Annotated in this window: 55 protein-coding genes and 1 pseudogene (2 of these 56 running past the window's edge); 20 read left to right on the top strand and 36 right to left on the bottom strand. The window is 70.7% G+C overall.

Going from position 1 to position 55,576, the window contains the following annotated elements:
- Nucleotides 1-294, bottom strand: the beginning of a protein-coding gene (locus DEJ14_RS03300; protein ID WP_111085565.1) for an NAD(P)-binding domain-containing protein. It extends 822 nt beyond the left edge of the window; the window shows 294 of its 1,116 coding nt (coding positions 1-294); its start codon is at nt 292-294; its stop codon lies beyond the left edge, outside the window.
- 158 nt (nt 295-452) lie between these two features.
- Here DEJ14_RS03300 and DEJ14_RS03295 point away from each other — a divergent pair, with 158 nt between their 5' ends.
- Entirely contained in the window at nt 453-671 is a 219-nt protein-coding gene (locus DEJ14_RS03295) for a DUF3073 domain-containing protein (RefSeq protein WP_111085566.1), read from the top strand.
- 139 nt (nt 672-810) lie between these two features.
- On the opposite strand, the gene purM is transcribed toward DEJ14_RS03295, so the two are convergent.
- Nucleotides 811-1,908, bottom strand: a complete 1,098-nt coding sequence (purM, locus tag DEJ14_RS03290) for a phosphoribosylformylglycinamidine cyclo-ligase (protein ID WP_111085567.1) — start codon at nt 1,906-1,908, stop codon at nt 811-813.
- Between the two features lie 73 nt (nt 1,909-1,981).
- On the opposite strand from purM, the gene purF reads away from it, so the two are divergent.
- The gene (gene purF / locus DEJ14_RS03285; protein WP_111085568.1) at nt 1,982-3,439 is read left to right on the top strand and encodes an amidophosphoribosyltransferase; all 1,458 of its coding nucleotides are present in this window, start codon (nt 1,982-1,984) and stop codon (nt 3,437-3,439) included.
- Between the two features lie 83 nt (nt 3,440-3,522).
- On the opposite strand, the gene DEJ14_RS03280 is transcribed toward purF, so the two are convergent.
- On the bottom strand, nt 3,523-3,918 hold the full coding sequence (locus DEJ14_RS03280; protein ID WP_111085569.1) for a hypothetical protein: 396 nt from the start codon (nt 3,916-3,918) through the stop codon (nt 3,523-3,525).
- Between the two features lie 162 nt (nt 3,919-4,080).
- Between DEJ14_RS03280 and DEJ14_RS03275 the strand changes: the two genes are divergently transcribed.
- Nucleotides 4,081-6,612, top strand: coding sequence for a LuxR C-terminal-related transcriptional regulator (locus tag DEJ14_RS03275; RefSeq protein ID WP_146249762.1), 2,532 nt, complete (start codon nt 4,081-4,083; stop codon nt 6,610-6,612).
- A 223-nt stretch (nt 6,613-6,835) separates the two neighbouring features.
- On the opposite strand, the gene DEJ14_RS03270 is transcribed toward DEJ14_RS03275, so the two are convergent.
- A complete protein-coding gene (locus DEJ14_RS03270) occupies nt 6,836-7,198 on the bottom strand; it encodes a sterol carrier family protein (RefSeq protein WP_111085605.1) in 363 nt (120 codons plus the stop codon).
- A 59-nt stretch (nt 7,199-7,257) separates the two neighbouring features.
- Between DEJ14_RS03270 and purD the strand changes: the two genes are divergently transcribed.
- Both purD and DEJ14_RS03260 read left to right on the top strand, forming a co-directional pair.
- Nucleotides 7,258-8,526: a phosphoribosylamine--glycine ligase gene (gene purD / locus DEJ14_RS03265; protein WP_111085571.1), complete on the top strand. Its 1,269-nt coding sequence runs from the start codon at nt 7,258-7,260 to the stop codon at nt 8,524-8,526.
- Nucleotides 8,523-9,392, top strand: a complete 870-nt coding sequence (locus DEJ14_RS03260) for a phosphoribosylaminoimidazolesuccinocarboxamide synthase (protein WP_111085572.1) — start codon at nt 8,523-8,525, stop codon at nt 9,390-9,392. The genes purD and DEJ14_RS03260 overlap by 4 nt, the downstream gene beginning before the upstream one ends.
- A gap of 234 nt (nt 9,393-9,626) precedes the next feature.
- Here the strand turns inward: DEJ14_RS03260 and DEJ14_RS03255 are convergent, their stop codons facing one another.
- Complete coding sequence (locus DEJ14_RS03255; protein WP_111085573.1) at nt 9,627-10,832, bottom strand: PP2C family protein-serine/threonine phosphatase; 1,206 nt, start codon at nt 10,830-10,832, stop codon at nt 9,627-9,629.
- A gap of 141 nt (nt 10,833-10,973) precedes the next feature.
- On the opposite strand from DEJ14_RS03255, the gene DEJ14_RS03250 reads away from it, so the two are divergent.
- The gene (locus DEJ14_RS03250; protein ID WP_111085574.1) at nt 10,974-11,294 is read left to right on the top strand and encodes a hypothetical protein; all 321 of its coding nucleotides are present in this window, start codon (nt 10,974-10,976) and stop codon (nt 11,292-11,294) included.
- A gap of 12 nt (nt 11,295-11,306) precedes the next feature.
- On the opposite strand, the gene DEJ14_RS03245 is transcribed toward DEJ14_RS03250, so the two are convergent.
- From DEJ14_RS03245 to DEJ14_RS03235, 3 genes are all read right to left on the bottom strand, one after another.
- Complete coding sequence (locus tag DEJ14_RS03245; protein ID WP_111085575.1) at nt 11,307-12,140, bottom strand: helix-turn-helix transcriptional regulator; 834 nt, start codon at nt 12,138-12,140, stop codon at nt 11,307-11,309.
- Nucleotides 12,141-12,277: 137 nt separating this feature from the next.
- Complete coding sequence (gene lepB / locus DEJ14_RS03240; protein ID WP_111085576.1) at nt 12,278-12,898, bottom strand: signal peptidase I; 621 nt, start codon at nt 12,896-12,898, stop codon at nt 12,278-12,280.
- On the bottom strand, nt 12,895-13,455 hold the full coding sequence (locus DEJ14_RS03235) for a hypothetical protein (protein WP_111085577.1): 561 nt from the start codon (nt 13,453-13,455) through the stop codon (nt 12,895-12,897). The genes lepB and DEJ14_RS03235 overlap by 4 nt, the downstream gene beginning before the upstream one ends.
- A gap of 127 nt (nt 13,456-13,582) precedes the next feature.
- Here DEJ14_RS03235 and DEJ14_RS03230 point away from each other — a divergent pair, with 127 nt between their 5' ends.
- Nucleotides 13,583-14,368: an SDR family oxidoreductase gene (locus tag DEJ14_RS03230; protein WP_111085578.1), complete on the top strand. Its 786-nt coding sequence runs from the start codon at nt 13,583-13,585 to the stop codon at nt 14,366-14,368.
- Between the two features lie 95 nt (nt 14,369-14,463).
- Here the strand turns inward: DEJ14_RS03230 and DEJ14_RS03225 are convergent, their stop codons facing one another.
- The 6 genes from DEJ14_RS03225 to DEJ14_RS03200 all read right to left on the bottom strand — a co-directional run bounded on the left by DEJ14_RS03225 (nt 14,464) and on the right by DEJ14_RS03200 (nt 19,114).
- Nucleotides 14,464-15,348 (bottom strand): VOC family protein, encoded by an 885-nt coding sequence (locus tag DEJ14_RS03225; protein WP_111085579.1) that lies wholly within the window; start codon nt 15,346-15,348, stop codon nt 14,464-14,466.
- 151 nt (nt 15,349-15,499) lie between these two features.
- Entirely contained in the window at nt 15,500-16,591 is a 1,092-nt protein-coding gene (locus DEJ14_RS03220; protein ID WP_146249764.1) for a hypothetical protein, read from the bottom strand.
- Nucleotides 16,588-17,190, bottom strand: coding sequence for an ATP-binding cassette domain-containing protein (locus DEJ14_RS03215; RefSeq protein WP_111085581.1), 603 nt, complete (start codon nt 17,188-17,190; stop codon nt 16,588-16,590). The genes DEJ14_RS03220 and DEJ14_RS03215 overlap by 4 nt, the downstream gene beginning before the upstream one ends.
- On the bottom strand, nt 17,181-18,224 hold the full coding sequence (locus tag DEJ14_RS03210) for a peptidoglycan-binding domain-containing protein (RefSeq protein ID WP_111085582.1): 1,044 nt from the start codon (nt 18,222-18,224) through the stop codon (nt 17,181-17,183). The genes DEJ14_RS03215 and DEJ14_RS03210 overlap by 10 nt, the downstream gene beginning before the upstream one ends.
- The gene (locus tag DEJ14_RS03205) at nt 18,224-18,835 is read right to left on the bottom strand and encodes a hypothetical protein (protein WP_111085583.1); all 612 of its coding nucleotides are present in this window, start codon (nt 18,833-18,835) and stop codon (nt 18,224-18,226) included. The genes DEJ14_RS03210 and DEJ14_RS03205 overlap by 1 nt, the downstream gene beginning before the upstream one ends.
- On the bottom strand, nt 18,836-19,114 hold the full coding sequence (locus DEJ14_RS03200) for a hypothetical protein (RefSeq protein WP_146249765.1): 279 nt from the start codon (nt 19,112-19,114) through the stop codon (nt 18,836-18,838). It lies immediately after the preceding gene.
- Nucleotides 19,115-19,221: 107 nt separating this feature from the next.
- Between DEJ14_RS03200 and DEJ14_RS03195 the strand changes: the two genes are divergently transcribed.
- Nucleotides 19,222-19,788 carry a GNAT family N-acetyltransferase gene (locus tag DEJ14_RS03195; RefSeq protein ID WP_181437550.1) on the top strand — a complete coding sequence of 189 codons (567 nt, stop codon included), beginning with the start codon at nt 19,222-19,224 and terminating at the stop codon, nt 19,786-19,788.
- A gap of 159 nt (nt 19,789-19,947) precedes the next feature.
- Here DEJ14_RS03195 and DEJ14_RS03190 read toward each other — a convergent pair whose 3' ends face one another.
- Both DEJ14_RS03190 and DEJ14_RS03185 read right to left on the bottom strand, forming a co-directional pair.
- Nucleotides 19,948-21,384 (bottom strand): catalase, encoded by a 1,437-nt coding sequence (locus DEJ14_RS03190; protein WP_502868839.1) that lies wholly within the window; start codon nt 21,382-21,384, stop codon nt 19,948-19,950.
- A 143-nt stretch (nt 21,385-21,527) separates the two neighbouring features.
- Nucleotides 21,528-22,049: a Fur family transcriptional regulator gene (locus DEJ14_RS03185; RefSeq protein ID WP_220036431.1), complete on the bottom strand. Its 522-nt coding sequence runs from the start codon at nt 22,047-22,049 to the stop codon at nt 21,528-21,530.
- Between the two features lie 169 nt (nt 22,050-22,218).
- Between DEJ14_RS03185 and DEJ14_RS03180 the strand changes: the two genes are divergently transcribed.
- Together DEJ14_RS03180 and DEJ14_RS03175 are read left to right on the top strand one after the other, a co-directional pair.
- Nucleotides 22,219-23,532 (top strand): acyltransferase family protein, encoded by a 1,314-nt coding sequence (locus tag DEJ14_RS03180; RefSeq protein WP_111085587.1) that lies wholly within the window; start codon nt 22,219-22,221, stop codon nt 23,530-23,532.
- Between the two features lie 148 nt (nt 23,533-23,680).
- Nucleotides 23,681-24,499 carry a cytochrome c oxidase assembly protein gene (locus tag DEJ14_RS03175; protein WP_111085588.1) on the top strand — a complete coding sequence of 273 codons (819 nt, stop codon included), beginning with the start codon at nt 23,681-23,683 and terminating at the stop codon, nt 24,497-24,499.
- Between the two features lie 176 nt (nt 24,500-24,675).
- Here the strand turns inward: DEJ14_RS03175 and DEJ14_RS03170 are convergent, their stop codons facing one another.
- Together DEJ14_RS03170 and DEJ14_RS03165 are read right to left on the bottom strand one after the other, a co-directional pair.
- The gene (locus DEJ14_RS03170) at nt 24,676-26,325 is read right to left on the bottom strand and encodes a DHA2 family efflux MFS transporter permease subunit (RefSeq protein ID WP_111085589.1); all 1,650 of its coding nucleotides are present in this window, start codon (nt 26,323-26,325) and stop codon (nt 24,676-24,678) included.
- Nucleotides 26,322-26,936 (bottom strand): PadR family transcriptional regulator, encoded by a 615-nt coding sequence (locus DEJ14_RS03165; RefSeq protein WP_111085590.1) that lies wholly within the window; start codon nt 26,934-26,936, stop codon nt 26,322-26,324. Before DEJ14_RS03165 ends, DEJ14_RS03170 begins: the two co-directional genes overlap by 4 nt.
- A 188-nt stretch (nt 26,937-27,124) precedes the next feature.
- On the opposite strand from DEJ14_RS03165, the gene purS reads away from it, so the two are divergent.
- Genes purS through DEJ14_RS03145 form a run of 4 tightly spaced genes read left to right on the top strand, consistent with a single transcriptional unit; the run spans nt 27,125 to nt 31,431 of the window.
- Nucleotides 27,125-27,376 (top strand): phosphoribosylformylglycinamidine synthase subunit PurS, encoded by a 252-nt coding sequence (purS, locus tag DEJ14_RS03160; protein ID WP_017886272.1) that lies wholly within the window; start codon nt 27,125-27,127, stop codon nt 27,374-27,376.
- Between the two features lie 5 nt (nt 27,377-27,381).
- Complete coding sequence (gene purQ / locus DEJ14_RS03155) at nt 27,382-28,077, top strand: phosphoribosylformylglycinamidine synthase subunit PurQ (RefSeq protein WP_111085606.1); 696 nt, start codon at nt 27,382-27,384, stop codon at nt 28,075-28,077.
- A 35-nt stretch (nt 28,078-28,112) separates the two neighbouring features.
- Nucleotides 28,113-30,494, top strand: a complete 2,382-nt coding sequence (purL, locus tag DEJ14_RS03150; RefSeq protein ID WP_258373281.1) for a phosphoribosylformylglycinamidine synthase subunit PurL — start codon at nt 28,113-28,115, stop codon at nt 30,492-30,494.
- Nucleotides 30,495-30,510: 16 nt separating this feature from the next.
- Nucleotides 30,511-31,431 (top strand): 2-hydroxyacid dehydrogenase, encoded by a 921-nt coding sequence (locus tag DEJ14_RS03145; protein WP_181437551.1) that lies wholly within the window; start codon nt 30,511-30,513, stop codon nt 31,429-31,431.
- Between the two features lie 13 nt (nt 31,432-31,444).
- Here the strand turns inward: DEJ14_RS03145 and DEJ14_RS03140 are convergent, their stop codons facing one another.
- From DEJ14_RS03140 to DEJ14_RS03130, 3 genes are read right to left on the bottom strand one after another with little or no spacing between them, the layout of a single operon-like run.
- A complete protein-coding gene (locus DEJ14_RS03140) occupies nt 31,445-31,885 on the bottom strand; it encodes a GNAT family N-acetyltransferase (RefSeq protein WP_258373282.1) in 441 nt (146 codons plus the stop codon).
- The gene (locus tag DEJ14_RS03135) at nt 31,867-32,976 is read right to left on the bottom strand and encodes a lactonase family protein (protein WP_111085594.1); all 1,110 of its coding nucleotides are present in this window, start codon (nt 32,974-32,976) and stop codon (nt 31,867-31,869) included. The genes DEJ14_RS03140 and DEJ14_RS03135 overlap by 19 nt, the downstream gene beginning before the upstream one ends.
- Nucleotides 32,973-33,296: a chorismate mutase gene (locus tag DEJ14_RS03130; RefSeq protein WP_111085595.1), complete on the bottom strand. Its 324-nt coding sequence runs from the start codon at nt 33,294-33,296 to the stop codon at nt 32,973-32,975. Before DEJ14_RS03130 ends, DEJ14_RS03135 begins: the two co-directional genes overlap by 4 nt.
- 60 nt (nt 33,297-33,356) lie before the next feature.
- Here DEJ14_RS03130 and DEJ14_RS03125 point away from each other — a divergent pair, with 60 nt between their 5' ends.
- A complete protein-coding gene (locus tag DEJ14_RS03125; RefSeq protein WP_220036432.1) occupies nt 33,357-33,761 on the top strand; it encodes a DUF1304 domain-containing protein in 405 nt (134 codons plus the stop codon).
- Nucleotides 33,762-33,865: 104 nt separating this feature from the next.
- On the opposite strand, the gene DEJ14_RS03120 is transcribed toward DEJ14_RS03125, so the two are convergent.
- Nucleotides 33,866-34,870, bottom strand: coding sequence for an iron-siderophore ABC transporter substrate-binding protein (locus DEJ14_RS03120; protein ID WP_111085596.1), 1,005 nt, complete (start codon nt 34,868-34,870; stop codon nt 33,866-33,868).
- Nucleotides 34,871-34,928: 58 nt separating this feature from the next.
- Here DEJ14_RS03120 and DEJ14_RS03115 point away from each other — a divergent pair, with 58 nt between their 5' ends.
- Nucleotides 34,929-35,795 (top strand): shikimate dehydrogenase family protein, encoded by an 867-nt coding sequence (locus DEJ14_RS03115; RefSeq protein WP_111085608.1) that lies wholly within the window; start codon nt 34,929-34,931, stop codon nt 35,793-35,795.
- A gap of 29 nt (nt 35,796-35,824) precedes the next feature.
- Here DEJ14_RS03115 and DEJ14_RS03110 read toward each other — a convergent pair whose 3' ends face one another.
- The 3 genes and pseudogenes from DEJ14_RS03110 to DEJ14_RS03100 form a co-directional block, all read right to left on the bottom strand.
- Nucleotides 35,825-36,778: an SDR family NAD(P)-dependent oxidoreductase gene (locus DEJ14_RS03110; protein ID WP_111085597.1), complete on the bottom strand. Its 954-nt coding sequence runs from the start codon at nt 36,776-36,778 to the stop codon at nt 35,825-35,827.
- Between the two features lie 34 nt (nt 36,779-36,812).
- Nucleotides 36,813-37,198: pseudogene (locus tag DEJ14_RS03105) on the bottom strand (YchJ family protein).
- A gap of 9 nt (nt 37,199-37,207) precedes the next feature.
- Nucleotides 37,208-37,633, bottom strand: a complete 426-nt coding sequence (locus DEJ14_RS03100) for an organic hydroperoxide resistance protein (RefSeq protein WP_111085598.1) — start codon at nt 37,631-37,633, stop codon at nt 37,208-37,210.
- 147 nt (nt 37,634-37,780) lie between these two features.
- On the opposite strand from DEJ14_RS03100, the gene DEJ14_RS03095 reads away from it, so the two are divergent.
- Genes DEJ14_RS03095 through DEJ14_RS03085 form a run of 3 tightly spaced genes read left to right on the top strand, consistent with a single transcriptional unit; the run spans nt 37,781 to nt 39,893 of the window.
- The gene (locus DEJ14_RS03095) at nt 37,781-38,473 is read left to right on the top strand and encodes a hypothetical protein (RefSeq protein WP_284180204.1); all 693 of its coding nucleotides are present in this window, start codon (nt 37,781-37,783) and stop codon (nt 38,471-38,473) included.
- Between the two features lie 3 nt (nt 38,474-38,476).
- Nucleotides 38,477-39,103, top strand: a complete 627-nt coding sequence (locus DEJ14_RS03090; protein WP_111086108.1) for a hypothetical protein — start codon at nt 38,477-38,479, stop codon at nt 39,101-39,103.
- Nucleotides 39,104-39,161: 58 nt separating this feature from the next.
- A complete protein-coding gene (locus tag DEJ14_RS03085) occupies nt 39,162-39,893 on the top strand; it encodes an SOS response-associated peptidase (protein ID WP_111086109.1) in 732 nt (243 codons plus the stop codon).
- A gap of 16 nt (nt 39,894-39,909) precedes the next feature.
- Here DEJ14_RS03085 and DEJ14_RS03080 read toward each other — a convergent pair whose 3' ends face one another.
- From DEJ14_RS03080 to DEJ14_RS03065, 4 genes are all read right to left on the bottom strand, one after another.
- Entirely contained in the window at nt 39,910-40,611 is a 702-nt protein-coding gene (locus DEJ14_RS03080) for an SDR family oxidoreductase (protein ID WP_111086110.1), read from the bottom strand.
- Between the two features lie 142 nt (nt 40,612-40,753).
- Entirely contained in the window at nt 40,754-46,321 is a 5,568-nt protein-coding gene (locus DEJ14_RS03075) for an Ig-like domain-containing protein (RefSeq protein ID WP_146249797.1), read from the bottom strand.
- Between the two features lie 246 nt (nt 46,322-46,567).
- On the bottom strand, nt 46,568-46,897 hold the full coding sequence (locus tag DEJ14_RS03070; protein ID WP_181437589.1) for a hypothetical protein: 330 nt from the start codon (nt 46,895-46,897) through the stop codon (nt 46,568-46,570).
- Between the two features lie 97 nt (nt 46,898-46,994).
- On the bottom strand, nt 46,995-47,324 hold the full coding sequence (locus DEJ14_RS03065; protein WP_111086112.1) for a hypothetical protein: 330 nt from the start codon (nt 47,322-47,324) through the stop codon (nt 46,995-46,997).
- Nucleotides 47,325-47,584: 260 nt separating this feature from the next.
- Between DEJ14_RS03065 and DEJ14_RS03060 the strand changes: the two genes are divergently transcribed.
- A complete protein-coding gene (locus DEJ14_RS03060) occupies nt 47,585-48,055 on the top strand; it encodes a VanZ family protein (protein WP_146249798.1) in 471 nt (156 codons plus the stop codon).
- 64 nt (nt 48,056-48,119) lie between these two features.
- Here DEJ14_RS03060 and DEJ14_RS03055 read toward each other — a convergent pair whose 3' ends face one another.
- From DEJ14_RS03055 to DEJ14_RS03025, 7 genes are all read right to left on the bottom strand, one after another.
- Nucleotides 48,120-48,680, bottom strand: coding sequence for a sortase (locus DEJ14_RS03055; RefSeq protein ID WP_111086114.1), 561 nt, complete (start codon nt 48,678-48,680; stop codon nt 48,120-48,122).
- Between the two features lie 375 nt (nt 48,681-49,055).
- Complete coding sequence (locus DEJ14_RS03050; protein ID WP_111086115.1) at nt 49,056-50,876, bottom strand: DUF4012 domain-containing protein; 1,821 nt, start codon at nt 50,874-50,876, stop codon at nt 49,056-49,058.
- 35 nt (nt 50,877-50,911) lie between these two features.
- Nucleotides 50,912-51,883, bottom strand: coding sequence for a GDP-L-fucose synthase family protein (locus DEJ14_RS03045; protein WP_111086116.1), 972 nt, complete (start codon nt 51,881-51,883; stop codon nt 50,912-50,914).
- Complete coding sequence (gmd, locus tag DEJ14_RS03040) at nt 51,883-52,911, bottom strand: GDP-mannose 4,6-dehydratase (RefSeq protein ID WP_111086117.1); 1,029 nt, start codon at nt 52,909-52,911, stop codon at nt 51,883-51,885. The genes DEJ14_RS03045 and gmd overlap by 1 nt, the downstream gene beginning before the upstream one ends.
- A gap of 22 nt (nt 52,912-52,933) precedes the next feature.
- Nucleotides 52,934-53,857 (bottom strand): beta-1,6-N-acetylglucosaminyltransferase, encoded by a 924-nt coding sequence (locus tag DEJ14_RS03035; protein WP_181437590.1) that lies wholly within the window; start codon nt 53,855-53,857, stop codon nt 52,934-52,936.
- A 76-nt stretch (nt 53,858-53,933) separates the two neighbouring features.
- Nucleotides 53,934-55,382 carry an oligosaccharide flippase family protein gene (locus tag DEJ14_RS03030; protein WP_181437591.1) on the bottom strand — a complete coding sequence of 483 codons (1,449 nt, stop codon included), beginning with the start codon at nt 55,380-55,382 and terminating at the stop codon, nt 53,934-53,936.
- A protein-coding gene (locus tag DEJ14_RS03025; RefSeq protein WP_181437592.1) for a hypothetical protein crosses the window boundary here: on the bottom strand, nt 55,379-55,576 show its end. Its footprint extends 774 nt past the window's final position; the window shows 198 of its 972 coding nt (coding positions 775-972); its start codon lies beyond the right edge, outside the window; the stop codon is at nt 55,379-55,381. Before DEJ14_RS03025 ends, DEJ14_RS03030 begins: the two co-directional genes overlap by 4 nt.

The following is a 55,576-nucleotide window of genomic DNA, read 5'->3' as shown; positions in this document are numbered from 1 at the left end:
CTCCCCCACGACGTCCCGGGCGGGTCGTGACCGGTCGGCGTCGTCGAACTGCAGCCCCATCGCCCGCATCCCCGGCAGGTCGTGCACGCGGTGCGCCGCGCCGAGCCGCAGGGCCTCCCACCGGAACTGCCAGGCGCCACCCGTGCTCGGGGCACGATCGAGCAGCACCAGGTCGGTGCCGGGCACGAGCCCCAGGCGGCGCAGGTGGTATCCCACCGACAGTCCGGCCTGCCCCGCACCGATGACGACGACACGGGCGGACTGGTCGGCTGGGTTCTCGAGGGCTTCGGTCATCACTTCGATTCTCCTGTGCGCGGAGCCGTCGCGGCGACGTCCAGATCGAGGTACATGGTAGAGTGATCGGCAGATTTCAAACCACGAACCGTCTGGTTCCCCGAGTGATCTTCCGTCATTCGCCAGGACCGGACCAGAGCCGAACGAGGGGGTCACGCATGGGGCGCGGCCGTCAAAAGGCGAAGCACACCAAGGTCGCCCGTGAGCTGAAGTACTTCAGCCCGCAGACGAACTACGGTGCACTCGAGCAGGAGCTCTCCGCCGGACAACACTCCGATGACGATCTCGTCGACCGCTGGGCGGACCAGTACGGTCCCGAAGCGGCAGACGAATCCGACGAGTTCGAGACCGAAGCGGACCAGAACAAGTCCGCCTGACCTGCACAGCCGTCACGCCGCGCGCCTCCGGGCAGCGCGGCGTTTCTGCGTGCCCGGAGGGCCAGGTGCCGAGGCCAGACGGTCAGGCGCCGAGGCCGCACGACCTGTTCTCAGTCCGTGCGACCTCGAGCAGCCAGGATCAGGCCGCGTAGCTCCCGACGAGCCGCACGGCACCGCCGTCGACACCCTTGGCGCCCTGCTCGAAGCCGGTCAGGTCGCGGGCCGACGTGGCGATCGTGCCGACCGGCCACGCGGGCATCCCGGCGACGCCGAGCGACTCGATGACGTCCACCGCAGCACTGGCGGACACCACGGCGAACATGCCGATGCCCAGGTTCCAGGTGCCCTCGGTGTCCTCGATCGGCGTGCCGGCCATGTCGGCGAGCACGCGGAAGACGGGGAGCGGCTGCCAGGTCGAGCGGTCGACCTCGATCCACGAGCCGACGGGCAGCACGCGCGCCAGGTTCGCCGCGATGCCACCACCGGTCACGTGCGACAGGGAGTGCACGGCGCCCGGGTGCTGCTCGAGCAGCTCCAGCAGCGGCGTCGTGTACAGGCGGGTGGGCTCGAGCAGGGCTTCGCCGACCGAGACGCCGCCGAACTCGGCCAGCTGGTCGGTGTACCCGACCCCGCGCGACGCCAGGATGTGCCGGACGAGCGAGTACCCGTTCGAGTGCAGCCCGGAGGACTCGATGGCGAGCACGACGTCGCCGTCCTGCACCAGGTGGGCACCGAGCCGCGAACCGGCCTCGACGACACCCGTCGCGGCGCCGGCCACGTCGTAGTCGTCCGGGCCGAGCAGACCGGGGTGCTCTGCGGTCTCGCCACCGACCAGCGCGGTGCCCGTCGCCGAGCAGCCGCGGGCGATCCCGGCGACGATGTCGGCGATGCGGTTCGGGACGACGCGCCCGCAGGCGATGTAGTCGGTCATGAACAGCGGCTTCGCACCGACCACCACGATGTCGTCGACGACCATGCCGACCAGGTCCTGCCCGATGGTGTCGTGCTTGTCGATCGCCTGGGCGATGGCGACCTTGGTGCCGACGCCGTCGGTCGAGGTCGCGAGCAACGGGTGTGAGAAGTCCTTCAGGAACGACACGTCGTAGAGTCCGGCGAAGCCGCCCACGCCGCCCAGCACGTGGCTGTTGTGCGTCGCCGCGACTGCGGACTTCATGAGTTCGACGGCCAGGTCACCGGCAGCGGTGTCCACTCCGGCTTCGGCGTACGGGTTGGGCATGCGGAGTCCTTCGCGGTGACATGGCAGACTTGTTCGGTACCCCCCGATTCTACGGTCTGGAGCACACCCGCGAATGTGCGGCATCGTCGGCCTCGTTGCACAGGGCCCCGCCAACCAATCCATCTACGACGCACTGCTCCTCCTGCAGCACCGCGGGCAGGACTCGACGGGCATCGCCACGGTCGAGGGTCACGTGCACCACATGCACAAGACCCGCGGCCACGTGCGTGAGTCGTTCCGCACCCGCGACATGCGCGCCCTCCTCGGCACCATGGGCCTCGGCCACGTGCGCTACGCCACCAAGGGCGCGGCGAGCAACGAGGAAGAGGCGCAGCCGTTCTACGTGAACGCGCCGTACGGCATCGTCCTCGTCCACAACGGCAACCTCACCAACACGCGGGAACTGACGCGTGAACTGTTCGACATCGACCGTCGGCACCTCAACACCACGTCGGACACCGAGCTCCTGGTGAACGTGCTGGCGCACGAGCTGCAGGGACAGGTCCGCGGCACGGACCTCGACCCCGGGCAGGTCTTCGACGCCGTCGAGCGCGTGCACGAGCGGGTCGAGGGCTCGTACGCCACGATCGCCACGATCGCCGGCCACGGGCTCCTGGCGTTCCGCGACCCGTTCGGCATCCGGCCGCTCATCCTCGGCCACAAGTTCGACGAGGCCGGCCAGCCCGAGTGGGTCGTCGCGAGCGAGTCGCTGGTGCTCGAGTCCGGCGGCTACGAGATCGTGCGCGACGTCGCCCCCGGCGAGGCGATCTTCATCGAGATGAACGGGCAGATGCACGCCCGGCAGTGCGCGAAGAACCCGCGGCTCGTGCCGTGCTCGTTCGAGTACGTGTACCTGGCCCGGCCCGACTCGGTCATGAACGGCATCTCGGTCTACGACGCCCGCCTGCGCCTCGGCAACCGGCTGGCGGACACCATCGAGCAGTACGCGCCGACCGGTGACATCGACGTCGTGATGCCGATCCCGGACTCGTCCCGACCGGCGGCCATGCAGGTCGCACGGAAGCTCGGCATCGAGTACCGCGAGGGCTTCTACAAGAACCGCTACGTCGGCCGGACGTTCATCATGCCGGGCCAGGCGGAGCGCAAGCGGTCCGTCCGACAGAAGCTCAACGCGATGTCGTCGGAGTTCAAGGGCAAGAACATCCTGATCGTCGACGACTCGATCGTGCGCGGCACGACGAGCAAGGAGATCGTGGAGATGGCCCGCGCCGCCGGTGCGAACGAGGTCACCTTCACGAGTGCCGCTCCCCCGGTCCGGTTCCCGCACGTCTACGGCATCAACATGCCGACGCGCGACGAGCTCATCGCGCACGACCGGAAGATCCCGGAGATCAACCGCGTGCTCGGCAGCGATCACCTGATCTACCAGGAGATCGGCGACATGCGGGACGCCATCATCGAGGGCTCCGACGTGACCGACCTCGAGATGAGCTGCTTCACGGGCGAGTACGTCACGGGCACCGTGAGCCCGGAGTACCTGTCCTGGGTCGAGGCGAACCAGCTCAGCTAGGTCGCGTCCGAGACGCACCCACCTGACAGACGGGAGGCCCGTGGCGGTGTCGCCACGGGCCTCCCGTCTGTCAGCGGTTGCGGCTACGGCCGCTGGTCGCCGTGCTCGTCGATCTCGCCGTCGACCGTCTCGGGCGGCAGCTCGACCTCGACACGCTCCGCCGTCAGGCGGGCCGCGCGCCGGGCGAAGACCCGGTCGAACACGACGGCGACGACCGCGCCGACGAAGGCGCCGATCGTGACGCCCCACAGGCTGAAGTAGCCCACCAGGCTGCCGAAGCTCGACTCCTCCTGCTGGCCACCGAGGTTCATGGTGAGCGAGACGACGATCAGGGTCGCGATGAACCCGAGCACCGCACCGCCGACGATGAACACCCCGAACTTCGGGGCACGACGGATCGTGACCTCGTCAGAGGTGGAGACGGCGTTCGGCGCAGGGGCCGGGACCGGCTGGTCGTCGGGTCGATCGGTGTTGCTCACCCACCCATTGTCCCCCACTGTGGGACGTCTCCCGGCCTGTCCGCGCAGTCCGATCCAGGAGAGGATGATCCGTACGCGTTGGTATCCCAAGGGCTGGAGGTGACACGGATGCGAGAACGGACCGTACGGGGGCGAGGTCGCACCCCGAGCACCCCGGCACGCGTGACCTGGCCCGTGATGCAGCGCCACGAAGAGGACCGTGCCGTGTCCGTCGTCGCGGAGCACCAGTGGAGCGTCGCGCTCGTCGGCGCCCCGGGTCTCGGCAAGAGCACCGTCGCCGCCCGCGTCACCGACCGCGTCGCCGGACGGGACGCCACCGGGCGCACGGTCGTGGTGCCCATCACCGCCGTCGCCTCCGGGCGGTCGATGCCCTTCGGCGCGATCTCGGACCGCTTCGGCGAGCTGCCGGCGACCCTGTCCGAACTGTCCGACGACGCCGGGGCCGAGCAGCGCCTCCGGGCGATCGCCGACCTGGCGGACCGCGACGTCCTGCTGCGCGTCGACGACGCCGACCACCTCGACGCGATCTCCGCCCGGTACGTGGCGTGGCTCGTCCGGCACCAGGGTGCGCGGCTCGTCCTGACCTGCCGTGACTTCACCGCGCTGCCGGAACCGCTCCGCGCCCTGTGGCAGGACGACCTGCTCGAGCGCATCGACCTCCAGCCGCTCACCCTGCGCGAGACGTCGGCCCTGGTGGCCGAGGCCCTCGGCTCGCAGCTCGAGAACGCCTCGGCCGAGCGGGTGCACCGCGCGACCGCCGGCAACCCGCTCTACCTGCGCGAGGTCGTCCGCGCCGCCCGCACCTCGGGCGCCCTCGAGCACACGGCGTCCGGGTGGTACTGGCGCGGCCGGGTGACGGCGTCGAACAGCCTCGCCGACATGTACCGGACGGAACTCGGCTCGTTGCCGGAGGACCTGCGCGACGTCGTCGACATCGTGGCACTGGCCGACCCGATCCCGCTCGCGCGGCTGCTCGGCCTGGTCAGCGGCGGCGACGTCGACCGCGTGGTCGCGCTCGGGCTGGTCCGGATCGACTCGCTCGACGACGGCGCCGCGGTGGCCCGTCCGCAGCACCCGCTCGTCGGCGACGTGATCCGCAGCCTGGTGCCGGTCGCCCGCCGCACGGCACTCTTCGCCCGCGCGAACGCCTTCCGCGCCGACAGTCCCGAGGGCGCCCCGCCCGCCGCACGGTTGCGGTCGGCGCTCTGGGCGCTCGACTGCGGCGTCGTGCCCCCGGTCGAGCAGCTGCTCGACGCGGCGCAGGTCGCGGTGCGGCTGCAGGAGCACGAGAGCGCGATCGCCCTGACCTCCGCAGCGCTCCGGCGGACGCTGCACCCGAACGAGCAGGTCGCCGCGCGCTGCCTGCGGTCGCTGGCCTACTCGTACACCGACGGGCGCGAGGCCGGTCGCGCCGACGCCGAGGCCGCCTGGGCCGTCGCCCGTGCGGACCCCGGCACGGTGGACGACGCCCTCGTGGTCGAGGCCTGCGAGATCCTCGCCAACATCCGGCAGTTCCACGACGACGACGTGCTGGCAGCGGTCGCGCTCACCGACGTCGCCAGCCGCCTGGTGTCCGGCGAGGCAGTCGAACGGCTCCGCCTGCTGCGCCTTGCGCACCTCGGCTGGGGCGGCCGGTTCGACGAGGTCCGCGCCGAGCTCGAGCGCAGCGGCATCGTGCACGCGCCGACGATCCCGTTCGCGTTCCTGTGCGTCGCCCCCTGCGCGATCATGGCGCTCGCCACGGCCGGTCGGCTCGACGACGCGTCGGCCCTCGGTCGCCGGGCGCTGGCCACCGCGATCGAGCACCTCGAGGACGCACCGTGGAGCGTCGGCGAGATCGTGTCCGTGCTGCACCAGGTGCAGGTCTGGCGGGGCGACCTCGCCGACCTGCTCACCGAGGTGCCCGTCCGACGGTCCAACCCGTACCTGAAGTACGACTTCACCCTCGAGCTCATCGGCGACGGCAACCTCGCCATCGGCCAACGGCGCTGGGACGACGCGATCGCGGCGTTCTCGGCCGCCTGCGAACGGTACGACGTCGCGGACCACGGTGGCTTCGCGGCCTACCCGTGGGCACGGCTCGCGATGGCGTACGCCTACGCCGGTCGCACCGAGGACGCGACACGTGCGCTCGACCGGGCGCGGGCCACGCCGCAGCGGGCGATGCGGATCACCGGGGAGCAGGTCGCGGTGACGATCGCCTGGACCGAGGCGGTGCTCGGCAACCCGGCGGGGCTCCGGCACGCCGACGACATCATCGACCGCGGGACGGCGAGCGGTGGGTGGACGCACGTCATGTACGCGCAGACGCTGCACTACGCGATGGACATGCTGAACGGACGCGAGACCGGCACCTCGCTCGGTCGGATGCGCGAGGCCGCCGCTCGGGTCGACGGTCCGCTGGCCGCGGCGATCGTGGAGTACGCCGACGCCCTGACCGCACGCGACCGGACGCGGGTGATCGCGGCGCAGGGGGTGCTCGCGTCGCACGGGATGGCGGTCACGGCCGGCCGGCCGAAACCACCGCTGACGAACCGTGAGTACCAGGTCGCCGAGCTCGCGGCGCAGGGGCTGAGCAACCGACTGATCGGCGAGGAGCTCGGGCTCTCGACGCGGACCATCGACGCGCACCTGTCGCGGGTGTTCGGCAAGTGGGACCTGCATGCTCGGTCGGAGCTCGCCGGACTCTTCTGAGTCCACTCGTGACGCAAGAACGTTGCGCATTGCAGCACGACGCGCCGCGGCGGTTGACACGTTGTGTGGAACATCGCGTACCTTGGTCCCTGTCGCCGGGTTCGGACCCGTTCGGGTCGGGTCCGAATCCCGGCGACTTCAAGCGTAGGTTCGCAGTGCATGCGCCCGCATCGGTAGGGACTACCTAATTCGGTTCGTCCGCCTAGGGAGTTCCTGGACGCGATTAGAGCTCGACCCGCACCGGCAGGAACGCCGCCAGGTCCGCACGCGAGCCGGAAGCGCTCACGCGCGACTGCGCGACGGCCTCGTCCCAGGTCAGCTCCGCGGTCGCGAGCGCGAGCCAGGTCGTGGCGTCCGTCTCGACCACGTTCGGCGGCGTGCCACGGGTGTGGCGCGGGCCGGGGACGGCCTGGACCGCGGCGAACGGTGGCACCCGGACCTCGACGCTGTTGCCCGGCACGTCGTCGGCGAGGCGCTGCAGGGTCCACCGGACGGCCGTCGCGACGGTCGCCCGTGCCGTGTCGCCCTGCTGCACCGCGGTCAGTGCGGCGCGGCCGGCGGCGTCCTCGATCCTCCTGGGTGGCATCTCCACAGATGCTAGCCGTCGCCTCGCGGGGGGCGAGTCCTGATCGGTAGGGTGATCGGGTGCGAATCCTCGTCCTCGGTTCCGGTGCCCGCGAGCACGCGATCATCACGGCCCTCCTCGCTGAACAGGCGGGCCACGTCATCACGGCTGCTCCCGGCAACGCCGGCATCGCCGCCGACGTCGAGACCGTCTCCCTCGACCCCACCAACGGTGCACTCGTCGCCGAGTACGCGATCGAGAACGGCGTCGAGCTGGTCGTCGTCGGGCCCGAAGCACCGCTCATCGCCGGTGTGGCCGACCCCGTCCGCACCCGGGGCATCCCGGTCTTCGGGCCGGGCAAGGCCGCCGCGCAGCTCGAGGGCTCGAAGGCCTTCGCCAAGCGCATCATGTCCGAGGCGAACGTGCCCACCGGCCGCCCGGTGTACGCCGGCACGGCGGAAGAGGCCGTCGCCGCGATCGACGAGCTCGGCGCACCGTACGTCGTGAAGGCCGACGGGCTGGCCGCGGGCAAGGGCGTCCTCGTGACCGAGGACCGTCAGGCCGCGATCGACCACGCCACCTACTGGCTGCAGCACGGACACGTCGTGGTCGAGGAGTTCCTCGACGGCGAAGAGGTCTCGCTGTTCTTCCTGAGCGACGGCCACGACGTCCGCCCGCTCAGCCCCGCGCAGGACTACAAGCGCCTGGCCGACGGCGACCTCGGGCCGAACACCGGCGGCATGGGCGCGTACTCGCCGCTGCCGTGGCTGGCCGATCGTTGGGCGTCCGAACAGGCCTTCGTCGACGAGGTCACCGAGCTGGTCGCGCTGCCCACCGTCCGTCGCCTCGAGCACGAGGGCACCCCGTTCGTCGGGCTGCTCTACTGCGGGCTCATCGTCACCGAGCAGGGCGTCCGGGTCATCGAGTTCAACGCACGCTTCGGCGACCCGGAGACCCAGGTCGTCCTCCCCCGCCTGGCGACGCCGCTGAGCGGACTGCTGCTCGCCGCCGCGACGGGCCAGCTCGGGGGCACCCCGGCACCCTCGTTCCGTCCGGATGCGGCGGTCACGGTCGTGCTCGCGAGCGAGGGCTACCCGGAGAACCCGCAGACCGGCCGTCCGATCACCGGCATCGACGCCGCGAACGCCCGCGACGGCGTCTCCGTCGCACACGCCGCCACCGGGGTGCTCGACGACACGCTCGTCGCCACCGGCGGTCGCGTGCTCAGCGTCGTCGCGACCGGAGCCGACTTCACCCAGGCACGGGAGCGCGCCTACGCGGGCCTCGGCGACATCACCCTGCAGGGCGCGCAGTACCGCACCGACATCGCCGCGAAGGTCACCCGATGAGCGCCGCGCCCGTGATCGCCGGCTGGGACCACGTCTCGTCGGGCAAGGTCCGCGAGCTCTACGTGCCGACCGGTACCGCCGACATCCAGAGTGCGTCCGAGCTGCTGCTCGTTGCGTCCGACCGGGTCAGCGCCTACGACTTCGCACTCGAGCCACCGATCCCGGGCAAGGGCGAGCTGCTCACCCGCCTGTCGCGCTTCTGGTTCACGCAGCTGAGCGACGTCCCGAACCACATCATCGGCCCGTCGTCCGGTGGCACCCCCGTGCCGGCCGAGGTCGAGTCGCGGTCGATGCACGTCATGCCGCTCGAGATGTTCCCCGTCGAGTGCGTCGTGCGCGGGTACCTGGTCGGCAGCGGCTGGGCCGAGTACCAGCAGACCGGCAGCGTCTGCGGCGTCGCCCTGCCCGACGGGCTGTCGAACGGCGACCGCTTGCCCGAGCCGATCTACACCCCTGCCCACAAGGCACCGCAGGGTGAGCACGACGAGAACATCTCGTACGAGCAGACCGTCGACCTGGTCGGCGCCGAGGTCGCGGCGACCCTGCGCGACCTGTCGCTGCACGTGTACACCGAGGCGGCGGCGATCGCCCTCGAGCGCGACGTCGTGATCGCGGACACCAAGTTCGAGTTCGGGCAGGACGCCGACGGCCGGATCCGGATCGCGGACGAGGTCCTGACCAGCGATTCGAGCCGGTACTGGGACGCCCGGGCCGACGGTCGGACGGACTCCTTCGACAAGCAGATCGTGCGCGACTGGCTCAGCGCCAACTGGGACCGCCAGGGCACGCCCCCGGTGCTGCCCGAGGCGATCGTGTCCCGCACCGCCGCGCGCTACGCCGAGCTCATCGAGCGCCTCGGCGCCTAGCTGATTCCTGCTGCGGGCCTGCTGCTGCGTGCCCCGAGCGTGCCCCGACCGGGCCCCGACCGGTCACGACACCCCGCTCACATCCGGCGACCGGTCACGAGCCGTCGTTCAGACCCCCGCCGCCCGACCGTTCGTGACCGCCCGGCGGCGCGCCGACGGCACGTCGTGACCAGTCGACGAGCGACCAGTCCTGACCTACCGACGACCGGCGCACGGCCTGCCGACGGCTCGTCGTCAGAGCTCGCGCGCGACGACGACGACGGTCAGGTCGTCGCCCGGGTCGTGGTCGACCGCACGCGACCGCACCCGCTGCAGGAACGTCGCGATGTCCGGCGACCCGCGGTAGAGCACCCCGAGCTGCGACAGTGACGCGAGCGTGGAGTCCCACAGCTCGAGCGCGCCGTCGCTGACCACGATGACCACGTCACCCGGACGCATGACGAGCGACCCGGAGGCACGTTCGATGCCCGCGGGGTGCAGCCCGATCGGCAGGTCCGACGACCGCAGGATCCGCTCGGCGCCGTCGTCGCGGAGCTGCAGGACGAGTCCGTGTCCGGCGTCGGTGAAGTCGATCCGGCCGGTCGAGGGCGTGAGCCGGCCGTGGAACATCGTCGCGAACGACTCGGCGCGGCTGAGGTCGGGTGCGACCTGCGCCTCGAGCTCGGCGACGGCGACGTCGGGTGCCAGGTCACCGCGGGCGAGCAGTGCACCGCGGATGTTCGCAGCGAGCAGCCCAGCCGACATGCCCTTGCCCATGACGTCCGCCACGGTCAGGTGCACGGCGTCGTCACCCGAACGGTGCCAGTCGTGGAAGTCGCCGGAGACGACGCCGTGCGGCACCGACAGCCCGGCGATCCGGTAGCCGGGCACGTCGACCGTGCCGGGTTCGAGCCCCGCGAGCACGGACCGCAGGCGGTCCTCGTCGGCGCCGGCTGCAAGTTCCCGCTCGGCCCAGACACCGAGTTCCTGGAGCAGGGCGACCTCGTCGGCGTCGAGGGTCCGCGGTTCCGGGTCGATGAGGCAGAGCGTGCCGACCTTGACGTCGTCGTCGCCGAGCCGCAGCGGGACCCCGGCGTAGAAGCGCACGTTCGGGTCGCCGACGACCATCGGCATGTCGGAGTAGCGGGCGTCGATGCGCGCATCCGGCACGAGCACGGGGCCGCGCTCCCCCAGCGTCCGCCCGCAGAAGGTGTCCTGCAGCGGGATGACCGGTCCGAAGTAGCTGTCGCTCTGTTGGGACTTGATGGTCAGCGAGGTCTCGCCCGCCAGGTTCAGGAAGGAGCCGGAGACACCGAGGGCTTCACGCGCGATGCGGGTGATCCGGTCGAAGCGCTCTTCGGCGCCACCCTCGACCACGTCGAGTGCGGCGAGCAGCGCTGCTCGGCGCACGGCGTCGGGCGCGCCGGTGACTGGGACGGTCGTCGCTGTCTCCGAGTGCATGCACCCACGCTAACGCGCCAACCGGACAGGTCCTGTCCCCACTACGGAGGACGCACCACCCCAGTCCGCGGGGCAGGCGCGCCGAGTGTTCGGCGGCCGACCCTGGTCCGGCGCGGCCCGGCGCCGGACTACCCTGGACGCGTGTCCCGCCGTGTCCTGCCCGCCGTCGCCCTCGCCGCGGCGGCCCTGGTGACGCTCGCGGGGTGCGGTGCCCACGACTCGACCGGTCAGGTCTCGGTCACCGTGTCGGACAACGCCGCCGACCGCCCGTACGAGGTCAAGGTCTTCGCCTCGACGGGCAAGCTCTCCGAGCACCAGCGGGTGTTCCCCGGTGGCACCGCGGACTTCGCGGGGGTCCCGCTCGGCAAGGTGACCGTCCGCGCGGGCTCGCTGTGCCCGCAGACGACGACGGTGACGAACGACGCCGTCGCGACGGTCACGCTGACGACGACGGGCTGCTGAGCGCGGGTCGGTTCAGACCGCGCCGGGACCCCGTGCGATCGTCTCGTGCGGCTGCTCACCGAAGCGTGCGCGGTAGTGGGCGGCGAAGCGCCCGAGGTGCGTGAACTGCCAGCGCCGGGCGACGTCGCTCACCAGCAGCGCGCCCGAACGCGATCGGCCGAGTTCGAGGTGGACCCGGTCGAGCCGGACCTCGCGCAGGTACTGCATCGGTGTCACCGCGAGCCGCCGGCGGAAGAGGTCCTGCACGCCGCGCTCGCTCAGGCCGCACGAGTCCGCGATGTCGCCCACCGAGAGCGGCCGGTCGGCCTGGTCGTGCACGAAGCGGATCGCACGACGCATCCGGTGCTCGACGTCGGATCGCGACGGTGAGAACGTCGACAGCACGACCGTCGCGATGCGTCGGTTCAGGGCAGCCCGCTCGTCGGCCGGCAGCGCGGGGTCGAGGACGCGACCGGTGACGTCGCGGAGCAGTGCTCGGAGGGGTTCGATCCGAGGGTCGGCGGCGTCCGGTTGCCGGAACTCGGCCGCTGGGCCGCCGCCGCGGTCGCCGCCGTCGCGGTCGCCGCCGCCGCCGTCGCGTCCGCCGAGCAACGCCGGCGACAGGTGCAGCAGGGTCATCGCCGTGGCGTCGGTGTCGAAGCCGTACGCGACCGAGGCGGAGAGCATCATCGGGCGTTCGGCGCCGACGTCCCAGCTCGAGCCGTCGTCCGCGGTCAGGCGGGCACGGCCGTCGGCGAGCCAGAAGACCACGTGGTCCGGTCGGGGGCCGATCGTGCCGGAGCGGTGTCCGTGCGTCCCGATGCGCCGGATCGACAGCTCTGCGTCACCCCCGGTCACGTAGTCCATGGGCGCAGCGTCCATCGGAACAGTGCCTCCGCTCACCCCGCTGCGGACGGTCCGGCACGGGAATCGGAACGCTACCGCACCGGACGACCGGGGCGGGCAACGACCGCCCCGGACCGCTCAAGGCCGCTCAGGACCGCTCAGGACGGGTCCGGCACCTGGTCCCACTCGTCGGCGTACCGCGAGAGCACCGTCCACCGTGACACCGGCCACGTGGTGATGAACGCACGACCGACCACGTCGTCGACCGGCACCGTGCCGTGCACACGGGAGTCCGCCGAGTTATACCGGTTGTCGCCCATCACCCAGATGCGCCCCTTCGGCACGGTGATGTCGAAGTCGGTGCCGGAGACCCGGTCCGACCCGATCTCGGGCACCACGTAGGGTTCGTCGACCGGGTGGCCGTTCACGGACAGCCGACCACCGGTGCCGCAGCACGAGACGGTGTCGCCGGGCAGGCCGATCACGCGCTTGATCAGGTCGTCGCCCTGCCCGGTGCCGAGCCAGCCGCCCGGGTCCTCGAACACGACGACGTCACCACGCTGCAGGGGGACGGCGCCGGGGACGAGTTCGTTGACGAGCACACGGTCGCCGATGAGCAGCGTGTTCTCCATCGACGCGGACGGGATGTAGAAGGACCGGACCAGGTAGGTCTTCACCAGGAACGACGCCAGCAGCGCCACGACGACGATGACGACGAGGTCGCGGAGGAACCTCCAGCCGGCCCGCTTCGGCTTCGGCTCGGACTCGGTGGCACTCAATGCGTCAACACCACCTTCACGAGACCGATCACGAACGCCACGGCGGCCAGCACGATGCCACCCCAGAGCCCGAGGAACGTGGGCCGCTTGCCGCTGAACCGCTGCATGAAGACGCCGACCATCCCGATGCGCACGACCAGGATGACGAGGGCGGCCGTCTGCGCCCACCCCGTCGGGATCCACCCGATCCACGCCACCGCGTACAGCACCGCGGGGATGAGCCCGGACGTCGCGATCGGGTTCGCGTTCCGCATGATGGTCACGACCGATTCGCGCCGGGCGTCGTCGGTCTGGGAGTCGTCGCCGCCGAGGCCGTGCGCCACCAGGTGCGCGAGCACGTGCGCCAGGTAGGTCAGGACCGCGGTCGCCAGGACGGCCCAGACCGCCGAACCGTGTTGGATCGCGGCCGGGTCGACGGCGATCGCGGCGGCGAGCACCGTGATGTTGCCGTAGATGTAGGACGACATCCGGTCGCGGACGTGCTCGATCGGCAGGTCGCGCGGGTCCGGACGACCGCCGCGGGGTCCGCGTCCGAGCGGTGGTCGTGTGCGTGGCATCCGTCCATCTTGGCCCTCGCGTGCCGGTCCTCGCCGACAGGACGCCGAGTGCGATGGCCACGCGCGTGGCCGGTTCCGGCAGACTGGGTGGCGATCGGTGCGACGGCGCACCGGACAGGAGGCCCGTATGACGTCCGCACGACCACTCGCCCTGGTGACCGGCGTGGGCCGCAGAGCCGGCATCGGCGCGGCGCTCGCCACCCGTCTGGCGACCGACGGCTGGGACCTGGCCATCTCGTGGTGGGGCCCGTACGACGACCGCGTGAGCGGTGGGGCGGATCCCGACGGGGTCGAATCCGTCGTGCAGGATTGCGAGTCGGTGGGTGCACGCGTGACGCGCCTCCCGGTCGACCTGGAGGACCCGGACCAGGCGGCCGCCCTGGTCGGCCGCGCCGAGACCGAAGCGGGCGCACCAGTCACCGCCCTGGTGATGTCGCACTGCGAATCGGTCGACTCGGACGTCCGCACCACGACGGTCGAGTCGTGGGACCGGCACTTCGCGGTCAACGCCCGCGCACCGTTCCTGCTCGTGCAGGCGTACGCGGCCGCACTCGAACGCGCTGGCGACGCCGCACCGCGGGTCCGCCGGCGGATCGTCGCGCTGACGAGCGACCACATCGCGTACAACCTGCCGTACGGGGCGTCGAAGGGGGCGCTCGACCGACTCGTGTTCGGTGCTGCGAAGGAGCTCGGTAGCCTCGGCGTCAGTGCGAACGTGGTGAACCCCGGCCCGAACGACACCGGGTGGATGTCCGACGACGTCAAGCGCTGGGCGGTCGAGGGCACGCCGCTCGGCCGACTCGGACGACCGTCGGACACCGCTGCACTCGTCGGGTTCCTCTGCTCGGAGCAGGGGCGCTGGGTGAACGGGCAGCTGCTGACGTCGGACGGCGGGATCTCGAACCGCGCGTGACGCGGGCAGGCGCCGAGTCTCGGGGTCAGCGACACTTCTCGTGGCCCAGGCCGCGAGAACAGTCGCTCAGCCCGAGTCTCGGCCGCCCCGCGGGCTCAGCCGCGACCGGGCGCGGTCACCTCGATGCGGTTCGCCCACGGGTCCTCGAACGCGACCGTCCGGCCGTCGTCCGCTGTCTGCACCCCGGTGTCGTGCATGCGTGCGACGAGGGCACCGAGGTCGTCCGACCCAGGCACCTCGATCCGCACGAGCCCCAGCCCGAGCGCGAGCTGGCGGCGCCCGGCCCCGCGGGAGTTCCAGGTGTTCATCGCCATGTGGTGGTGGTAGCCGCCGGCGCTGACGAACAGGGCCTCGCCCCACCCGGCCGTCGTCGCGAAGCCGAGCTTGTCGACGTAGAAGTCCTTCGCGCTGGCGACGTCGCCGACCGACAGGTGCACGTGACCGACCCGACCCGGCGCGTTCGGCGCGGACTCCAGCGCCTCGGCCGTCAGGTGCTCCTGCAGGAACGCGTTCGGGTCGACGTACTTCGTGTCCATGTCGACCATGCCGTGCGTCCACGACCACTCCGTGCGGTCGCGGTCCCAGTACAGCTCGACGCCGTTGCCCTCGGGATCGGTGAAGTAGAACGCGTTGCTCACCAGGTGGTCGGCACTGCCGGTGAAGGTCTGTGGGAACTTCGTCGCGACCGAGTACAGCGCGGCGGCCAGGTCGGCCCTCGTGTCGAACAGGATCGCGGTGTGGAACAGGCCGGCGTCGTGCGGACCGGCGTGCTGCATCGACGGCGCGTGCTCGAGGATCACGATCGGGATCGCCAGACCCCCGGCGCCCGGTCGCCCCAGCACGGCGACACCGCCCTCGTTCGAGAGCAGCGAGAGCTGGACGCCGTCGCGGTAGTAGCCGATCATCCGGTCGAGGTTCGCGACGCGGAGGGTGACGGCACCCATCCCGGTGTCGGCGGCGAGGAGGTCCTGCGTGTGCATGGCACCAGTGTGCGCCCATTTGGTTGACGCGTCAACCAAATGGGTCCGTCGGTGGTCGCAGCGAGTCTCGTGGTGGGCGACACTGCTCGCGGCCCGGCGCCCGAGATGTGTCGCTCGACGCGAACTGACGTGGCGCAGCACCCAGCTGCGGTCAGCGGGAGCGGAAGTAGCGGTGCAGCGCGCGCTCGCGGATCGCGGCTGCGGCGAGCGCCCCACCGAGGAGCACGCCGACGAGGCCGAGTGCCGCGATCGCGATCGCCTCGCGCACGATCGGCAGCGCGTCCTCGACGTCGAGGCCACGCACCGACACCACCGCGACGCTCGTCGCGACCACGGCCCCGACCGACCCCCAGACCAGGTGCTGCAGGACGATGCCGAGGACCCGCGCGCTCCGCGGTACCCCGACGTGCCGGTCGGAGGCCAGGGCGAGCCGGCGTCGTGCGACCGCTGCCGCGCCGATCGTCAGCCCCACGAGGGCCGCTGCACCGAACGGGACGAGCACCGGCTGCCGTGCCGCGGGGGTGAAGACCGCACCCAGCGTCGGGTTGAGCTGCCCGGCTGTCGGTCGGTCTTCGCCCTCGGCCCCGCTCGCCGGCAGAACGGTGCGCCGGAGCATCGAGACCGTGTCGTCGCGCTGCGGCCACACCGTCGCCCAGCAGGCGTCGAACGGCGACCCGTCGTCCACCGTCGGCGCGAGGACCGCGTACTCCAGGTCGGGGTCCCGGCCGTCGTCGGGGTGGACGTACACACCGGAGACTCCGGTGACCGCGCCGCCCACCGTCACGAGGCGATCGCCGGCAGCAAGACCCAGGGTCTCGTGCACCGTGGGCGAGACGATCACTCCCGCGGCCCCGTCGGCAGCCGAGCCGCCGAGCAGGCCACGCACCCCGGCGGTCACCTCGTAGGTCGGGATCGCCGAGCCCGGCAGCGCGGCGGGGACGACCCCGGCGTCGAGGCGCCGGAACGCACCGGACGCGATGACCCCTTCGGCATCCGCGAGGGCATCGCACACGCGGCCGTCGATCCGGCCCTCGGCCCGCTGGACGGTCGTCGCCGCACCGCTCGCGACGAACGCCGCAGCCGCTCGGACGTCATCGGCGACCGCTGCGGCGCGCATGCCCACGACACCGCCGAGCAGCACCGCGAGGACGACAGCGGTCACGGCTGCCCACGAAGCTCCGGAGGCGATGTCACGCCACGCCTCCCGCCAGACCTCGGTCACCTGCATCCGGCGGGGGCTCATCGGTACCGCCCGAGGTCGAGCACTCCGTCGCAGGCGTCACGGGTCGCGTCGTCGTGCGTGGCGACAACGACGACCGTCCCCGACGCGGCGAGCGCACCGATCCCACGGTTCACCTCGATCGCGGTCGCCCGGTCGAGTTGCGCCGTCGGCTCGTCGACCAGCATCAGACCCGGCGCACTCGCGATCGCGCGCGCGAGCATCAGGCGTTGTGCCTCGCCACCGGACAGCTCGGCGAACCGTGCGTGCGCCCGCGAGCCGAGCCCGAAGCGCTCGAGGACCTCGAGCGCCCGGACGTCCGCGGTCCGACGATCCGCGCCCTGGGCGACGAACGGCAGCGCGACGTGGTCGAGCACGAGGCGGCGGGCCACCCCGTACGGGTTCTGGAACACCCAGAGCGGCCGACAGCCCGGCGGACGGACGGCGGCACCGCGTGTCGGACGGAGCATCCCGGCGAGGATCGCGAGCAGCGTGGACTTGCCGGAACCGCTCGGCCCGACGACCGCGGTCACGGTCCCCTCGGCGAAGGCGCGGTCGACGCGGTCGAACAACACGGTGCCGTTCGGCCAGGCGTGCCCGACGCCCTCGAGCGTCACCGACACGAGCTGGACCGGTCCGGCGCAGCACGGATCCGGTCGAGCGTTCGTCCGCCGGGCACCCGGACGAACGACTGCCCGAGTTCCGACCCGAGGACCTCGACCCGGAGTGACTGCCCCGTCCTCGGTTGCACGCACGCCGAGTCGCCCTCGATGTCCCAGAGGGCCGTCGGTGGCACCACCTGGACGGTCCGCGGGCGACTGAGGGTCCACGTCGCGGCCACCGTCGGTGCGCCGTCCGCCGAAGCGACCGTCGCCGCGTACTCCGGCAGGGCGGTGATCGCGGCGAGGGCCGTCGGCGACGAGACCACGCCGGCGGCGTCGATCGGGACGTCGGCGGTCCCGATCCGGAGCACGCGCTCCCCCGGCGCCGGATCGACCGGGAGCGCCTCGATGCGCGCGCCGCGGAGTTCGGCCGGGAGTTCGACGAGGACACCGTCGGCGCCGACCGCTGCCCCGACGACGGCCACGCACCCCAGGACGGCGTTCTCCGCGGCTGGCACCCATGCGAAGGGGTCCCGCGGCACGACGTCGTCGGGCAGGTCGTCGCGGTCGACACCTCGGTCGACCAGGAACTGGCGCGCAGCTCGGAGCGTGCCCGGGCCGAGGACGCCGTCGATGCTCAGTCCGGCACCGAGGCGCGTGAGTTCCCGCTGCAGCCCCGTGACGTCGGCCCCGCGGTCGCCGAGCTCGAGGTCGCGCCACAGCGGCTCGTCACTGGCGAGCGCGATCACCGGCCGCCCGTCGAGCCGCGCGAGGACGTCCCCGCTCCGCACGGGTACCCCGGTCGAGCACGTCGACGTCGTCACCGTGCCGGTCCGCGACGTCACGACCGCCCGCGGGGCACCGGTGTCGAGTGCGAGCTGCACCTGTCGTTCATCGGCATCGGTACGCTCGGTCACCTGCACAGTGCTCGCGGGGGTCGCCGTCCGGAGTGCAGCCGGGACCTCGGCCGGTACAGCGACCACGATGGCGGCGGCCGTCGAAGCCGCGACCACCATCGCCCCGAGCGCCAGGAGCGCGGCAGACGGGAAGCGCATCACCGCCGCCAGAGCCCGAGCGGATCCAAACGGCACTGGATCGCAGCATCGCTGGTCTCGTCGAACGGCAACGTGTCGGCGTCGTAGTCCTTCCGCCACTGTTCCTCGGTGTAGCCCCTTCCAACCAGACCGGCTTCTCGTAGGCAGGGAACCGTGATTTTCGCGTCATCGAGACGTCGAGGATTGCGACGTGTCTCCTCGAAGAGCTGCGTGACGTACTCGTCGGCGGTCTGCTCGCATCTTCGGAGGATCGGGTCCGAGCGCTCGAAGAAGTCGTCGGGGTACCGTCCATCGATCGATTCGAGGCCGAATCCACCGTCCGGGTCGTAGTCGATCCGCAGTCCGGAGTCCGCGAGGCACCGACCCACGCGCTCGTGCGCGGCCTCGAGCTCGGCCGTGGTCACGTCACCGTCGGCGAGGATCTCGAACTCGAAGTCCGACACGCCGTCATCGAGCGCGGCTCGGAACTCTTCGGCCCAGGGCCCGGCCGACTCAAGGGTCGCCTTCGACGACGACCTCGAGGTCTCCGCAGTGGGGCTGCAGCCAGAAAGGACGAGGACTGCGGCGACCGCGACGCACACGGCGCCGCGGACACCGAGCAGACGGGGCATCTACCGCGCCGTCATGCCGTACGAAACGACGTTCGCCCAGCAGAGCTTCTGGGCCGAAACCCGGCCCTTGCCAACCCAGTCCCCGTACTTCGAGGGGGCGTTCCTGATCGCGTTCCAGTGGCGCGCGCCGTTGCCGCAGGAGTTGTTCTTCCCCTTCATCAACGTCACCGACCCGTAGCACGCAGCACTCGCCTCCGGCGCCGTCACGGTGTCGACCGCGATCCCACCGCCCACGACACTCCCCAGCGCGACCGCACCCAGCACGACGTTCTTGATCAACATCGATCTCCCCTTTCGTTGCGACATCACTCCGATGTCACCGTTAACGTATTACCGTTCAGTACGGGAACGCAACGACCCGCACCACATCCGTGCAGGATGGACGCGTGACTGATGACATCCGGTGGGAGGTGGTCGAGGAGAGCTTCCTCTCGCTCCCGGACCACGAAGCGATCGCAGCACTGCTCGCGCAGGCGTTCCCGGACTGGTCCCACTGGTACGTGGGCGGCCGCAGCTGGTCCGGCATGCAGCCCGAGCGCCGGGTCCTCGCCCGCGACCAGGACGGCGTCGTCCTGGCACACGTCGGGATCCGCCGCATGTTCATCACGGTGGGCGGACGCGATGTCCTGGTCGGTGACACCGGCCTCGTCGCCGTGTCCCCGCGGCTGCAGGGATCGGGCAGAGGCCGGGAGCTCATGGAGCGCACGCACGCCGTGCTCGACGGGCTCGCGGTGCCGTACGGCTTCCTCGGCGCGGGCGAGAACCGCATCCCCTTCTACGCGAAGCTCGGCTGGCACGAGTTCCCCGAGGTCGTCGGCACCTTCTCGGCGTTCACCGCCGAGGGCGCCGGCATCACGAACACGGAGCAGGGCGGCTGGATGGTGCGGCCGGTGGCCGCAGCGCTCGAGGACTGGCCGGCCGGCCCGATCTGGCTGAACGGGCAAGAGGTCTAGCAAGAGGACTGGGCACCTCCCCGAGCCGGCCCGATCTGGCTGAACGGCCAAGAGGTCTAGAACGCAACGACAGACGGACGGGAGGCACGGTGCCAGCTGGCACCGTGCCTCCCGTCCGTCAGGTGGTGGAGCGGGGCTCACGCCCCTGCGCTGGCTGGGCTACGCCTCGACCGCAACCGTCTCCGGGTCCTCGTTCGAACCCGGCGCGCTCGGCACGACCGCGGCGCGCACGCGCGCACCGAGGTCGGCGTCGACGTTCGTCCAGTACGCGAACACGCGCTCGCGCAGGTCGTCGCGCGTCACCTTCGAGACGTGACCGGCGATGTTGCCGACCAGGCGCTCACGGGCGGCGTCGTCGAGGACCTCGCGGACCATCGTGCCGGCCTGGCCGAAGTCGTCGTCCTCGGGGTGGAGGGTCGCGGCGGAGCGCTGCAGCGCGCCGTCCGACTCCCAGCCGGGCACGTCGTCGGTCGCGGTCGGGTCGGCGTGTGCACCACCGAGCGAGTTCGGGGCGTACACGGGCACCTCGGACTTCTGGAAGTCGAAGCGCATCGCGCCGTCCTTCGAGTACGAGTGCACCTCGTTCTTCGGGGCGTTCACCGGCAGCTGCGCGTGGTTGGTGCCGACGCGGTAGCGGTGGGCGTCCGCGTAGCTGAAGATGCGCGCGAGGAGCATCTTGTCCGGGCTGGCGGCGATGCCGGGCACGAAGTTCGACGGGGCGAACGTCGCCTGCTCGATCTCGGCGAAGTAGTTCTCCGGGTTGCGGTTGAGCTCCATCGTGCCGACCTCGATGAGCGGGTAGTCCGCGTGCGGCCACACCTTCGTCAGGTCGAACGGGTTGAACCGGTACGACTCGGCGTCCGCGTAGGGCATGATCTGCACCTTGAGCGTCCAGCGCGGGTGGTCGCCACGCTCGATCGCGGCGTGCAGGTCGCGGACGTGGAAGTCCGCGTCCTCGCCGGCGATGCGGTCTGCGTCCTCCTGCGTCAGGGTCTTGTGGCCCTGCTCGGTCAGGAAGTGGTACTTCACCCAGAAGCGCTCGCCCGAGGCGTTGATCCACTGGTAGGTGTGCGAGCCGAAGCCGTCCATCTCACGCCACGACGCGGGCAGGCCGCGGTCGCCCATCAGCCAGGTGACCTGGTGCGCGGACTCGGGCGACAGGGTCCAGAAGTCCCACTGCATGTCGTGGTCGCGCAGGTGCGAGCCGGGCAAGCGCTTCTGCGAGCGGATGAAGTCGGGGAACTTGAGCCCGTCGCGGATGAAGAAGACCGGGGTGTTGTTCCCGACCAGGTCGTAGTTGCCCTCGGACGTGTAGAACTTCAGCGCGAAACCACGGGGGTCGCGCCACGTGTCGGGCGAACCCTGCTCACCGGCGACGGACGAGAAGCGCGTGAGCATCTCGGTCTGCTGACCCGGCTGCAGGAACGCGGCGCGGGTGTACTTGCTGACGTCCTGCGTGACGGTGAAGGTACCGAAGGCACCACCGCCCTTCGCGTGGACGACGCGCTCCGGCACGCGCTCGCGGTTGAACTGGGCGAGCTTCTCGACCAGGTAGTGGTCGTGCAGCGCGAGGGGGCCGTCGGCCCCGACGCCCATCGAGTGCTCGTCGCTCGAGACGGGAGCGCCGGAGTTGGTGGTCGTGGTGGGGGTGCCGGCCGGCTGGCCGGGCGTCGTGTTCTGGTCGGACACGGTTCCTCCTTGGGTGGAACGGTTGGTTCGGTCAGGGGTGCTCGGGTGGTTCAGGGGACGCGCGGGGCGTCGGGCGCGCTTGCGCCTGGCTCGTCTGCGCTTGCGCGTGCGCCGGGTGCGCCTGCGTCGCTGGCTGCGTCATCGCCCGCGTCGTCGCGCTCGGCCGCGGCGCACCGCTCGCAGATGCCCCAGTAGGTGACCTCGGCGGTGGTGACGGCGAAGCCGTGCGCGTCCGACGGGGTCAGGCAGGGCGAGTGCCCGACAGCGCAGTCGACGTCCTCGATCGCGCCGCACAGCGTGCAGACGATGTGGTGGTGGTTGTCCCCGGTCCGTCGCTCGTACCGCGCGGGGCTGCCGGCCGGCTCGATGCGTCGGACGAGTCCGACGCCGGTCAGCGCCGCGAGCACGCCGTACACGGCCTGGTGACTGGTCGTCGGGAGCTCTGCCGTGAGCGCCGTGACGATGTCGTCGGCGGTGGCGTGCGGCATCGATTCGGTGGCCCGCAGCACCGCGAGTCGCGGCGTCGTGACCCGCAGGCCCGAGGTGCGGAGCAGATCGGCGTCGGCGTCCATGCTGAGCCTTTCTTTTGCAGGAATCAAGACAACACGTTCACTGTACACGAGGTTCCACCGGGGACCAGCGGTCTGACACATGCCGCGACCGGAATACGAAGTGTCACGATCCGGTCGCGATCAGCTGGACCAACGCTGGACCGACCGTTCCGCACGCTAACGTCCCGACATGTCCACCAGCCACGGCCTGTCTGAACAGGCGAACAGCGCACCGGACGTCCGGGGGATCATCGCGAAGCGGGACCTGGTCGTCGACCTCATCCGGACGGCCTGCGTCGTCCTCGTCGTCATCGTGCACGTCACGATGGTCGGCGTCGCGTCCGACGACCACGGAGCGCGGGTGACGAGCCCCCTGCACGAACTCCCGTGGTACGTCGCCGCCACCTGGGTCGGGCAGGTGATGCCCCTCTTCTTCGTGGTCGGCGGCTTCGCGAGCGCAGTCGGCTGGCGCAGCACCGTCGCCCGCGGTGGGCCGAGCCCTGCTCGCGACTACCTGGCCACCCGCCTCGTGCGCCTGTTCCGGCCCGCGGTTCCGCTGTTCCTCTTCCTCGCGCTCGGGCTCGGTGTGGCCACGGCCGCCGGCACCCCGCCGGACCTCCTCGCCGAGGTCGCGTTCGGTATCGGCTCACCGCTCTGGTTCCTCGCCGCCTACGGCATCACGCAGTGCTGCGTGCCGCTGATGATGCGGTTCCACGAGCGCGCGCCCTGGGCGACCCTCGGCGTGTTGCTCGTCCTCGCCGCGGTGATCGACGCGGTCCGCCTGGCCACCGGGGTCGCCGAGGTCGGACTGCTCAACCTCGGGCCGGTGTGGCTCTTCGCGCAACAGCTCGGGTTCCTCTGGGCCGACGGCTGGTTCGCTCGGCGGTCGAAGGCGCTCCTGCTCGCGGTGGCCGTCGCCGCCTACGCCCTGCTCGTCCCGATGACCTCGGTCGGTTTGTGGGCACCGGACATGCTGCAGGACCTCAACCCGCCGATGCTCCCGCTGGCGTTCCTCGCGATCGCGCAGGCCTGCCTGGTCCAGCTCGTGCACGCTCCGCTCACCCGCCTGATGCGCACCAGGGCTGCGCTCGGCGCCGTGTTCGTCCTCGGCCGCGACGGCATGACCATCTACCTGTGGCACCTGCCGCTCTTCATCGCGCTGAACGGGATCGCCCTGCTGGTCGGGGTGCCGTTCCCGACGCCGGGCTCCGGCGGGTGGTGGGCGTCCCGGCTGATCGCGCTGGTCGCGGTGCTCGCCGTCGCGCTCGGGGTTGCTCGGGCACTCCGCTGGTTCGACCGCCCACTCCCCCGGCTGCTGCCCTCGGCCGACCGCCCGTCCTGGCCGGTCGTCGCTGTCGCTGCGCTCTGCACGATCGGTCCGGCGTTCCTGGTGATGCAGCTGCACCTGTCATTCGCGGTCGCGGTCGTCGGCGCCGTGGCCGTGCCGATCGGGGTGTGGTTGCTCTCGCGGACCACGCCGGCCCGGGGCGTCACCCGGATCTGAACCGGTTCTCACCGTTCGGGGCCGATCGGGCCTGCACCGGCACACGCGCCGGGCAGAGGATGGCGGCAGGCCGATCCCCTGGAGGCACCCGACGCCGTCGACACCCGAGTTCTGGAGCACCTGGCGGTTCGATCCCCTGTCCGCGGTGATGATCGCCGTCGCCGCGGTCGCCTACGGCTGGTGGATCATCGGCGCCGCACGTCGCGGCGCGCGCTGGCCCTGGTGGCGCACCCTCGCCTTCGTCGCCGCACTGGTGCTGTTCGGGATCCTGCAGTTCGGCATCGTCGGCGTGTACGACCAGCAGCTGCGGTGGGCGTTCGTGCTGCGGTCCGCCCTGCTCTTCTTCGCGGTCCCCACCTTCGCCGCGCTCGGTGCGCCCGTCTCGTTGCTCCGGACAGGAGGCCCGGATCGCCTCGCGCACGCCGCCGACGCCGCCATGCGGTCGCGTCCAGTGCGCCTGCTCGGCAACGCGATCGTCGCGCCGCTCGTCGCCCTCGTCCTGTTCGGCCTGTTGCTGACACCGTTCTCGGCGACCCTGCGCGAATCGTCCGTCTGGGCCGTCGTGATCACGGTGACGGTTCCGATGCTCGGGTTCGGGTTGCTCGCTCCGCTGTCCGAGCCCGGTGTGCTGCGATCGTCGACGTTCGTGACCGCGGAGTTCCTGCTCGCCTTCGTGGAGCTGATGATCGACGCGGTGCCGGGCATCGTGCTCCGGATCACGAACCACGTGCTCGACGGGTCGGTGGTGCAGGCCGTGGGGCAGCCGTGGTTCCCGTCGCCGCTGCGCGATCAGCACCTGGCGGGCGACCTGCTGTGGTTCATCGCCGAGGTGGCGGACATCCCCGTGCTCATCTCGCTGTTCATCCGGTGGCAGCGGACCGATCGCCGCGAGGCCCACGCCGTCGACGCCCTGACCGACGAGCAGATCGACGAGCTGACGCGGGAGCACCTGCAGCGCCGGGGTTGAGCGCGCGGGCGCCGACCCGGAACGACGACCTCGATGTCGTACGTCATCGACGGTGTCGCAACCCCGCGGCCGCAACGACTGCGCCCGGGCCCCGGACCCCGGACCCCGGACCCCGGACGCACGCGGACCCCGGGCCGCCCGTGTGAGCAGCCCGGGGCCCGGGTGGTCGGCGCGGGTCAGGCGTCGGCGTGCTTGCCGTGGTGTTCGGTGGCGGCGAGCTCGGCCTCGGCCGTCGCCGGAGCAGCGGCCGCAGCGTGCACGCCGTGCTCGGTCGGCTTCGCGTCGCCCTCGGCCGGCGCAGTGCCCTCCGCGCCGGGCTGCGCGGTCACGCCACCGGTCTGCTGCCAGGCGACGGTCTGCTTCGGCTTCGCCAGGAACAGCGCCGCCACGATCGCCGCGATGAGCACGATCGCCGGAAGGAACAGTGATTCACCCATGGCCCGCGAGAACGGCTCGAGCAGGGCCCCGGGCAGTCCGCCGACCTGCTGCTCGGCGCCACCGGCCGAGGTCCCACCGGTCGAGGCCGGGAAGTTCGCGGTGATCCGGGCCTCCATCAGCGCCGCGATGCCGGCCGAACCGAGCACGGCACCGATCTGACGAGTCGTGTTGTAGACGCCCGAGCCGGCACCGGCCAGCTTCGGCGGCAGGTTGCGCGTCGCCGAGACCGACAGCGGACCCCACATGCAGGCGTTGGCGATGCCGAGGAGCGCGCTCGGCAGGAGCACCCATCCCCAGTCGGCGCCCGACGACAGCAGGGCGCCGAACCAGAACAGTCCGGCCGAGAAGCACGCGAGACCGAACGCGGCGACCCAGCGCGGGTTCCACCGGTTCAGGTTCTTGCCGACGAGCGGGGCGAGGCCGGCGGACAGCACGGCCTGCGGCACGAGGAGCAGTGCCGCCTGGGTCGGCGAGAACCGCAGGACGTCCTGCGCCCAGAGCATGATCGGCAGCGCGAACGAGGCGATCGCGACACCGACGGCCGTGATGGCGACGTTGGCGAGGGTGAAGTTGCGGTCCTTGAACAGGCCGAGGGGAAGCAGCGGCTCGCCCTTCTGCACGCCCTGCCAGACGACGAACCCGGCGAGCACCACGAGCCCGACGATGATGAGCGACCACACCGAGATCGGCCCTGCGATGACGCCCCAGTCGTAGGTCTCGCCTTCCTGGATGCCGAAGACGAGCAGGAACAGGCCGGCCGCGGACAGGAAGATGCCGAGGTAGTCGAAGCGGTGCCCGTGACGGTCGAACGACGGCACGAACCGCTGCGCGAGCACGAACGCCACGACACCGACGGGGACGTTCACGAAGAAGATCCACTCCCAGCCGAAGCCGTCGACGAGCAGGCCGCCGACGATCGGGCCGACGAGCGAGGCGACACCGGCGACGGCACCCCAGAGACCCATCGCGGCACCGCGGTTCTGCGGCGGGAAGATGCGCGTGATGACGGACATCGTCTGCGGGCTCATCATCGCGGCGCCGAGACCCTGCACGACGCGGGCCACGATGAGCATCTCGATCGAGCCGGCCAGACCGCACCAGAGGCTGGCGAGCGTGAACACCACGAGGCCGATCTGGTACATGACCTTCGGGCCGAAGCGGTCACCGAGGCGGCCGGTGATGAGCAGCGGCACGGCGTAGGCGAGCAGGTACGCGCTCGTCACCCAGATCACGGAGTTGATGTCCGCGTCGAGCTCCTGGGCGATGGTGGGGGTGGCGACCGACACGATGGTCGAGTCGACGAGGATCATGAAGAAGCCGACGACGAGCGCCCAGAGGGCGGGCCACGGCTTCTTCTCGGTCGTCCGCGGAGGCGTGACGGAGGTCATCGAGTGGTGTCCTTGCTGTTCGTGGGGAAGTCAGTGTCTGTGGGGACGGCCGGGCCGTCCCAGGGGAGGTCGCCGCTGGCGATGCGGTCGACGGTGGTGCTGAGCCACTCGATCTGCGCGGCGAGCATCGCACGGACGTACGACACGTCGAGCCAGTACCGCTCGGTCAGCTGCTTGGCCTGCACGCGCTGGAGTGCCTGGTCGTAGTCGTCGCGCTCTTGTTCGAGTGCGACGATCCGGGCCCGGACGGCATCGACCGCCTCGGTGTGCGGCAGGTTCTCGAGCACGGAGAGCGCCAGGTGGAACTCCGGGTACTCGTCCGCGGGCTCCGCCACCATGCGGCGGAGACCGTCCGCGAGTGCTGCGCGGCCGGCGTCGGTGATCGTGTAGGTGGTGCGTTCCGGCCGGTTGCCGTCACGGTCGGTCCCCACGACCTCGGCGAACCCGAGCTCGGCGAGGCGCCCGACCTGGTGGTAGAGGGTGCCCGGGCGGACCTTGACGTTCCGCTCCTCCTGCCGGTGGACCATCGTCTGGAACATCTCGTACGGGTGCATCGGGGCCTCGTTCAGCAGGTCGAGCGCGGCGAACGCGAGCGGCGTGAGCGACGCCATGCGGGCCTCCTGGCAGATCGATGCGGCAGTCCTCCGACTGGACTATTCGACTTCGAATATACGGAGTCGAACACAAGTGAGCAAACGCACAGCACGTTCTCCACAGGAGGCCCGGATCCGTCCCGGCGTGTCGCGCGCGCCCCGTAGACTGGTCGCGTCCCCCACCCCTGAAGCGCTGGAGAGAACACGTGCCAACGATCGTCGTCGAGGTCATGCCCAAGGCTGAGATCCTCGACCCCCAGGGCAAGGCGGTGGGCAACGCCCTCGCCCGTCTGGGCAAGGCCGACCTGACCAACGTCCGCATCGGCAAGCGCTTCGAGGTGACCGTCGACGGCCCCGTCGACGACGCCAAGCTGGCCGAGGTCCGCGACATCGCCGCCGACGTCTTCTCGAACGCGGTCATCGAGGACGTCGTCTCGGTCACCGTCGAAGGGCAGTGACCCGGATGCGCATCGGCGTCATCACCTTCCCCGGCTCCCTCGACGACCGTGACGCCCAGCGCGCGGTCCGCCTCGCCGGCGCCGACCCCGTCGCCCTCTGGCACGGCGACCACGACCTGCAGGGCGTCGACGCCATCGTGCTGCCCGGAGGGTTCTCGTACGGCGACTACCTGCGCGCCGGTGCGATCGCCGCGAAGGCGCCGATCATGGCCGAGGTCATCGACGCCGCCGGCAAGGGCATGCCCGTGCTCGGCATCTGCAACGGTTTCCAGATGCTGGCCGAGGCCCGTCTGGTCCCCGGCGCACACACCCGCAACGCGCACCAGCAGTTCATCCGCCGCGACCAGAAGCTCCGCGTCGAGACGACCTCGACCGCCTGGACCTCCGGGTTCACCGCGCAGCAGGAGATCACGATCCCGCTCAAGAACGCCGACGGCCGGTTCGTCGCCGACGCCGACGAGATCAAGCGCATCGAGGACAACGGCCAGGTCGTGTTCCGCTACGTCGGCGTGAACCCGAACGGGTCGATCGACGACATCGCCGGCGTCTCGAACGAGCGCGGCAACGTCGTGGGCCTGATGCCGCACCCCGAGCACGCGACCGAGCCCGGGTTCGGCCCGGACACCGCCGCTGCCATGGCCTCCGGCACGGACGGCCTCACCTTCTTCACCTCCGTGATCGAGTCGACGCTCGTCAAGTGACGGCCACGACTCCAGTGACAGGGAACGACAACACCGTGACGACTTACGTGCGCCCGAAGCCCGACACCGTGCAGGATGCCGCGGCGACTCCCGACAAGGACCAGCCGTACGACGCGCTCGGCCTGAAGCCGGACGAGTACGCCCGCATCAAGGAGATCCTCGGCCGCCGCCCCACCTCGGGCGAGCTGGCGATGTACTCCGTCATGTGGTCCGAGCACTGCTCCTACAAGTCCTCGAAGAACTACCTCCGTCAGTTCGGCAAGAAGGTCACGCCGGAGATGACGAAGAACCTGATGGTCGGCATGGGCGAGAACGCCGGTGTCGTCGACGTCGGCAACGGCTGGGCGGTGACCTTCAAGGTCGAGTCGCACAACCACCCGTCCTACGTCGAGCCGTACCAGGGCGCCGCGACCGGCGTCGGCGGCATCGTCCGCGACATCATCTCGATGGGCGCCCGCCCGGTCGCCGTGATGGACCAGCTCCGCTTCGGCGCGATCGACCACGAGGACACCGCACGCGTCGTGCACGGCGTCGTCGGTGGCATCTCGTTCTACGGCAACTGCCTCGGCCTGCCGAACATCGGCGGCGAGACCTACTTCGACCCGGTGTACCAGGGCAACCCGCTGGTCAACGCCCTGGCGGTCGGCGTCCTGCGGCACGAGGACCTGCACCTGGCGAACGCGTCCGGCGCCGGCAACAAGGTCGTGCTGTTCGGTGCCCGCACCGGTGGCGACGGCATCGGCGGCGCGTCGATCCTGGCGTCCGACACCTTCACCGAGGGCGGGCCGACCAAGCGTCCCGCCGTCCAGGTCGGCGACCCCTTCGCCGAGAAGGTCCTGATCGAGTGCTGCCTCGAGCTGTTCCAGAAGGAACTGGTCGAGGGCATCCAGGACCTCGGCGCCGCGGGCATCTCCTGCGCCACGTCCGAGCTCGCGAGCAACGGCGACGGCGGCATGCACATCTCGCTCGACGACGTCCTGCTGCGCGACCCCACGCTCACGGCCGAGGAGATCCTGATGTCGGAGAGCCAGGAGCGCATGATGGCGGTCGTCCGCCCCGACAAGCTCGACGAGTTCCTGAGCGTCGTCGGCAAGTGGGAGGTCGAGACCAGCGTCCTGGGCGAGGTCACCGGCACCGGCCGTCTCGTCATCGACTGGCAGGGCCAGGAGATCGTGAACGTCGACCCGCGCACCGTCGCCGTCGACGGCCCCGTCTACGACCGCCCGGTCGCCTACCCGACCTGGATCGACGCACTGCAGGCCGACACCGCTGCCTCGCTCGACCGTCCGGCCGACGGCCCCGCACTCAAGGCGCAGTTCCTCAGCCTGCTCGGTTCGCCGAACCTGTCGTCGAAGAACTGGGTGACGAACCAGTACGACACCTACGTGCTCGGCAACACGGCCCTGTCGTTCCCCGACGACGGCGGCATGATCCGCGTCGACGAGGAGACCGGGCTCGGTGTCGCCATCGCCACCGACGCCAACGGCCGCTACTGCCAGCTCGACCCGAAGCAGGGCGCTCGTCTGGCCCTGGCCGAGGCGTACCGGAACGTCGCCGTCACCGGTGCCGTCCCCGCTGCGGTCACCGACTGCCTGAACTTCGGCTCCCCCGAGAACCCCGAGGTCATGTGGCAGTTCTCCGAGGCGGTCGAGGGCCTGGCCGACGGCTGCATGGAGCTCGGCATCCCGGTCACCGGCGGCAACGTGTCGTTCTACAACCAGACCGGCACGACCCCGATCCACCCGACCCCGGTCGTCGGTGTGCTCGGTGTCATCGACGACGTCGCCAAGCGCGTCCCGTCGGGCTGGCAGGACGACGGCCACAACATCTACCTGCTCGGCACCACGAGCCTCGAGCTCGACGGGTCGGCCTGGGCCGGCACGGTGCACGGCCACCTCGGCGGTCGTCCGCCGGCGGTGGACCTCGGTCGCGAGAAGGAGCTCGCCGAGCTGCTCTTCGCAGCGAGCGGCGAGCAGCTGCTGACGAGTGCGCACGACCTGGCGGACGGTGGCCTCGGCCAGTCGCTCGCCGAGTCGGTGCTCCGCTTCGGCCTCGGCGCCCGCGTGGTCCTCGACGAGCTCGAGTCCCGCGACGGCGTCGACACCGCGACCGCGCTGTTCTCCGAGTCGACCGGTCGCGTCATCGTGACCGTCCGTCGCGAGGACGACGTCCGCTTCCAGGGCCTGTGCGACGGTCGGGGCTTCCCGGTCCTGCGCATCGGCGTGACCGACGCCACGTCGAACGCGCTCGAGGTCCAGGGTGCGTTCACGGCGACGCTCGACGAGCTCCGCGGCACGCACAACGCGACGCTGCCGGCCCGCTTCGGCGACGTGATCGTCGAGGACGTCACCGAGGGGTACGTCGGCCGTGGGCCGCTCGACTCCGACGGTGCGTTCTCGCCACGCACGGACTCCTAGGCCGGGCGGACACCGCGTGCCCATCGTCACCCTGCCCTTCGCGGAGCTCGTCGACCGGTTCGGCCCCGTGCCGGACGGCATCGAGCTGGACGTGTGGGACGTCGAGGCGCCGTACGGTCGCCCGGACGACGTCGCCATCACGTTCCTGCCGTTCTACTTCGGTGGACGGCACCGTTGGCAGTTCGTGCACGACCTGCCGGCGCTCGAGCTCCTGCAGCTGCCGAGCGCTGGCTACGAGCACGCGGTGCCGCACGTGCCCGGTCACGCCCTGCTGGCGAACGGTCGGGGGATCCACGACGACGAGACCGCCGAGCTCGCCGTCGGTCTGGCGCTGACCTCGCTGCGTGAGCTCGGGGCGTTCCAGGCCGATCGCGCGAACGGTGTGTGGGACGCTCGGGAGACCCGTTCCCTGGCCGACCGCCGGGTCACGGTCGTCGGCTTCGGCGCGATCGGGTCGGCGATCGCCACCCGGTTCGAGGCGTTCCGCACCGAGGTCACCGTGGTGGCCCGCACCGCTCGCGACCAGGACGGTCGCCACGTGCACGCGTTCGGCGAGCTGCCCGAGCTGGCACCGACGACGGACGTCCTCGTGCTCATCGCGCCGCTGACTGACGAGACCGAACGGCTGGTCGACGCCGAGCTGCTGGCCGCACTGCCGGACGGCGCCCTTGTGGTGAACGTCGCCCGCGGCAAGGTCGTCGACACCGATGCTCTGGTGGCGGAGCTGCAGTCCGAGCGGCTGTTCGCGGCGCTCGACGTCACCGACCCCGAGCCCCTGCCCGACGGCCACCCGCTGTGGACGACGCCGAACACGGTCCTCACGCCGCACGTCGGCGGCAACACCGACCTGAGCGTCCCGCGGTCGATCGAGCTGATGCGTCGGCAGGTCGCCGCGCTGGCCGAGGGTCGCCCGTTCGAGAACCTGATCGAGCGCTAGCAACCCGTCGGCGTCAGTCCAGTCGGAGTGCCATGCCGAGACTCCGCGCGACGTCGTCGAACCCGAGCGACCGGTACAGCCGCTGACCGGGCGGATCCCCGACGAGCGTGACGAAGGCCCCGGCGGGTGCTCGGTCGCGGACGTCATCGAGCAGCCACTCGACCACACGGCGTCCGAGCCCACGGCGCTGGTGGTCGGGATCGGTGGCGATGTCGGCGATGTGGAAGTACCACCCGCCGTCGCCGATCGTCCGGCCCATCGCCACCGGTGTGCCGTCGGCGTCCACGACGTGGCACGCCGACCAGCTGCCGGCGATCGCTCCGGCGCCCTGCTCGGCATCCTTCGGCGAGAGTCCGGAGTCCTGGCGCAGACGCAGGTAGTCCGCCAGCGGCGGCGCCCCGACGACCAGGGTGTACGGGTCGACCTCGGTCACGGTCAGAGCAGGACGATGCACGTCGGGGTCCCGACGGCGATCTGCTCGACGGCCTCGCCCGGCACACCGTCGGCACCGATCGGCAGCACGGCGATGGCGTCCGACCGCTCGTTGGCGACGAGCACGTACCCGGGCACCCGGGCGAAGTGCCGCGGCCAGGCACCCCCGCACGACGCGGACCCGACGAGCGCGAGCCCGTCGTCGGCAGCGTCGAGCACCACGATCAGGTCGCGGCCACGGACGGCGACGGTGACGAGTCCGGCGTCGTCGACCTCGATGTGGCTGAGGAGCGACTCCCCCACAGCACCCTCGAACGTCGGGGTCGAGGCGATCGTCACGAGCGAGCCGGACTCGTCGCGGCGGAGTCGGTGGACCGCGCCGTCGAGCTCACCGGCGATGAACAGGTCGCCGTCGTACCAGGCCAGGTGCCGCGGGCCGACGCCGGGCGCCACGTGGTGCACGCGCAGCGCCTCGAGCGTGGGGACGCCGTCGGCCGACACGGTCACGCGGAACTCGTGCAGCGCGTCGCCGCCGAGGTCGGCGACGAGCACCGTGCCGTCCGGCGTCGCGACGGACTGGTGCGCGTGCGGCGCATCCTGCCGGTCCTGCACCGGGCCGGTGGCGGCCGGGAGGGTCGCGACGGCGATGGCCGAGGCGGGGACGGCGAGCCGGTCGGTGCGGCCGTGCACGCCGTCGGCGGGCAGGACGACGCCGTCGCTCGCGAGCACCGAGGCGGAGAACGACTCGGCCGCCGCCAGGGAGATGGCGGTGACGGTGCCGGAGACGTAGTTGGTGACGATGAGGGCCCCGGACGGGTCGACCCGCAGGTGGCACGGGGCGTCACCGCCGGCGGAGGCGTCCCACAGGTGTTCGAGCGCGCCGTTCTGCATCCGGAAGGCGGAGACGCCGCCGTCGTTCGTCTCGGACACGGCGTAGACACGGTCGCCCGACACGGCGAGGAACGAGGGATCGTCGAGCACCGCGACGGTACGAGCGACCGCGCCCGCGCCCGCGCGGGCAACGCCGCCGTCGACCAAGGAGATGCCGGTCGCGTTCCCGCCGCCGGTGGCGGTGTAGGAACCGACGAGCAGCGTCGGCAGGTCGACGCTCATTCGTCGCGTCCGGCGATGCGCTCGTGGTGGTGGATGACCTCGGCGACGATGAAGTTGAGGAACTTCTCGGCGAAGGCGGGGTCGAGGTGCGCCTCGGCGGCGAGGCTCCGGAGCCGTGCGACCTGGACCTGTTCGCGGTCTGGGTCAGCGGCGGGCATGCCCGATTCGGCCTTCAGGTGCCCCACTCGCTGCGTGTACTTGAAGCGCTCGGCGAGCATGTGGATGACGGCGGCGTCGATGTTGTCGATGCTCTGCCGGATGCTCCGGAGTTCGGCGACAGCCGTCGCTTCGGGCTCGGGCGGGGTGACGTCGTCGCTCATGCCCCGAGCCTACTGGCGGACGCGCAGCCGAACCCCGCCGACGCCTGCGAGAATGAGCACATGTCGGTCTTGCTCGTGATCTCGGGCGTGTGTGCGGTCCTCGCTGGCCTCGTCCACGTGTACATCTGGTTCCTCGAATCCATCATCTGGACGAGTCCACGCGCCCGCAAGGTGTTCGGCATCGCGACCGAGACCGAGGCCGACGCGACCCGCTCCCTGGCGTTCAACCAGGGGTTCTACAACCTGTTCCTGGCGATCGGGGCGATCCTCGGTGTCGCGCTGGTGCTGGCGGGCAACACCGCGACCGGCTGGACCCTCGTCGTGTTCTCGACCGCGAGCATGCTCGGCGCCGCGGTGATCCTGGTCGGCTCCGGCCGCAAGTACCTCAACTCGGCGTTCAAGCAGGGCACGCTCCCGCTGATCGCGCTGCTCTTCGCGCTGCTCGGCTCGAGCTTCCCCGTCTGAGCCGTCCCGACCACACCGTCAGCCCCGAACACCACGCAAAAGCGACAGGGTGCCGCCGAACATCGGCGGCACCCTGTCGCTTTCGCGGGTGAAGACAGGCCAGGTCAGCCGAGCTTGTCCTCGAACTGCGCCGGCAGCTTGTCGAGCGCCCACTCGATCGCAGCGGTGGTGCCCATCGAGAACGCCGACGACACGTCCTTGTCGTCGAAGACGATGTAATGACCGGCCTCGACCGACGGCACCTTCTGGAACAGCGGGTCCGACTCGGCCTTCGACGCGTCGACGTAGATCGGCAGGATCAGCGTCAGGTCGGCGTCGAGCAGGTCGAGGTTCTCGTCGGACAGCGTGACGGAGAACGCCTTGCCGGCTTCCTTGTCGATGGCCGACGGGATCGTGAACCCGAGGTTCTTCATGAACGACGAGCGGCTGTCGGTGGAGGCGTACGCCCCGAAGCCCTCGGAGCTGTACGCACCGACGACGGCGGTCTTGCCCTCGAAGTCCGGGTGGGCCTTGCGCGCCGCGGCGTAGGCGTCGTCGAGGTCGGAGAGCAGCTTCTTGCCCTCTGACTCCTTGCCGAGCGCCTTCGCGATCATCGTGGTCTGCTGCTCGGTCGAGGCGAGGTAGTTCTCGCCACCCTTCGGGATCGCGACGGTCGGCGCGATCGCGGACAGCTTGTCGTAGCGGTCCTTGTCGCCCGATGACTTCACGTCGAGGATCAGGTCGGGGTTGAGCTTGAGGATGTCCTCGTAGCTCGGCTCGAGCGTCTGGATGATCTTCGGCGACTTCGTGTACGCGTCCTTCAGCCACGGGCCGACACCGTCGCCACCGAAGGCGAGCCAGTCGCTCGCGCCGACCGGCTGCACGCCGAGCTCGAGCGCGGTCTCGGCGTCGCCCCAGCCGAGTGCGACGACGCGCTTCGGCTGCGAGTCGATCGTCGTGGTGCCGAGGCCGGTCGTGATGGACACCGGGAAGGCACCGTCGGACGACGATGCCGAGGACGACTCGGACGAGCTGGAGCCGGAGGCACAGCCGGCGAGGACGAGGGAGGCTGCGACGACGGCACCCGCAGCGGCGAGGACACGTCGGAGACGAAGGGATGAGCGGATCACGAAGGGTAGCCTAACCTAACGGCGCGTACAGGAAATCAGCTGGATAGGCTGGGTGATCGTGGCCGTACCAGATCCAGACCGCACGCGCCTCGCGGTGCTCGGCTCCCCCATCGCGCATTCGCTCTCCCCCACGCTCCACGAAGCGGCCTACGACGCGCTCGGGTTGGGGTGGTCGTACGGGAGGCACGAGGTCGCGTCCGGCGGGCTCGACGCGTTCGTCGCGGGGCTGGGTCCCGGATGGCGCGGGCTGAGTCTCACGATGCCGCTCAAGCGCGAGGTGCTGCCGCTCCTCGACCGCACGACCCCGTTGGTCGATGAGCTCGGGGTCGCCAACACGGTCGCGTTCCGCCACGAGGGCGACAGCATCGTCCGCGCGGGCGCCAACACCGACGTCCAGGGGCTCGTCCGACCGGTCGAGGCCCTCGGGCACCTGCCTGGGGAGGCCACGATCCTGGGCGGTGGCGCGACCGCGGCGAGCGCCCTGACCGCGGCCGTGCGGCTCGGGGCGTCGCTCGTGCGGGTGTTCCTGCGCGACACCGCGAAGGCCGGGTCGCTCGTGGAGCTGGCCGTGCGGCTCGGCGTCTCGCTCGAGGTCCTGCCACTCACCGACCTGCCCGGCACCCACCACGGGTTCGTCCTGTCGACGCTGCCCGGCGGCGCGGCCGACCCGCTCGAGCTGGTGCCGTCGGGGTCGGACGCCGTGCTGTTCGACGTCGCCTACGAACCGTGGCCGACCGCCGTCGCGTCGCGCTGGGCCGGCGCCGGCGGCCGGGTGCTGAACGGCCTCGACATGCTCACCGAGCAGGCCATCGGCCAGATCCGCTTCTTCCTGACCGGCGACGAGGACGAGCTGCTGCCCGACGAGGCCGCCGTCCGTCGCGCGATGCGCACGGCTGTCGGCCTGCCCGCCGTCATCAGCAGCTAGCCGACGACGACGACACCGGCGACCCGCGGTCAGCCGCGGGACCGCGCCTCGGCATCGAGCAGGGCGACGGACACGTCCCACAACCGGTCGGCCTGGTCCGGATCGAGCGCCCAGGGCAGCACGCCGTGCAGGCCGTCCTCGATCCGCTCCACCACCGCGGCTTCGTGGCAGTCCTCGAAGTAGCGGCCCGTGACGCCGTCGAGTTCCGGTGCGGTGGCGAGCAGGACCGAGGTCGCAGCTCCCTGCTCCGGTGTCTTCACGGCGTCGGCGGCGGCGATCTTCGTGGCGGCGAGGACCTCCGGGTCCCAGTGCTTCTGCAGCCCGGTCCAGATCCCGCCGGGCATCAGGGCGTTCGCGGTGATGCCGTCGGCGGCCCACCGCCGGCCGGCAGCGACGGCGAACAGCACGTTGGCGGTCTTCGACTGGCCGTAGGCGAGGCCGGGCTCGTAGGGACGCCGGCGGAAGAACAGGTCGTCGAACACGACGGGCGAACCGCCGTGACCGCTCGACGACACCGAGACGATGCGGGCCGAACCCGAAGCGGCCAGGGCGTCGTGCAGCCCGAGCGCGAGGGCGAAGTGGCCGAGGTGGTTGGTCGCGAACTGCGACTCCCACCCGGCGGGCGTGTACGACTCGGGCGCGTCCATGATGCCGGCGTTGGCGACGAGCACGTCGAGCGGCCCCGACCACGCTGCGGTGAACGCCTCGACGGAGCCCGGACGGTCCAGGTGCAGTTCGACGACGGCCGGTGCGTCCGTCCCCGTCGACCGGGCGATGTCGTCCGCGACCCGGCGCCCGGCGTCGACGTCCCGCACGGCGAGCGTCACGCGCGCCCCGGCTCCGGCGAGTGCTCGGGCGGTCTCCACCCCGATGCCGGAGGCGGCACCGGTGACGATCGCCGTGCGTCCCGTCAGGTCGAGGCCGTCGACGACCTCGGCGGCCGTGGTCCGGTCGCCGAAGCGGGTGAGGTCGCGTGCGGGCATGTCGACTCCTGTCAGCTGGCGTGGTGCGGACCCGTCAGGCGACGACGCCGTCCACGTAGAACCATCGTCCCTGCTCGCGGACGAACTCGCTCGTCTCCTCGAGCGTCCCGCGGTCGTCGCCGGAACGCCACCACGCGCGGAACGCGACCGTGCCCCGGGAGTCGAACGGGCCTCCCGAGGTCGTCGTCAGGATGTCCAACCGGGTCCAGCGCTGGGACGCGTCCAACTCGAGGGCCGCCGGACGGGTGCGCGGGTGCCAGGTGAGCAGCAGGTACTCCGGTAGTCCCAGCGCGAACGCGCTGAAGCGTGAGCGCATCAGGCGCTCCGCGGTCGGCGCGGCCGCGCCGCGGTGCAGGGGCCGCAGCACTCGCCGTAGGGGTTGCCGCTCAGGCAGGGGCAGCGCGTCTCGTCGGTGACCACGCCGGAACGCTAGTCGACGATCGACAGCGCGACGGTGATGTTGCCGCGGGTGGCGTTCGAGTACGGGCAGATCTCGTGCGCGCGCTCGGCCAGGCGCTGGCGCTGCTCCTGCGGGGCGGCCGGTGCGTACACGTCGAGTTCGACCGCCAGGCCGAAGGCGCCGTTGCCGGTGCCGCCGATGCCGACCTCGGCGGAGACCTCGGCGCCGGTGGTGTCGAGGTCGAGTTCCTTGCCCGCGGCGTGCAGTGCACCGAGGAAGCACGCGGCGTACCCGGCGGCGAACAGCTGCTCGGGGTTGGTGCCCTCGCCGCTGCCGCCCATCTCCTTCGGCGGGCGGGTGTCCAGGTCGAGCCGGTCGTCCTCGCTGCGGACGTGCCCGTCGCGGCCGCCTCCGGTGGCGTGGGCGGCTGCGGTGTAGACGATGTCGAGACTCATGGAGCCGAGGTCATCGCGCCCACCTGGACGTGTGCTGCGCGTGCCCGGGGTGCCGGGGCCTGGCGCGCGGCCAGGCGCGCGCCGCCGGGCGTGTCAGGCGCCGCCGACTCTGACGCACGCCGACTCCGAACCGGGTAGACATGACACGTGTTCAAGATCGGGTGGCAGGTGTACCGGGAGCGACTGCCCGAGGTCATCGGCGAGCGCATCCGCCGCCGCATGGTGCTCGTCGGCGCGATCGTCGCGGCGACCGCGTTCGTCGTGCTGCTGTTCGTCGGCGTGCTCCTGGACCGCCTGGACGACCCCGTTCCCGGTCCCGCTGGTGTCGTCGTCGCGGTCGTGGTGGCCGCCGGCTTCGGGTGCTTCGGCGCATCGATGACGCCGGTCGGCCCGAAGGGATGGGCCGTCCCACCGATCCCGGGCATCGGCTGGCGCACGCAAGAGGCCATCGCACGTTACTACGGCAGGAACCCTCCGGCGGTGGACCCGCAGCACCGCGATGCCGTGCTCCACGGTCTGCTGGAGAGCCGCGACCAGATCGTCCGCTTCGCCACCCGTTCGTTCCTGCAGTTCGCCAGCTGGGTGGGTCTCGTCATCGGCACGGTGGTCTTCGTCTGCACGTCCCCCGTCGACGGCGACCGGATGATCGTGTTCCTCGGTGTGTGGTCCATGTGGCTCGTCATCTCGAGCGGCACCGGCGTCGTGGGGATCCGCACCCTCGGCCGTCAGGAGCAGCTGCGCGTCGAGGCCGAGGCCCTCCCGCCCGTCCCGCCGGCACCGCCCGCCCGCGGCCGGCCCGGCACCCCGAAGGGCAGCAAGCTCTCGCTGCCGGGCGACTGACCCGTGTTCGCACTCGGTTGGCGGATCTTCTTCCGGCACGTCGACGACGCGCTGGACCCACGTCGTGTCCGCCGCGCAGCAGGGTGGTCCGGCGCAGCGGCCGTGGTCGCGTTGGTCGGCATGCTCGTCCTGGAGGCCCGGCTCGGCTGGACGGCACAGCCTCCGCTCCGCAGCGTGGCGGCCATCGTGCTGCTGGCGGCCGGCGTGGGCCTGCTCACGTTCGCGTGCTTCCCGACGCGGCGCCCGCCGGACCCCTCGGCGACGATCAACGGGCGGCAGGTGCGGGCCTCGTGGCAGAACTCGGTGCGGCGGTCGGTGCAGCCCTACCTGCTGCGACGGCCACGCCCCGTCCGTCCAGAGGACCGCGAGGCCGTCCGCACCGACACGGTCCTGCTCCGCCGCGGGCTGATCGGCACGCTCGCGCGGGTCACCCCGGTGTCCCTCGCCGGAATCGCCGCGGTCGCCGGCGGCCTGCTGCTCGGGTTCGATCACGTACTCCCCTTCGCGTGGATCCTGCTGTCCCCGATGTCGCTCGTCGAGTACGTCGTCCGCCTCGGCCGCTCCGAACGCGCGCGGGTCGCCGCCGAGGCCGCCGAGCCGCTGGAGGTCCCCGCCGGCCCGACTTCGTGAGGGACAAGGGAACAGCACCGCCCGCGCGACTGTCGGGGGCACGGAGCACACTGGGCGCATGTGTGGAAGGTTCGTCGTCTCCGACACCACGGCCGATCTGTTGCCCGAGCTCCTCGGTGAGCTCGCCGGCCGGACCGAGCACGTCGACCAGGACACCGGCGTCGTGGGGACGGGCCTGGTGCCGAGCTGGAACGTCGCCCCGACCGACCCCGTGTTCGCGGTGCGCCAGCGGCACGGCGAACGCGAGCTGCCGCAGATCAGCTGGGGCTTCGTGCCGAGTTGGGCGAAGGACTTCCAGAAGCAGCGCCCGAAGCCGATCAACGCCCGCATCGAGACGGTCGCGACGAGCGGCATGTTCAAGCGGGCCTTCGCGACGAACCGCTGCATCGTGCCGGCGCAGGGCTACTACGAGTGGGTGGTGCGCGAGGACGGCAAGGAGCCCCACTTCGTGCACGAGCCCGGCGGTGCCCTGGCGATGGCCGGGGTCGTGAGCGCCTGGCCGGACCCGACCAAGCCCGAGGGCGACCCGGACAAGTGGCGGCTGTCGCTGGCGATCATCACGCGCGACGCCCACGTTGCCCCGGGCGAGGTGCACGACCGGATGCCGGCGTTCCTGACGCCCGATGGCTACGACGACTGGCTCGGCGGCGAGTTGCCGACCGACGACCTGCTGGCCCTGCTCGACCACGAGTCGCTGACGGTCGCGGCCGGCCTGGAGCAGTACGAGGTCGCCCGCACCGTGAACAGCGTGAAGAACGACGGCCCGCAGCTCATCGAACCAGTGGCGTAGCCAGCGAGACGCCGCCCTACTCGACGCTCGGACGCACCCACAGTTCGGCGATCTGGGAGTCCCGCGGGGCGTCGATCACGAACCGCACGGCCGAGGCGACGGTCGACGGTTCGCTCCGCACCACGTCGGGGTCGGCCGGACCGTACCGGTCGCCGGTGTGCGCGAGCGGGGTGTCGGTCGGTCCCGGCGCGACGGTGCTCACCCGGATCCCGTCGGCGCTGACCTGCTGGCGGAGCCCGTCGGTGACGGCCTGCAGCGCGTGCTTCGACGCGGAGTACACGGTGCTGTTCGGCACGGCCCGTCGAGCGGCGCCCGAGCTGATCACGACGACCGACCCGGCGGCCCGGCGCAGGTGCGGCAGGAAGACCCGGCTGAGCTCGGCCGGCGCGATGACGTTGGTGGCGAAGGCGCGCTGCCAGTCCTCGGCGCGGGCGTCCTCGACACGCAGGCGTTCGACGATCGCTGCGTTGTGCACCAGGACGTCGAGCTCCGGCACCGAGTCGGCGAAGGCCGGGAACCCGGCGGCGTCGGTCAGGTCGAGCTGCACGGCGGTGACGTGGTCGAGCGCCCCGACCTCGTCGAGCCGCACGCGGTCACGCCCGACGGCGATCACTTCGTGGGTCCGGCGGAGCTCCTCGACGACGGCGCGTCCGATGCCGCTGGTCCCGCCGGTCACGATCGCCGTGGGCCGGCCGGGTGCGGTGGGTCGGTCGCTCATCCTCCGAGGCTAGCGAGCGGCGGAGCCGCACCGCCCCGCGTGACGGCGTACGTCGGACGCGACCACGGCACGACGACGGGAGGCCCGGATCACGTCTGCCTGTCGGCTGACGTGATCCGGGCCTCCCGGTCGACCGCGGTGGTTACGGACGCGCGCTGCGTCGGATCCCCGGGGCGGCTGCGATGCCCGCCGCGATGCGGCGACGCGTCACGAGCAGCACGCCGGCCAGGAGCAGTGCGATCGCCGCGAGGCCGAGGCCGACGAGGCCGGTCGCACCGGTGAAGGCGAGCTCCGCGGTGTGGACCGCTGCCGCGATGCCGGTCGGGTAGGTGACCGTGATGGTCGCCGTCACCGTCTGGCCGTTGCTGTCCGTCACCGTGTACCCGATGAACGCGGTGCCGATGAACGCGGTGCCGGTGTGGCCCTTCGCCGGGGTGAAGACGACCTTGCCGTCGCGGACGGTCCAGGTGCCCTCGTGGCTGACGACGACGCGGTCGGACTGCTTGCCCGTCTCCGGGTCGATCAGGTGCAGGGTGCCCGTCTCGAAGGTGGCACCGCCCGAGGCGGAGTCGTTGTCGAGCGGGTCGATCGTGACCTGGTGCCCGACGGTCCCGGTGGCGGAGTCGTCCTTCGCGACCGCGGCGGCGACGACCGTCATCGTGGCGGTGGCGGTGGTGGTCTGCCCCGAGGCGTCCGTCACCGTGTAGGTGAAGGTGTCCGTGCCGGTGAAGCCGGCGGCCGGGGTGTAGACGTACGCGCCGGTGGGCTGGACCGTCACCGTGCCGTGGGCCGGCCCCCGGTCCAGCGCTGCGGTGAGGCGGGTGCCCTGGTCGTTGGCGAGCAGACCGTGGGCGGCGTCGCGGGCGATCGGCGTGCCGGCGATGGTGTGGCCGGCGTCCTTCGTCGCGTCGATGCCGACGGTGACGGTGACGGTGGCGTCGACCTGCTGACCCGAGCCGTCCTGCGCCCGGTAGGTCACGGTGTCGGTGCCGGAGAATCCCTTCGCCGGGGTGTAGACGAACGTGCCGTCCGCGGCGATCGAGACCGTGCCGTGCCCCGCCGTGCCGGAGGTCACGACCGTCAGGTCGGTACCGTGGTCGTTGCCGAGCACGCCGGGGCCGGCGACGGTGATCGACTTGCCGGCCTTCGTGGCTGCCTTGTCGTCCGCTGCCGTCGGGGTGACGTCGATCACGACGAGCGCGAGCGCGGTGTGCCCCTCGGCGTCGTTCGCCGCGTAGGTGAACCAGTCGCGGCCTGACCAGTCTGCCGGCGGTGTGTAGACGTACGAGCCGTTCTTCGCCAGCGCGAGTCGCCCGTGCTGTGGCTTCGTCTCCATCGATGCCCAGAGGCCGGAACCGGAGTCACCGACGAGGACGCCGTTCGACGACGACGTGCGCATCACCTGGTTGGTCTGCATGGTGTGCCACTGGTCGACGGCGGCGACGCCGACGAGGACCGTCACGGTCGCCGTCGTGGTCTGGCCGGAGCCGTCCGTGACGGTGTACGTGAACGTGTCCGTGCCGGAGAAGCCCTTCTTCGGCAGGTAGACGAGCGAGCCGGGCTCGGTGCCCTTGGTCACGGAGCCGTGCGCGGCGTCGCCGTGGCCGGTGACCGTGAGCGTCGTGCCGTGGTCGTTGGCGGTCAGCGTCGTGCCGGCGATGGCCAGCGCGGTGCCGGCGCTGGTGCGCACGGTGTCCGCGACGGCGACGGGCTTGACCGTGACCGTGACGGTCGCCGTCGCGGTGCCGCCGGTCGGGTCGGTCACCGTGTAGGTGAACGTGTCCGTGCCGGAGAAGCCGTCGGCTGGCGTGTACGTGACGGTGCCGGTGCCGGCTGCGCCTCCGGTGATCGCGGCCTCGCCGTGACCGGGCTTGGTGACCGCGGTGACGGTGAGCTTCGTGCCGGAGTCGTTGCCCGTGACCACGACGTCGACCGGGGTCGAGGCGGTGGTGGTCGCGGTGTCGGCGACGGCCTTCGGTGCGACGACGATCGTCACGGTGCCGGTGGTGGTCCCGCCGGCGCCGTCGGTGACGGTGTAGTCGAACGAGTCCGGACCGGAGTAGCCGGGCTTCGGCGTGTAGGTGTACCCGCCGTCCTCGTCGACGACGACGTCACCGTGCGACGGGTCGGTGTTGCCCGTGACGTGCAGGTCGGTGCCGGTGGCGCCGTCGAGCACGCCCTTGTCGGCTGGGACGGTGATGGAACCGTCGGCGTCGGTGGTCGTGGAGCCACCCGCCGTGACGGGGGTGACCCGGACGGAGACCGTGCCGGTGTTCGTGAGGCCGTTGCGATCGGTGACCGTGTACGTGAACTCGTCGGTGCCCGAGAAGCCGGGCTTCGGCGTGTAGGTGACGGTGCCGTCGTCGTTCCGGACCGCGGTGCCGTTCGTGCCGCTCTTGCCGACGGGGATGTCGAGCACGGACAGGCCGGTGCCGTGGTCGTTGCCGGTCAGGTCGGCGGAGGTGACCGTCTTGCTGCCGCCTGCCGTGACCGTGATCTCGTCCGGCTCGGTGCCGGGCTTGACCGTGATGGTCACCACACCCGTGGCCGTCCCGCCGGAGAGGTCCTTCGCCGTGTAGGTGAAGGTGTCCGTGCCCGAGAAGCCGTCCTTCGGGGTGTACGTGTACGACCCGTCCTCCGCCAGCTCGAGGTCGCCGTTCGCGGGCTCGAGGTCGACCGTGGCGGTGAGCTTCGTGCCCTCGTCGTTCGCGAGCACGCCCGTGCGGTCGTCGCCGTCCCCGCCCACGGTCAGCGTGGTGCCGGCGGTGGCGGTCGCGGTGTCCGGGGTGGCCATCGGGCCGACGACGACGGTGATCGTGCCGGTCGTGGTCTGGCCGGAGTCGTCCCGCACCGTGTAGGTGACGGTGTCGGTGCCCGAGAAGCCGGGCTTCGGCGTGTAGGTGATGACGCCGGTGGCCGGGTCGATCGCGACGTCACCGTGCGTCGTGCCGTCGGCGTCCTGCCCGGCGGCCGCGTCGGTGACGGTCAGCTTCGTTCCCTTGTCGTTGCCGGTGAGCGTCGTCGGCGCGATGGTCAGCGTCTCGCCGGACTTCGTCGAAACGGTGTCGCCGTTCGCGACCGGCTTGACGGTGACGGTGACCGTCGCAGGGCTGGTGGTGACCTTCGAGCCGTCGGTCACGGTGTAGGTGAACGAGTCGGTGCCGGAGAAGTCGCCCGACGGCGTGTAGTCGACGGTGCCGTCCTCGGCGACCACGGCGGTGCCGTTCGCCGGACCGGTGACGATCGTGGTGACCAGGTCCGTGCCACGGTCGTTGTGCTGCACGTCGACGTTCACCGGGGTGCCGGCGCTCGTCGTCGTGGTGTCGTTCGCGATCGTCGGGTTGACCGTGATGGTCACCGTGGCGGTCGTCGGCGCACCGGCGGTGTCCGTCGCGGTGTACCGGAACGAGTCCGTGCCCGAGAACCCGTCGGCCGGCGTGTAGGTGATCGCACCGGTCGCCTTGTCGAGGGTGAGCTCGCCGTGCGCGGGCTTCGTGTTCGACGAGACGGTCAGGCCGGTGCCGAGGTCGTTGCCCAGGACGCCGGTGGCGCGGGAGCCGGCGGTGTAGGTGTTGCCGGCGGCGACACGGACGGTGTCGTCCTTCGCCAGCGGGGCGACGTTCACGGTCACGGTCACGGTGTCGGTCCCCCCGCTGCCGTCGGTGACGGTGTACGTGAAGGAGTCGGGGCCGGAGTACCCGGTGGTGGGCGTGTAGGTGTAGCTGCCGTCCTTCGCGACGACGACGTCACCGTGCGACGGCTTGGTGCTGCCGGTGACCGTCAGGTCCGAGCCGAGGTCGTTGGCGAGCAGGCCGGGGGCGGTGTCGGACGTGGCGGCTCCGGCCGTCGCGGTGACGGTGTCGGTGCCCGCGGTCGGCAGCACCGTGATGGTGACCGTGCCGCTGATCGCCGCGCCGTCGCCGTCCTTCGCCGTGTAGGTGAAGGAGTCCGGACCGGAGTAACCGGCGATCGGGGTGTACGAGTACGAACCGTTCTGCTCGACGGTCAGGTCACCGTGGGCGGGCTTCGTGTTGCCCGTGATCGTCAGGCCGGTGCCGTGGTCGTTCGCGAGCAGACCCGTCTTCGCGTCCGCGGTGGCGGTCTGGCCGGCGTGCACGCTGAACGCGTCGTCGGTGCCCGCCGGGGCGACGGTGATCGTCACGGTGCTGGTCGACGTCTGGCCGGAGGAGTCCTTCGCCGTGTACTGGAAGGTGTCCGTGCCCGAGAAGCCGTCGGCCGGGGTGTACGTGTACGAGCCGTCGGGGTTCACGGTCGCGGTGCCGTGGGCGGGCGTGGTGTTCGACACGACGGACAGGCCGGTGCCGCTGTCGTTCGCCAGGACGCCCTTCGCGGGCACGGTCAGCGTGGTGCCGTTCGGCGTGTTGCCGGTGTCCGAGGTGGTGGTGACGTGGACGGCCTTGAGCGTGTTGGTGAAGGTCACCATGACGTCGGTGCCGTCGGCGGTCGTGGCTGCGGGGAACGTGAAGGTGCCGGTGTTCCCGGTGCCCTCGGCGATGACCGCGTTGGTGCCCCGGTCGACGGCCTTCCACGTCGTGTCGTAGTTTGCCGGGTCGGTGGTGCCGTCGGCGGTCTGCGTGACCGTGTAGTCCTTGTTCGGCGTGGTCAGGACCGCGCCCGCCTTCTGTGCCTGGACGCCCGTGGCGCTGCCGCTGGTGGTACCGGTCGTCCCGTCGTTCGGGGTGATGCCGCCGCCGGTGATCGAGAGCTTGAACTGGTCACTGCTGTTCCAGCGCTTGTCGACGCTCGCCTCACCGGTGACGGTGTCGGCGTAGTTGCAGCTGGCCAGGTCGCTGGCGGCGTAGTTGCCGACGATCGGGAAGCTGCGGACCTGCGCACCCGAGGTGGGGTCGAGCTGGTAGATCGTGGTCGTGGAGACGTTGTTCGCCGTCACGGTGTTCGACACGTACAGGTACCCGTCGGACGAGAACGCGATGCCCGGGCTGTTCGTGGTGGACGGCAGGGTTGCGATCTCGGTCGTCGTCATCGCTGTGGTGCCCGGTGTCGTCGGGACCTCGTTCGTGTTCACGCGGTACACGTGGTTCGCCGCGACGACGAAGAACAGTCCGCGGGAGCTGAATGCGAAGTCGCCGTTCGCGTTCGCTGTGTCGGCAGCGTTCCGCGTGGCGAGGCCGTTGATCTGCCCGACCTGACCGAGGTACTTCGCCGGCGTCGTGTCGGTCGCGGGGCGGTACGCCCCGAGCCAACCGGTGCCGTCGCCGTAGTAGTAGATGCCCGTCGCCGGGTTCACGGCACCACGGATCACGGACCGTGTCGTGTCGGTCGCGACCGGGTCGCTGGCGACGCCCGTCTTCGGGTCGTACTGACGAAGGGTCGCGGTCCCGCCGTTCGCCGCAGCGAACATCGAGACACCCTCGCGCGAGATACCGAGACCGTTGTTCGCCTCGGCGCCGAGGGTGACGAGGTCCTTCGTCGTGCCCTTGGTGTCGCCTTCGCTGATGTCGACGGCCACGACTTTGCCGGACCGGTCGATCGCGTACAGCGTGTTCTGCGGGTAGCAGACGAGTGCACCGTTCTGGGTCGCATCGACGGCCGAGGCAGGCTCGGCGGCGATGACCGCCGTGGTCGTCGAGAGACCGGCGCCGACGAGCAGCGCGGCGCCGAACACGGCGACGGTTCGGACGCCGAAGCGGCGTCGAGGCACAGCGGTGCCCTGGGAAGCAGGCAGCATGATCACTTTCGGGTCGAGACGATGCGGGCACCTGATCCACGGCCGTCGGTTCAGGGAGGACGGGCGGTGGCGCCGGGTTGATACTGGCAGGTCTCGACAGCGAAATGGGGACAGGACGGGTCCCCAATAGGGGGGACCACTCGTTGTGGGGGTACGGGCACCTCAAGCCCGTTTCACCCGATCGGGGCACACGAAAACCCCACCGGGTTCCGGTGGGGTATCGGGGGGGTACGAACGTGGTCCGGATCAGGCGGTGGCGCGGATCACGTCCGGCAGCAGCACGTGCAGCCGCTCGGCCAGACGCCCCTTCGCCTCGTCGAGGGAGCGGAAGTCCCCCACGTACTCGCCGAACGTGTCGGCGACGAAGAAGTGCGTGCCCTGCCGGTCGACGGTGCCGCCGTAGTACCCGCCGTAGTTGGCGACCCAGAGCCCCGTGTCGGGCTGCGCCCAGCTGATGCGGACGCGAGCCGGCGCGGTGTCGGCGACGACCTGCGCCTCGATTTCGGCGATGACCTCGATCGTCCGGGTGTCCAGCGTCACTTCGGTCTGCTGGTGGTGATCGGCGGTCATGCTCATGGTGGTGCTCCTTCGGGCTCTGCTGCGTACTGGTGCTGCGGGCGTCGCGGACGCCGATGGTGCATGGTGGGACGGGCGCCGACGGCGCCGCTGGTGCCTACTCGACCGGTCGGATGACCGACGGGAGCATGACGTGGAGCTGGTCCTCGAGCTTGGTCTGCGCTTCTTCCAGCGATGCGAACTCTCCGACGACGAGGCCGAAGGTGTCCGAGGCGACGAAACGGCCGTCGCGCTTGTCGACGCTGCCGCCGAAGTACCCGCCGTAGCCGGCGATCCACTCGCCCTGGTCTTCCTGCACCCAGGTGACCTTCGCGCGGGTCGGACGGGTCGAGGTCGCCGCGTCGGCTTCGAGGATCGCGATGGTGTCGACCGTGTCGGTGTCGAGGGTGACCTCGGCCTGCGTCGCGTTGTTGACGGTGATGCTCATGTCGCTCTCCTTCACGATCCGGGGTACATCTGCTGACACCAGAACGCTACGAGAACCACGGCCCGAACCGCCAGCGATGCCCGTTGATTCACGGGTTCTGTCAATGCGGCCCATCGGTGTCCCCCGGGTTTCCGGGGTGGTGTGACGTCTTTCCGGGGTACACGCCAGCGATCGGGGTACTCGTTTTCCGGATCGGCGGCGCACGGGGTACGCGTGGTTGCGGAGCCGGTCTGGAGGCGCGGCTCGCTACCGTCGGTCGGGTGACCTCCGACAGGCCCCGCGATCCAGGGCGCGCCCCGGCCACCAGCCGCAGCCGTCGGGTCGCGACGTGGCTCGCCGCCGCCTACGGCGTCGCGGTGGTGCTCGTCGGGTTCTGGGGTTCACCCGTCGACGCGGCAGCCGATCCGACGCTCGACCGGGTGATCGCGATCGCTCATCGCCACGGGGCGCCCGACTGGTTCGGCTACGGCACGGTCGAGTCGTTGTCGAACGTGGTCTTCTTCGTCCCGTTGGGCCTGCTCGTGGTCCTGCTCGCGGGCGCTCGGTGGTGGTGGGCCGGTGCGGCTGCGGGCCTGGTCGTCAGCGTCGGCATCGAGACCGGCCAGGCGCTCTTCCTACCCGCGCGCACCGCATCAGTGGCCGACGTCCTGGCGAACGGCCTGGGTGCGGTTCTGGGCTCGCTGCTCGGGGTGCTGGTGCTGTCGTGGGCGGCACACCGACGGCGTCACTGACACGCGGACACGACGAAGCCCCCGGAGCGATTCGCTCCGGGGGCTTCGTTCAGTGGCTCGAGACTCAGACGGACTCGCGCTGACGACGGACCGAGCCGCGGACCAGCAGGAGGCCACCACCGAGGACGACGGCACCGCCGGCGACCCAGAGGGCCAGAGCGGAGACGGTCGAACCGGTGAAGGCGAGGGTGCCGTCGGTGCCGGAGCCAGCACCCGCAGCGGGGACAGCAGCAGCAGCGTCAGCCGGGGCGACGGTGAAGGCGGCGAAGCCGACGACACCCGAGGTCGCGCCGGTGGCGGTCAGGTTGTAGGTACCCGAAGCGCCCTTCGGGAAGGTGACCTTGACGGCGAGTGAACCGTCGGAGGCAGCGGTGTAGGTCTTCGAGACGGTCGTGGTCGGCAGCGCGCCGAGCGTGACCGCACCGGCACCGGTGACCTGGACGTTGACGGTCTCGTTGTCCTGGAACGCACCCTCGGTGAAGTTCACGGAGGCGGTACCACCGGCAACGGCGGTGCCGGAGACGGAGACGTCGGAGTCAGGCGTGTAACCGGCGGCATTGGCGACGGTCGGCGTGGCGAGCAGTGCGGCCCCAGCCAGCACCACCGCAGCGATGAGCTTCTTCATGTGGTTCCCCTAAAGATCTGAAGATCCAGACCCTGACACCCAGAGCCCGCTGATCCGCCCGTGGTTGTCCCCGGCCAAGAAACTGGCGGTTGTGATGGCGAAGTTGCCTCAATCTACCGGAGTTTCACAGCTCGGTACCAGAAGGCGTGGATTTCGGTCATTGGTCGTCATGTGTTCACCCCGGACGAGCGGGCAACCGAGTCGCCGTCAAGGTGCCATCGGGCTGGATCCGATGAGGAAATCCCAGATCAGACGGACATCCATCTCGTCCCTCCGGGAGCCTGACCGCCACATCCGCTACCTGTGGCGTCGGACAGCCGGGACCGATCACCCCCGGAGAGGGGGCGTCCCATCCGCGTTAACGGGATGGTCGGCTCACCCGGCGGCGAGGGGCTGCTCGCACTCGAACGCAATCGGCTTGGTCTCGGACTGGCGGACTCCGGGGGTGGAACTCGCCTGCACGGGGGCCTTCGCGTACTTGCTCGCGCCGAGGAACGCGACGCGGTAGGTCAGGCTCTGGCCCGGTGCGAGCAGTGTCTGCAACTGCGCCACGGGGTGTCCGCCGTCGGTCGCCGTCTGCACCGCGGTCGTCTTGCCGTCCTTCGTCGCGCCGAGGAAGATCGCGCCCTCTGGCGCGTAGGTCGCGATCAGGGTCTTGATCTTGCCCGGCTCCACACCGAAGTCGCCACCACCCGTGACGTACTCGGGCAAGCTCGTCGCCGCGTCGGCGGGTGCAGTGTTCTTGATGGTGACCTCGAGGACCGACGTGGGACGACCGTCCTTCCGGCACACCGAGCTGCCGACTGACACGGTCTTCTCGAGGTAGTAGTCCATCTTCGAGCCGGTGCCGTCGTTCAGGTACACCGCGAACTCTCGTGACGACGCAGACTCGGTCGGGAGTTCGCCGGCCACAGCGGTACCGCTGATGCGGCGCTGCTCGGCCCGGTCCGCGCTCCACAGGCGTAGTCGGTCCTCACCGGTGCTCCGGGTCAGGGCGGAGACGAACTGCTGGGGGTCGAAGTCACCACTCGCGACCTTGTCGAACACGGCGCTGGCGGCGGAGGCGAAGAAGGCGTCCTGCACGACCGGATCCGGGTACCTCGCGTACACGTCGCTCAGTAGGAGCTTGACCGCGTTGTCCGACGTCAGCGTGTCCCCGGTTGGCAGCTTCACCGGTCCGGTGGCTTTGAGGATGTAGCCCAGCGTCACCGGGTCCATCGCCAGCACGCCGTCGACCTGTTCGCCGAACTTCTGCTTCCACATGGCCCGAGCGAGCTTCGCCGAGACGTCGAAACGCGGGGTCAGGGTGACGTCCTGCATGTACTTCCCGGTGATGCTGCCGTACAGACCAGTCGTGTCCGGGGTCAGCGGCAGGATCGGCTGCGCGTACGGACCGAACGAGCCACCGGACGTCTGGTTCTGCAGGTGAATGGCACCGTCATCGGTCTGGAGGAGCGCCACGGCTCCCGGGATCCCGCCACCCGCGCGCAACTCGGCGTTGTTCTGGAACAACAGCAGGTAGTTCCGTTCACCGTCGTTGCCCAGCATCGCCGGCGCGAGCTGCACGACCCGGTTCGCGGTGGTCACCTGCGCAGAAGCGGACGACAACGCGTTCCGTAGCTCGGCAACCGCGGTCGTCACCGGGGACAACGTGTCACTCGTGTCGATCGCGTCCGCATCGCGGTCAGCCCGTGCCAGGGTCGTCGTCGCCTTCGCGACGGCCGGCTGCGCGTCCACGATCGGCTGCAGGTCGACCTTGCCGTTCTTCGGCGCGAACGAGTCGGTTCCGAGACCGCCGATGACGTCGGCGACCGGGGTCACCGCGTTCCGGGCAACATCGTCCACGACGACGGAGACCTGGCGGACTGCACGCAGGTTGGCCCCGAAGAACGGGACGTTCTGCGAGGCCCCCCAGATCGGATCACCCGTCAACGAACGAGCTGCCCCCGCTTCACGCTCCAGGTGCTTCGCGGTCTTCTGCGCGGCGGCGGTGTCGCCACCGGTGAGTTGGGAGCGCAGTGTGTCGACGTCACCGACCGCTCGTTCGAGGTGTCCCTTCGCGAGCGCACCACGCACTCCCACCCAGGCGACGGCGAGGATGAGCAGCAGGACGAGGGCGAGGACGATCCACAAGACGATCCGGGCCCTGGATCCCCGGTGTGCTGCAGTGCGTCGCGACTTGGGCAGGTCGGACATGAGGCGATCCTACGGTTCCCCGTGTCCAGCCCACATCACTGACGCACGGTGTCCACGTGTTCGCGGTACCAGTCGATGGTGCTGCGGAGGCCTGCCTCGAGCCCGATCTGCGCAGTCCAGCCGGCATCCGCGAGCTTGGATACGTCGAGCAGCTTCTGCGGCGTGCCGTCCGGCTTGGTGGTGTCCCAGACCGTCTCACCGGTGAAGCCGACGATCCTGCCGATCGTCTCGGCGATCTCCTTGATGGTGACGTCGGACCCGGTCCCGACGTTGACCTGGTCCGGACCGTCGTAGTGCTCCATCAGGTGGAAGACCGCCGCCGCCATGTCGTCGACGTGCAGGAACTCACGACGGGGTGAGCCCGTCCCCCAGTTCTCGACGCGCGCCGCACCCGTTCGGGCCGCTTCGTCGTACCGGCGGATGAGGGCCGGCAGGACGTGCGAACCGGTGGGCGAGAAGTTGTCGCCCGGGCCGTAGAGGTTCGTCGGCATGGCCGAGATCCACGGGCGCCCGAATTGCCGCCGGACGGCCTGCACCTGCAGGATGCCAGCGATCTTGGCGATCGCGTACGCGTCGTTGGTGGGCTCGAGGTGCCCGGTGAGGAGCGCGTCCTCGTGGATCGGCTGTTCGGCCATCTTCGGGTAGATGCACGACGACCCGAGGAAGACGAGCCGCTCGACGCCGTGCTCCACAGCCGCGTCCATCACGTTGACCTGGATCTGCAGGTTCTCGCTCAGGAAGTCGTGCGGGTAGGTGTTGTTCGCCATGATCCCGCCGACCTTGGCTGCCGCCAGCACAACGTGCTTCGGCTGCTGCTCGGCGAAGAAGGCGAACACGGCGCCGCGGTCCTTCAGGTCCAGCTCGGAGGAGCTCCGCCCGACCATGTCGGTGAAGCCCTCCGACTCGAGCTTGCGCCAGACCGCCGAGCCCACCAAACCGCGGTGTCCCGCGACGTAGACGCGGTCCGCCCGGTTGATCGGACCGGGAGTGAAGTCGGTCGTGGTCATCAGGATCCCCAGCTCTCGAGTCGGACGGTGTCGATCCACGGGCTGCCCTCGTGCTCGAGGGCTGCGATGTCCGCGTCCACCATGATCCTCGCCAGCTCGGCGGTGTCGACCGTCGCCTCCCAGCCGAGCTTCTCCTTGGCCTTCGACGCGTCACCGACCAGCGCATCCACCTCGCTCGGTCGCAGGTACCGCTCGTCGAAGCGCACGTGGTCTTCCCAGTTCAGGCCTGCGTGGGAGAACGCGGTCGTGAGGAAGTCCTTGACCGTGAAGTCACCGCCGGTCGCCAGGACGAAGTCGTCCGGCTCGTCGACCTGCAGCATCCGCCACATGCCCTCGACGTACTCGGCGGCGTACCCCCAGTCGCGGACGGAGTCGAGGTTGCCGAGGTACACGTGGTCCTCGAGGCCGGCCCTGATCCGCGCGACTGCACGGGTGATCTTCCGGGTGACGAACGTCTCACCACGTCGCGGCGACTCGTGGTTGAACAGGATGCCGTTCACCGCGAACATGCCGTACGCCTCGCGGTAGTTCCGGGTCACCCAGTAGCTGTAGACCTTCGCTGCACCGTACGGAGAACGCGGCCAGAACGGCGTCTCCTCGTTCTGCGGCGGCGGGGTCGCCCCGAACATCTCGGAGGAGGACGCCTGGTAGAAGCGCGTGTGGATGCCGGAGACCCGGACCGCTTCGAGCATGCGCATCGTGCCCACACCCGTCACGTCACCGGTGTGTTCCGGCTCGTCGAACGACACCCGCACGTGTGACTGCGCCGCGAGGTTGTAGACCTCGTCCGGCTTCAGTTCGCTGAGGAGGCTGACGAGTCGTGCACCGTCGCCGAGGTCCCCGTAGTGCAGGAACAGCTTCGCGCCCGACTCGTGCGGGTCGACGTAGAGGTGGTCGATCCGCGAGGTGTTGAACGTCGAGGCGCGACGGATCAGGCCGTGGACCTCGTACCCCTTGCGGAGCAGCAGCTCTGCGAGGTACGAGCCGTCCTGCCCGGTGATGCCGGTGATCAGGGCCTTCTTCTGCAACGTTTCCCTTTTCTCGTCTGCTCTACTTCAGTGGTGCCGGGCGAAGCCGCTCGACGTTCAGTTTCGTCCGGAGACTCGTACTCGGGCCGGAGACGACCTTCCGGATGAAGAACTGCGGGCTGGCAACGATCTCCGGCCAATCATCGATCGTGAACACCCTGACGAGCGTCGGATCGATCAGGTGGAGGTTGGCGTACCGCCAGTTGCCAGGTCCGACGTACGGCTCGAATCCTCCGGCGGGGGTTGCGGTGGAGAACCGCGTGCGCATGACCAACGAGTGGTAGAACTTCTCCTCCGGACAGAAGACCGCCTCGAAGTAGCGCTCGACCTCGGGAGTCACGATCGCTTCCATGGCGCGCATGCACGCCGCGGTCACCGCGAAGTGCGTCCCACCGTGTCCGATCTTCATCCCCGTAGGAGGCACCGGTGCGTGCCGCAAGCTCAGCGGCCCGTCGAGCACCTTGATCACGCCGTTGCGGACTCTTCGGAGCATCCTGTTCCCAGTCCGTTTGGACAGGAATGACAAGTCCCGATGGTGTCGGCGGTCGACCTGGCGACGGTACTTCTGCTCGCTGCTCGATATCTCGAACGCACGCAGGTACTGCCGCCCGGGATGGGACCGGAGGTGCTTGAGCAACTCATCGACCGGCCGCAGCGGGTAGTCCGACCCGGAGAGCAGCACGAGGTAGTCGTCATCGTCAGCGAACTCGAGTGCCTTCTGCACGAGCGCCCGGATCGCGCGGACTTGCGAGTAGCCGCCCCAGTTGACCTGCACACGGTCATCGAGGAGGACAGCGTTTCCAGTGCGTTCCAGGGCCGCCTCGAAATCTCCGACGTCCACCTTGGCATCCACATGGACGAAGACTCGGTGTGGGCCGAGCGCGTTCACGAGCTCGCCCAAGTGTTCGGCGTCTTGGAACGTGTAGACGAGGAATACCGGTTTCACCGCCGACCTTCCGTCGTGATGTGACGAGCATAGGCGTCTCTGCTGCCGGATAGCAGGCCTGCGACGGTGTAGGTGGTCACGCTTCGCCAGCTCGCTGTCCGAGGATCCCACGACGACGGAGGATCTTGAGCGGCGGCAACGCGCTTCGTGCGACGAGGACCCACGTGACGAGGGCTACCAGGCCGATGATCCCTGCTGGGAGGCTCGCGACCGACGCCCCCCCGGCGGCGAGCGCCAGCAGCGAGCCGTAGAGCACGACCGCGAAGACGACGGGTTGCGCGTAGCCCCTGACGAGTTCGGACAGGCGGACCGCTCCCACCCGCCGGGCTTGTGCAATGTGCACGAAGTGCCGACCGACCGTCGCGCCGATGAGGGCCAGCAGAGCGAACACGTAGTCATGCCGAGTGGCGACCATGACGACTCCGATCGCGCTCACGAGAAACGCCACGGCCTCGGCGGCCCAGATCGCACGGAAGAGCGACGCCGACTCGAGCGCCCCCGCCAAGAGCACCATCAACGGCTGGACAGCTCCGAGCAGCGCGAGGAGCGGGAGTATCTGAGCGGCGAGTCCCCACCCCGGCCCCAGCGCAATGTGCACGAGTTGCGGGCCGACGCCGGCGATCACCGCTCCGAGCGGGAGCGTCAACCAGGCGATGAGGCTGAGCATGTCAAGCCAAGCCGATCGTGACTCGCTTGTCCCGACCGGGTAACGACGGAACTCCGGGTAGATCACCTGCAGCAGCGCGTTCTGCAGTTGGGCGAACGGAACGGTGGAGAGGACATCGGCGCGGTTCCAGGCCCCGAGCACCCCCGCGCCGATGAAGTGGCTGACACTCCATCGCGGTGCGTTCCCCGAGATGTACTGGAACACCGAGACGGCCACCAGCTTCGTGCTGAAGCGGACGTTGTCAGAGCGGAGCGCCAAGCGTCCTGGAACGAGTCCCCCACGCAGTCGACTCGCGGCCCACGCTAGGGTCCCCCACTGCCCGACGATCGCGGAGACGGCAAGCGACTCCGGGCTGCGGAAGATCAACACGGCGACGAGACCGAAGACCATGCCAGCCACGTTCGCCCCGAACGTCGCGATCGCCATCTCCCGGAACATGCCCTGGCGACGCAGGAGGCCGGTGCTCAGACTGAGGAACGGCATGACGGCGGCGCTCAGCGCGAGCAGACGGACGGCACCGGCGGCCTGAGGGGCGGCCCAGACGGCACTCCACAGTCCTGCTGTGAGCAGGGTGAACACCGCGGCTCCCCCGCCGAGGAGGAGGGCGTACGTGGCCAGGGGGCGCGTCGACGCTCGATCCGCGTTCGGAGCTCGCGCGGCAGTTTGGGACAACCCGCCGGAACCCAGCAAGTTGACGAGGGCTGCGATCGAGAGCGCGACGCTGTAGGCGCCGAAGACCGCAGGGTCAGCGAGCCGAGAGGTCAGAGCCGCGTACCCGAGTTGGACGACGATGGTCAGGAGCTGGAGCCCGTAGACCCACGATGCGCCTGCGACGAGCCGACGGCCGTTCGAGGTCACGAAGGACTTCCGGCGGCGAGCTGCTCCAGCCGCCTGGTGTCGAGTCCACGGCTCGCCTGGTAGGCAAGCCACCGACCGGTGTCGGGAACGTGGTGCCACCACGGGACTCTCGCGACGACCGGAGATCGCGAGACGAGGGCGGCCAGGAACCCGAAGGAGCTCGGCGCGGCCACGACGAGTCGCGCGGCCGCGAT

The organism is Curtobacterium sp. MCJR17_020, assembly GCF_003234365.2.
Taxonomy (GTDB): domain Bacteria; phylum Actinomycetota; class Actinomycetes; order Actinomycetales; family Microbacteriaceae; genus Curtobacterium.
This window is presented reverse-complemented; position numbering and strand designations above follow the sequence as displayed.

Excerpts from the sequence above, each read along its gene's own strand:
- DEJ14_RS03075 (WP_146249797.1), bottom strand. The coding sequence starts at position 46,321 with ATGCTGCCTGCTTCCCAGGGCACCGCTGTGCCTCGACGCCGCTTCGGC.
- DEJ14_RS03080 (WP_111086110.1), bottom strand. The coding sequence starts at position 40,611 with ATGAGCGACCGACCCACCGCACCCGGCCGGCCCACGGCGATCGTGACC.
- DEJ14_RS03050 (WP_111086115.1), bottom strand. The coding sequence starts at position 50,876 with ATGTCCGACCTGCCCAAGTCGCGACGCACTGCAGCACACCGGGGATCC.
- DEJ14_RS03210 (WP_111085582.1), bottom strand. The coding sequence starts at position 18,224 with ATGCGCTTCCCGTCTGCCGCGCTCCTGGCGCTCGGGGCGATGGTGGTC.
- DEJ14_RS03135 (WP_111085594.1), bottom strand. The coding sequence starts at position 32,976 with ATGAGCGTCGACCTGCCGACGCTGCTCGTCGGTTCCTACACCGCCACC.
- DEJ14_RS03130 (WP_111085595.1), bottom strand. The coding sequence starts at position 33,296 with ATGAGCGACGACGTCACCCCGCCCGAGCCCGAAGCGACGGCTGTCGCC.
- DEJ14_RS03245 (WP_111085575.1), bottom strand. The coding sequence starts at position 12,140 with ATGGACTACGTGACCGGGGGTGACGCAGAGCTGTCGATCCGGCGCATC.
- DEJ14_RS03065 (WP_111086112.1), bottom strand. The coding sequence starts at position 47,324 with ATGAGCATCACCGTCAACAACGCGACGCAGGCCGAGGTCACCCTCGAC.
- DEJ14_RS03270 (WP_111085605.1), bottom strand. The coding sequence starts at position 7,198 with ATGCCACCCAGGAGGATCGAGGACGCCGCCGGCCGCGCCGCACTGACC.
- DEJ14_RS03170 (WP_111085589.1), bottom strand. The coding sequence starts at position 26,325 with ATGACCTCCGTCACGCCTCCGCGGACGACCGAGAAGAAGCCGTGGCCC.
- DEJ14_RS03260 (WP_111085572.1), top strand. The coding sequence starts at position 8,523 with ATGAGCGCCGCGCCCGTGATCGCCGGCTGGGACCACGTCTCGTCGGGC.
- DEJ14_RS03180 (WP_111085587.1), top strand. The coding sequence starts at position 22,219 with ATGTCCACCAGCCACGGCCTGTCTGAACAGGCGAACAGCGCACCGGAC.
- DEJ14_RS03070 (WP_181437589.1), bottom strand. The coding sequence starts at position 46,897 with ATGAGCATGACCGCCGATCACCACCAGCAGACCGAAGTGACGCTGGAC.
- DEJ14_RS03220 (WP_146249764.1), bottom strand. The coding sequence starts at position 16,591 with ATGAGCCCCCGCCGGATGCAGGTGACCGAGGTCTGGCGGGAGGCGTGG.
- purF (WP_111085568.1), top strand. The coding sequence starts at position 1,982 with ATGTGCGGCATCGTCGGCCTCGTTGCACAGGGCCCCGCCAACCAATCC.
- DEJ14_RS03185 (WP_220036431.1), bottom strand. The coding sequence starts at position 22,049 with ATGGACGCCGACGCCGATCTGCTCCGCACCTCGGGCCTGCGGGTCACG.
- DEJ14_RS03100 (WP_111085598.1), bottom strand. The coding sequence starts at position 37,633 with ATGAGTCTCGACATCGTCTACACCGCAGCCGCCCACGCCACCGGAGGC.
- DEJ14_RS03255 (WP_111085573.1), bottom strand. The coding sequence starts at position 10,832 with ATGCACTCGGAGACAGCGACGACCGTCCCAGTCACCGGCGCGCCCGAC.
- purQ (WP_111085606.1), top strand. The coding sequence starts at position 27,382 with ATGCGCATCGGCGTCATCACCTTCCCCGGCTCCCTCGACGACCGTGAC.
- DEJ14_RS03230 (WP_111085578.1), top strand. The coding sequence starts at position 13,583 with ATGACGTCCGCACGACCACTCGCCCTGGTGACCGGCGTGGGCCGCAGA.
- DEJ14_RS03235 (WP_111085577.1), bottom strand. The coding sequence starts at position 13,455 with ATGCCACGCACACGACCACCGCTCGGACGCGGACCCCGCGGCGGTCGT.
- DEJ14_RS03055 (WP_111086114.1), bottom strand. The coding sequence starts at position 48,680 with ATGAAGAAGCTCATCGCTGCGGTGGTGCTGGCTGGGGCCGCACTGCTC.
- DEJ14_RS03205 (WP_111085583.1), bottom strand. The coding sequence starts at position 18,835 with ATGCCCCGTCTGCTCGGTGTCCGCGGCGCCGTGTGCGTCGCGGTCGCC.
- DEJ14_RS03225 (WP_111085579.1), bottom strand. The coding sequence starts at position 15,348 with ATGCACACGCAGGACCTCCTCGCCGCCGACACCGGGATGGGTGCCGTC.
- DEJ14_RS03190 (WP_502868839.1), bottom strand. The coding sequence starts at position 21,384 with ATGGGCGTCGGGGCCGACGGCCCCCTCGCGCTGCACGACCACTACCTG.
- DEJ14_RS03110 (WP_111085597.1), bottom strand. The coding sequence starts at position 36,778 with ATGCCCGCACGCGACCTCACCCGCTTCGGCGACCGGACCACGGCCGCC.
- DEJ14_RS03165 (WP_111085590.1), bottom strand. The coding sequence starts at position 26,936 with ATGGCGTCGCTCACGCCGCTCGCGTTCGCCGCGCTCGACCTGCTGAAC.
- DEJ14_RS03175 (WP_111085588.1), top strand. The coding sequence starts at position 23,681 with ATGATCGCCGTCGCCGCGGTCGCCTACGGCTGGTGGATCATCGGCGCC.
- DEJ14_RS03295 (WP_111085566.1), top strand. The coding sequence starts at position 453 with ATGGGGCGCGGCCGTCAAAAGGCGAAGCACACCAAGGTCGCCCGTGAG.
- purM (WP_111085567.1), bottom strand. The coding sequence starts at position 1,908 with ATGCCCAACCCGTACGCCGAAGCCGGAGTGGACACCGCTGCCGGTGAC.
- DEJ14_RS03045 (WP_111086116.1), bottom strand. The coding sequence starts at position 51,883 with ATGACCACGACCGACTTCACTCCCGGTCCGATCAACCGGGCGGACCGC.
- DEJ14_RS03125 (WP_220036432.1), top strand. The coding sequence starts at position 33,357 with ATGTCGGTCTTGCTCGTGATCTCGGGCGTGTGTGCGGTCCTCGCTGGC.
- DEJ14_RS03085 (WP_111086109.1), top strand. The coding sequence starts at position 39,162 with ATGTGTGGAAGGTTCGTCGTCTCCGACACCACGGCCGATCTGTTGCCC.